Source organism: Candidatus Poribacteria bacterium, assembly GCA_028820845.1.
Classification (GTDB): domain Bacteria; phylum Poribacteria; class WGA-4E; order WGA-4E; family WGA-3G; genus WGA-3G.
Map to the genome: position 1 here is coordinate 1 of JAPPII010000074.1, position 57,671 is coordinate 57,671.

Below are 57,671 nucleotides of genomic sequence, written 5' to 3' on the forward strand. Positions count from 1 at the left end.
CTGCCAGCAACTCAAATCACCCTCACTCAAATTTAACGCTGCGTAAGTCCTATATAAATTTGGAATGGAAAAATTAGATATAGAAAGGACAAGGAAAGGAAATAAAGATGGCGAATGCAGACTACAAAATTGGTGTTGTAGGTGTCGGCAGAATGGGAGCGAACATCGCTCGACACCTCAATGATGAAGGGTTCAATGTCACTGCTGTATACGATGTCGCAAGCGAACGCGCAGAGGAGCTCGCGGCAGAAATTGAAGCAACCGCAGCTGGAGAACTCGCCAACGTTACGGTTCTCGCTGACTATATCATCACCGTGGTTACGGACGATGCGGCGATGCGGACAATTTTCTCCGACGCTGCCGACGATAGCCTACTCAAAGAGGCAACGGGCAAAGTCTTTATTAACTGTGCAACGCTGAGTCCGCAGATCCACGTAGATATCGAACAACTCGCAGCGAAGCATGGTGCTGAAAGCCTTGAAGGATGTATGGCAAGTAGCATTACACAGGCACGCGAAGGGACGCTCTACCTAATGTGCGGTGGTAAAAAGGCAACATTTGACAAGGCACTCCCAATTCTGGAGTCAATGAGTGTTTCCCTCCGGTACATCGGTGAAGCCGGTCAGGCAGCACAGGTTAAGGCACTCGTCAATATGGTCATGAACATCAATACAGCAGGATTGGCTGAAGGTCTCGGTTTGGGTGCTGCACTCGGGTTGGATCTGGCGATGTTACAGGACGTTTTTTCACAGACCGGGGCAAACTCCCGTGTCTTAGAGACCGATGGAGAGGATATGGAAGCACGGGATCATGAGTGTTATTTCTCGGCTGCGCATGCATCTAAGGATTCAGGAATCGCACTTGACTTGGCAAACGCTGAGGGGATTTCGTTACCTCTCGCAGAAGCAACTAAGGCACAGTATGACCGCATGATTGAACTCGGATTGGGTGAGTTAGATAAGTCGGGTGTTGCTGAACTCACTTTCCCCGGACGCGGAGGGAAGAGCTAAGCCGTGCTTAAAGGCGTAATCCTCGCAGGCGGACTTGGTACCCGTTTGCATCCCCTTACTAAAGTTACCAGTAAGCACCTCCTGCCTGTTGGTAATGAACCTATGGTGTTTCACAGCGTCAAACAGCTCACGACAGCAGGCGTTACCGATATTCTTATCGTGACGAATCCGCAATATGTCGGCGACTTTGTGAATGCCTTGGGCAGTGGAAAGGATTTCGGATGTGAATTCACGTATCGCGTGCAGGAGGAGGCAAAAGGTATCGCGCATGCCCTTGCATTAGCCGAGGGATTTGCCAATAACGGCAGCATCGCCGTTTTGTTGGGGGACAATATCTTTGAGACCTCAATCCGGCATGCGGCCGATGATTTTCTCGCGCAATCGAAAGGGGCTCGTGTCCTGCTTAAACAGGTACCTGATCCAGAACGTTACGGTGTTGCCGTTTTGGATGGAAATGACCGCATCGTCGCAATTGAGGAGAAACCTGAGCGTCCGAAGAGTAATTATGCTGTAGTAGGGGTCTATTTTTACGATGTATCCGTGTTTGACATCATCCGTACGATTGAGCCTTCGGCACGTGGAGAGTATGAAATAACGTCTGTCAATAACGCCTATATGCAGCGTGGCGAGCTGGCATACAGTTTTGTGCAAGGAAAATGGATGGACGCAGGAACTTTTGATTCACTCAGTGAAGCGCATCAAATCCTTTTGAATGCATCGGATTGGCACTAAGAGAGTATATGGACGAGAGACCAATTCTATCCATCGTGGTCCCGGTTTACAATGAAGAAGACAACATTCACCCCTTGCTTGAAAAAATTCAGGCGGTATGTGAGACAATCGGTGATACTTATGAAGTATTATTCGTTGACGACGGGAGTAAGGATACGACTTTTGCAGTGCTCTCAGAACTGAGTAAACGGGTTCCGCAATTGGTCATCATTCGATTTAAAGAGAATGCCGGGCAGACAGCGGCGATGGCAGCAGGATTTGAATTCGCACGTGGCGAACAAATTATTAGCATGGATGGCGATTTACAAAACGATCCTGCCGATATTCCGAAACTCCTTGAAAAATTGGACAAAGGCTACGATTTGGTATGCGGGTGGCGGAAAGAAAGACAAGATAAATTCTTGACACGGCGTGTCCCCTCTATCGTTGCGAATTGGATAATCGGTAAGGTGACAGGGGTACCGATCCACGACAATGGATGTTCACTGAAAGCATATCGCGCTTCGGTTATCAAACAGGTGCCGCTCTATGGTGAAATGCACAGGTTCATTCCTGCGATGTCCACTGTGGCAGGGGCGCGTATCGCTGAAATCGTCGTCACACATCATCCGAGACGTTTTGGTCAGAGCAAATATGGGCTCGGTAGAGTCTGGCGTGTAGCGTTGGATATTATAGCCTTCAAGCTTATCATCTCCGTCTTCGCACTACGTCCTGAAATACAGGAGCCTTCGCTCTGGCAACGGTTGTCCAATGTCCTTTTTAATCCGAAGCAGAGAGCTTTTCAAGCCGCGGCGTTCCTCAGTCTCCCTTTCTTCGTTTTAGGACGCATTTTGTTTGGCAACACTAATATTGCAGCGTTTAGCTGCTTCGGGACAGCTGTCGCGTTGTTGGTACTTGGATGGATAGCGGAAAATCAAATTCGACAAGCGAGCCAAGAACTATCAGACCTAAGTAAACTGGCACGCTTGTTTATTTTTCGATACAAGCGGCGACCCATTCGATTTTTTGGTCCTATCGGTGTTTTATTTTTCATACTTGGTGGCATTCTTTTAACAACGCCTATCCACTCTTTTTTCTTGCGAGTCTTAAACCTCGCAGAAATTCCGAATCTGGGTCCTATTTTCGTGGTTGGCGGGATTTTGATATTCTGCTGCGGCCTGTTTGGTGAACTCATCGCCTTCGCTAACGTCAGACACGTGAAAGATTATACAGTCGAAACACTTTTGAATACGGATGCGTGAGGGAACACTTTGAATAATTTGACTGATTCCAAATTGCGCCAGAGTCTGCGCGATGAATTTCCGGTAACCGAGACCTATATCTATATGAATCACGCCGGTGTTGCTCCACTATCGCGTCGAGTGCAAGCTGCGATGACTGACTTTTTGGAAGATGCGACTGTAAACGGTGCCGTGAACGCCAAACTTTGGGAGGCGGAAGCGGAAATCTGTCGAGGCGCAGCGGCACAACTCCTCAATGCCAACACAACCGAAATCGCCTTTATGAAGAATACGACACAAGGTATTCTCGTTGCGGCGAACGGTATCGATTGGCAAGCAGGGGACAACGTCGTCACAACAGCGGTAGAGTTTCCTGCGAACGTCTATCCGTGGTGGAGTTTGAAGGAACGCTATGGGGTCCAAACGCGTATGATACCGGAGCGCGCTGGACGCATCCAGGTCGAAGATGTGGCTTCCGCAATCGACGAGCGCACACGGGTTGTAACGATTAGCCACGTAGAATTCGCCTCCGGCTTCCGGAACGATATTCAGACACTCGGCGAAATTTGCCGAGAACGCGATATTTGGTTCGTTGTGGATGCCATTCAGAGTCTCGGAGCGATTGAAGTGAATGTCAAGTCCTGTAACATTGATATTCTCGCCGCCGACGGGCATAAATGGTTGCTCGCCCCGGAGGGTGCAGCGATTTTCTACTGTGCTAATGAGAAACGGGAACGCCTGATTAATACAAATGTCGGTTGGGCGAGTGTCGTGAATCCACGCGATTTCCTCAATTACGACCTAACACAGAAGCCGGATGCAACCCGCTTTGAAGAAGGTTCCTACAACAGCGTCGGATTGTATGGGCTCAGAGCTGCAATCGAATTGCTCCTTGAGATTGGTATTTCCACAATCGAAGGACACCTCTTGGAACTGACAGGACATTTAATAGCCGGATTGGAAGCCAAAGGCTACCGCGTCATCACACCGCGAGCGGATTCAGAACGGGCTGGAATTGTCATTTTTGACAGTAAGCGGCTAACACCGACTGAAATCTATAATATACTGCTCGCTGAAAACATCGTCACTGCAGAGCGTGGAACCGGGGTCAGGGTTTCACCGCATTTTTACAACACAACATCTGAAATTGGACGTCTCCTTGAAGTGCTACCAGACCTTTAATGCTAATTTCAACTTAGGAAAAAAATTGGAAACTCTACAGACACACAATAACATCCAGAATGATAGAGTGAGATCGGTTTCAAGAATTTGCCTATCGCTTATTCTTGTTTCTCTACTGATGCTCGGTGCTTGTACGATGCCCGGGGGCAATCAGAAGATTAGCAAGATTCGCCTCTCTATTCAAAACACGTTACCTCTCCACCGAAAAAAAGTCCCGATTGTGCTGACTGGTGCCCAACTCCGAAAGGTGAACCCTGATTTCACCTTCAAAGCGTATTCTGTTGTTACTGGAAAAGCACCACGAGAAGTGATGGTTCCTGCGCAAGCGGATGATTTGGACTATGACGGCGAACGCGATCAACTTTGCTTCTTGTTGGACCTGGAGCCGGAAGAAACGAAAGAGATTTCAATCCTTTACGACCCGAATGTTAAGGCGACCTTAACGCTTGACATCAATAAACAGACGCGCGCCGCAATCCTTCCTGAACTGAGTGCTGTCGCAGCAATGGAATCGAATTTGATTGCGTACCTCCTAAAACCAAACGGTGCCTTTATTGCGTACGGCAAAAAACGGTCGGAACTTTTTAGTGTGGATATAATGTTCCAACCCGAATTAGATTACGGGCGGCCAATCTCACCAGAACTCAGACACCATTTTGAGCAGAACGGGATCACGCTCTCCCAACAGGTGCAAATAGAGATAGAGAAACCCGAGCAGCAGTGGATCGCCCGCGACCTTGAGAACCAAGACGTTTACTTTATCCGAAAATCGTCCAATAGTGCGGTTTCCGAACTCGGACAGGAGACTGCGGCAGCGGAGCAGTTGAGTGTCTCTAAATCCATCGGTTTATCCCTGAATGAACTCCTCAACTCTGAAACAGAGAAGATGGTTGCACTAACACCCTCGGAGGGGCTCATAGGTTTTGGAGGGATTGCATTATGGCACAAGGCGGATAGAAAAATGATTCCTCTGCCGACCGAAGGTGATTACATCCGGATCCTCGCCGACGGGGCTATTCGCTCTATCGTTCAACGGATTCTGCCAACGTGGGACATTCAGGGTGAGGTCCGTCGGTTCATATCAACCACGTTTGTTTATGGCGAAAATCCGTGGATTGAGCATCATATCCATATTGATGGAGACCTACCGACGGATTATGCTTTTATCACGGGTATTCCATATCCGAACGGTGCTTATGATGAGGATGTAAAACAGGGATGGGTTTGGAGTTGGGGAACGGATCCAAGCGGCATGGATACACTCGGCGTTGCGCTCATCGTCCTCACCGGTCGCGATCCACAAGATGCCGGACTTGATGCATCACAAACCGAATTTTCGTCTTTACCTGTTATTCTAACCCCAAATGCGGATGGCAGACTTACCTATCGCACATTCGCTATCTGGGGCGGTGGTATTGATGGCATTGAGACCGAGGCAGAATTCGCACAGCACGTCCAGATTACGACGACCGCGCTAAAAACACCGCCACAAATTAAGTTCCTACCACCAGAGGAAGAACAATAGTCAGGACTCACGCACTAAAAGTCTGGTAGGTGCGGTTTCTAACCGCACCGATCCTGTGGCGGTAATCATCTTTGCTGTTGAAAAATTAGGTGTCTCAGCTCAATTTTGCGTAAATCCTGATAGTCTCAGACGATTGGAGAAAATTATGCTCATCAAAGAGGAGTGTCTACAGCTTATCGCAAATCGACGGACAGATGAAATTGTTGTCACAACCATGGGAACAACCGTGCCGTGGGGCAAAATATCAACACATTCGTTGGACTATGCCTCCGTCGGCAGTGCCATGGGACACGCCGCTGACTTCGCACTCGGCATCGCACTCGCTAAACCGGATAAGAAGGTTATTGTGCTTAACGGTGATGGAAGTATGCTGATGTGTTTAGGCACATTAGCGACAATTACTGCCCTAAACACACCACCGCCCAACTACCTTCTTTTCGTCTGTGATAACGGCACTTATGAGGTGACAGGCAATCAACCCGTCCCTGTTGGTAACGGCGGTTTCAGTTGGACGATGATTGCGAAAGGTGTCGGTTTTCAACAGGTTTATGAATTTGACGATGCAGACCAATTGGAAGCAGCACTTCCCAAAATCTGGAATGAGACCGGCCCTGTTTTTGTGAATCTGAAAATCGCACAGGCGCACGAACCACCCCCTGATCGGTGGGGCGGTTTTTCATATCCCTATCTACAAGAATCTCTTGCTGAATCTACACATAAATTAAAAGAGGCACTGGGGTAATAATAGGGCTTCGGTCACCTTGAAATTAGCGGTAGGTCTGGTTTGTAGTAGGGCAATTTATTGCCCGTTACGAACGCGTAGACGTGCGATAAATCGCACTACTACGAACATACCTCTGAAAAAACTGAATGAAACAATAGGCACACGCCGTCATGCCGTTACACATTTTATTGTGCGTCGCAAGATAGTAGACACTGTCGTGCCGTAACTGACAGGACGATTATGGAAAACTCAAAATTAGAAACCCGACGGATGGGACGTACGGAGATGCGTCCAAACGCACTCGCGCTCGGCGCGGCATGGCTCTGGCAGAAACCCGATGCTGAAGTTATCGGTGCAATCCGACGCGGTATCGAACTCGGCATTAACTATATTGACACCTATCCGGGACATGCCGAACATCTCTGGAGTGAAGCACTCTCTGGTGGATTGCGAGAAGAGATTTATCTGCAAGCAAAGGTCGGCACGCACCCGGAACGTCGAAAAGACTTCTCCGCAGATGGCACACGCTGGAGCGTCACAAACAGTCTCAAATCCCTCCGCACGGATTACCTTGATGCCGTGCTCATCCACGATCCGCTTGATATGGAAAGCGTCCTGGCACCCGGTCAAGCATTGGATACACTCTTAGAGATGAAAGCGGAGGGGTTAATTCGACATATCGGTGCGGGTGTGCGTTCGCATGAATTCCACAGGGAACTCATTGAAACCGGACATATTGACATTATCCTGACCTTCTTGGACTACACACTGTTATCGCAATCTGCAGCAGAGACAACGTTGCCCTTGGCGCGCCAGCACGATGTCGGTATCATCCTTGCGAGTCCGTTAGGTATGGGCAGTTTGACGGGGGTCGAGCCGGACCTTGAAACCGAACGCCGCCGTAATCCTGATGCCGAACCCAAGGCGCACGCCATGTGGCGATGGTGTCAGGAGCGCGACGTTAACATCCTCCATCTGGCAATGCAATTCTGTCTTGCAGCACCGATAGACGGTGTTGTTATGTTTGGTCCTGCCGACAAGGCGCAAGTGGAAGATGGATATGAAGCGGCGACAGTTGATATTCTTGAAGACATTTGGGAGGCGTTTGAGATGGAATTCGGTATCAAACGCGGGATGTAGCTAATTGTCTGAGTTAGAATTTACGCTATGCTTTTTGTGATACCATGCTGGCGAGAATGCCGAGAATTTTGTCACAGCGTTCCAGCATATAAGTTTCCATGTCAATGTGGAGTCGCTTGCCTTCCAATTTGAGGAAGAGCCAATGCGTCCCCGTTGTGGTAGCCCCATAAACACATGAAATGTCGTTCTCTTGTTCGGTATTAAAGCGTTGCGCAGCGATCATCTCCGCGACGCACTGTCCAAGTCCTATTATGAGATCATCCTTTTTCGCTTCAATAAGGATGATAACAGGTGCCTCCAAATAATATTGATTTGGGGACAGACTCACCAAAAAATCACACACGCCAGTCAAGTCGTTTTCGGCATCAACATTGAAATCAATACCCGAAAAAAGACTGATGCGGTGTTCAAAGTGCTCCCGGAGTTCAACGAGTATATCGGCGACAATCATTTCTGACTTTGCCTTCTCTGTACCTATCGCAACGGCTAACGGGACCTTCTTTGCCAACGCCTTGATGAGTTCCGAACTCGGCTCCACCAACTCTGTTTTGGCAAAGAGGCCTATAGACTGAACTATTTCCAATTGAAACGTTTTTTGTGCTGCTTGTAAAGTGAAATTGCTATAAGCCATGTGTTGAGTCCTTTATGCGGTCTCGATATCCACCTTCACACATTGGAAGACAGGTAGATACAGAAACAGGATCACACTTTATGCTTTCACACCTGCTGTTAACTCCGATGCGAATCGTTTCACCGCATTAAGTAATTTCGCTTCGTCGTTGATATGTTCTTCGATAACATTGACAATCGCACTTCCCACAATCACACCATCGGCAATCTCCGCCACCTGTTCTGCCTGCTCAGGCGTTGACACACCGAAACCGACACTGATGGGCTTATCCGTATGTTTTCGCAACTCCGCGATCGTCGGCGCGATTTCGTCTGACAACATCGCCCGCGCCCCTGTCACACCCGTCAGTGAAACACAATAGATAAATCCTGTACTGACCGATGCGATCAGTTGCATCCGTTCCGGTGGACTTGTCGGGGCAACCATGAAGATCGTAGCGAGGTTATATTGCGGTGCGATTTCAAGGAGCGATTGTGCTTGTTCTGGCGGTAGATCAGGAACAATTAAACCATCAACACCTACTTCGCATGCAGCCTTGCAAAACGCCTCTTCCCCCATCCGGAAAATTGGGTTATAGTAGCTCATCAAAGCGATAGGAATTTCCGTCTGTGGGCGGAGATCTGCCACCATTGCCAAAATCTGCTCCAGTGAGATACGATGTGTAAGGGCGCGTTCGCTTGCGCGTTGGACAGTCGGTCCGTCTGCGATTGGATCGGAGAAGGGGACACCGAGTTCGATAAGGTCTGCCCCAGCTTCCTCGAGGGTGAGGAGAAGTTTGTCGGTAAGTTCAGGATTTGGGTCTCCAGCACAGAGGTAGGGCATAAATGCGCTGGCACCTCGGTCTCGGAGTTCTTGAAATTTTTTGTCAATTCGATTCATTATGTATACGTGGGTCTCGGCTTCCTGTTGTGTTTTTTAAATTATACCCTGCAAGAACCGAATTGTCAAGAGGTTGCTGGTTTACAAAACACTTAGCCGATTGCTATAAGCGTTTCCTCGATTTCGAGAGGTAGCTCAAAAAAAATAAAAGCGTTTCAATATTCTTGAATTTACTTTTAGATGAGTTCCACGTTAATAGCAGATAAACCCCCACCCTTCGCCGTATGATTTAGCTCAAATTCTACTCTTTGGTTTGGTTGCAGAGTACTAATAGATCGGTCATGAACCTCCTCTATATGCACAAAAATACTTCGTTCAAAACTATTTGATCTTATATAACCAAAACCTTTATCTTCGTCAAATTTAGTTACGACTCCTTGATACCATTGACCCATTGCAAATTCATAGAGACCATGTCTATATACAATCACTAGGCATTCTCTGATTTGCATATAGATGGCATCTTTATCAAAGTCTTCTATTGTTCCTTCAAGCTGATGCCCATAACGAGTAACGGGAAACACTGTAATTTGCCTATTCTGTGCAGATTTAAGGAACCTATCTTGGATACTAAGCCGTTCTTTTCGAGTGTGTGGGGGACCTTCTAGTTTTTCTCTTCTGACAGAATGCAAGGTTTCAATGTAAGGTTCCACCACCGGCCATGATGCCGATGAGCAAGCAAAAAGAATGCTTGATTTTTCTAATGTCTGCCTTTCATTGGAGCGATCAACACCTATGAATGTGTCAACAGATTGTTCGATTTTTGACAGTTCTACCGATTTTGTGTAAGTGACAAACACTGTGGGTTGGTAGTTATCTGATTGCAGCATTGAAACCCACCGTGGCTCAACTTTGGGTTTAGTCTTGGACTCTGATTTGGGTTTAGTCTTGGACTCTGAAGTATGGCCTGAGAGTTTGGTTTCACGTTCAACTTCAGGTTTAGTAACTCGACCAATAAAGTGTTCAGGGGAAGGCCATATCTCATGAAAACAGTCTAATAACATCCTCTCTCGCTGCCTAATTTGTGCTACGTCCCACGTGTTATTATTCTCATACTTTTCACATATCTCTTTGTTCAGTATAATATCTGCGTTATCACCTTCTGACAACTTCCTTTTTTTATCAAGAAACGAAAGTTGGTTTGGAAGATACTCCGTGCAAAAGACTAGATTCCCTATGCTAAATGAATTCTCTAGCCTATACTGTTTTAATGGAGGCATTATTTGCTGCACGGACAAAGCACTTATAGGTTGAATGACACTCTCCTGATCATCGTCCCTAGTCCGGCGTAAAAAATCCTTAAGATAGAACGTGATTTCTTTCGGTTCCTCTGATGGATTTTCTTGATTCCAACTTTCAATCTTCCAAAGTTCAATTCGATATAAAATGTAACATAGCATATTCCAAGCAGGTATTTCAACACGGGGTCCGCCATGGCGTATTTGATATCCAACCCTCCGCAAACCATTCAAAACTGCACCATCATGTTGCCACCGTTTACCTTCACCTGGTTTGCCTTGCCGAAATAGAAATTCTGCAAATTCTTCAACTCTAAATTTTCCAAATACTCTACTTGCAGATTCACCGCTGTTTTGATTGGGAATTAGGTGAGAAAAGAAATTGTTTATTCTTCTACATACATGCTTGTCTTCATTAACTCCATTACGTAGTAAACCCCGCACGATGTAAGACTCCAACATAGTAAAAACCTTGGTAAGTTCACTATCACATAAGTCAACTTCATTTCTGATGAACAACATGAATGGGTGCAAACTCGTAAGATTAAGATTGTCAAAAATAAGATTAAGATCCTCATGAAACTGTAGTCGGTAAGTTTTCATCTTAGGATCAGTCATTTCCTTATAAAACACCGCGTAATTTTTTAATTGCTCAAATTCATATTTAATATCCTGCTCATCGGTTAGTGCCTTACTATATTCCCAATATAACTCAAAAGGTTTTACGTTCTTTTCAAAACAATCAGGTCCCTGTTTTGCCATCAGAAACGACCGGAAAAACGATTCAAGTTTATCTTCATCCCAATACTGAGAATCGTTTTCAAAAACCCAGTAATCCTTATAGAAACGCTCAGCTTCATTTTCAGCGCGCAGGAACAGATCATTTCTCAGGTAATCGAACTCCGAAAGTTTCCTTCCGGTCGCATTAATCGACGCAAATACTTGTTCGGGACGCTCATCTTCACTACCGAGTTCTAGATTAACAAGCATAAAATTGTCTGTGATAGAACGGAATAGGCGACGCATTTTTTCAAAAGCGGGATTTTCTCCGAAATATTCTCGAATCACATTTGCAAAATGGATGTAAGCTCCAAGAATCCTATGCTCATCGGAATTTGCTCCGTTTTGCCTTTGCAAATACTCCTGCCAATACTCTCCAGAGATGACTTGCTTGAATGCAGGTTGATCGAAGTCTGTCGGAACAAATGTAAATTCATAATCTGGATCGTCTATTAAGACATCTTCGTCATTTATTATGTATTTGGATGCAGCACTTGCCAATTTACTTTGTTGAGTATCATCATTTTGTGTTTGGCATAGATCCCTAATAACGCACAGGATGATTTGAAAGGTTGCAAGGCGTTGCTGTCCATCAATCACTTCATATGCCTTCTTGCCAATAGAACGCGTCACAATAGGCCCTGTGAAATGCGTAGGGTGATCTTCACTTCTTATTTGAAAAAGGATATCCTTCCAAAGGGTATCCCAATTTGTTTCATCCCAAACATAACGTCGTTGGTAGTGCGGCACTCGATAGTGCACATTACTACTAAACAATTCATCAATACTGTTAGCTTGCGCATTAATCGACATCTCTAAATCCTCCTAATTTTACTTTCATTTAGTACGAAAAACGACGGCTGCCAAATTTCATTAAAAAAAGCACGTATCGGTCATTTTACCTATAAGTGTATATAACCAGAGGGTCCTCACTCAGCATTAGGGTATTTGACACCTGTCGAATTTGAGAAACAAAACTTGTCTTAACTTTACGAATTTTTGGTTTAAATAAACGGTAGCACTTCAAAGATCCGCTTTAAAGAAAGTAGGAAGGGGATGGCCACACAGAACTAAAAAGGCTAACAGGGCCATCAGATCCATCACCTAAAGCCAAAAGGTCAGCAATTTCTTGTAAAAGTTTCATATAGAGACCCCAATTTAGCGGTTTCTGGCCATACCGTTGCTCTTCATTCCCAGTCATTTGATAAAACATGTAAGTAATGAAATCCGCATTTTTGGAATTCACATTCTCAAAGGCAGTCGCAACATCCTTGTCGTCTGGCCAGCCCCCGCATGAATTATAAAGACATTTTGCGAATGAGTCTTTGGAGAAGCTGCTCTTGTCAGACATCACAGAAGAAAAGAAACCGTCTATCGCCTTGTAGCTGCTCTTAATTATCTGTGTATGACTATATGTTGCATCTTCAAGAACAAGCATTCGCCTCACTATATATGACTGCGCAAGCCAGCAAACTTCGTTTAAATCATTCTCCTGATTGTGCTTTACGTATAATAGGAATGAGTCCAAATCACGAAGGTTAAGATCTTTGCAAAACCTCTCGTGGGTCTTAAAACTTGTTTCACATCGTAACTGTCGATAGGAATTTGCCCATCTACTTAATTCTTGAAATTCATATTTGATTCCTTGTCCGGTGGTTAGTTCTTCTCTATACTGTTGATAGACTTCAAATGGTTTTACATTCTTTTCAAAACAATCAGGCCCCTGTTTTGCCATCAGAAACCTCCGGAAAAACGAATCTAACCTATGTTCCTTCCAATAATCTGGATCCTTTTCAAAATCCCAATGAGCCTCATAGAAATCCTCAGCTTTATTTTCAGCGCGTAGGAACAGATCGTTTCTCAGGTAATCGAACTCCGAAAGTTTCCTGCCAGTTGCATTAATCGAGGCAAATACCTTTGCCGGATGCTCGTCTTCACTACGAAGGTTTATATGAATGAAACTGAATCTATCTGTAATGGAACGAAATAGTCGACGCATTTTTTCAAAATCGAGATTGTCTCCCACATATTCTTGAATCAGATTTGAAAAATGGTCATAGGCTTTAAGAATGCTATGCCCATCGGAATTTGTTCTGTTCTTCCCATACTCTTTGGAGGTGACTAGACTAAATGCAGGTCGATCATGTTCTGTCGGATTGAATGTGAATTCATAGTCAGGATCGTCTATTAAGACATCTTCGTCATTTACTATGTATTTAGCTGCAGAACGTGCCAACGTTCGTTTTTGAGGATCATCTTGTGTGTTGCATAGATCCCTGATAACACAAAGGATAATTTGGAAGGTTGCAAGGCGTTGTTGTCCATCAATCACTTCATATGCCTTCTTACCAATAGAACGCGTCACAATAGGCCCCATAAAATGGGTTGGGTGGTTCTCCTCTTCTTGTTGTTCTTTTATTTTTAGTTGAAAAAGAATATCCTTCCAAAGCGTATCCCAATTCATTTCATTCCATACGTAACGTCGTTGGTAAAGCGGCACTCGATAGTGCATATTACTACCTAACAATTTATCAATAAGAGAACTATGTTCATATAATAGCATATCTAAACCCTTTTTAGCAGAATTTGCGAGTTTTCAATAGACTCAGGCACTTTTTAATGTTATCGTATTTGCAAATTTTTTGCAAGTTAAATTTTTTGAAAAAACCACGAATCGGCATGAGTCATTGATATTTACACACTATCCTTTGTTTCCTCAAGGTCAGTTAAATCCTCAACCCCAGCGATGTCTGCTAACATTTGAGAATACTTGCGTAACTCCGCCTGCAGCGCGTTGAGTTCTTGGCGGAAAACGGCACGTTCCGTTTCGTCCTCAAAGTCGCCTGCCAGACTTTTCCGATGCCACTTTGCTGTGAAAGGACGAACAACTTGATTAAGAACAACAATCGCGATTTTTGTGAAGTTTATACACTCTGGCCCGTGTTCTCTGATAACTTTTCTTGTGGTTGCAAACAGTGAATAGACGCTGTCTAAAGCCGTTTTTTCATCGCCATATTCAATAGGTAAGAGTTGTGCGGTAATCCGTGTTAACAATTCGATATAGAGTGCCCAGGCAGCGTTTTTGTCAGCTGCTTTTGGGGTCCACTCCATTTGTAGGAAAGGAGGCGTGATCTTCAGAGAAGACATTCCCCATTTTTCAAGCCAATTTGAGAATTTCATTTTTGCCAACTATCTCCAGTACGGTTTTTGCCAAACAGTAGATCGGAATTATGGGGATTCAGATTCTCCTGTTTCCGCCGCTTGAAAGCTTCATGTATCCACGCTTGTACGAGATTAGGGTTGGTATGCCAATCGTACAATTTTGCATATCCGCATTCTGCATTACGATACAAACGCGGTGGTATAATATAGGGGTTGTATTTATCCCTACCATAATCGCAATGGGCAGGCAAAAAAATACCGATAAGTCCAGAACGGTCACTTGCCTTTGTGTGACTTATGCTCGCCGCAATTTCCCAATCTACGTGTTTTCTTTTCCACGTCTCTGTCCCAATCAAAACCACCGTCACCGTGGAATCTTGAAGGTAATCGTCCCGGATTATTTGACGGACAGTTTCTGTCTTGGTGTTGGGATCGATATCATCATCTTGAACGGATCTCGACTCCATGATGTGGTGAACCTCTGAAAATAATTCTTCAAACAGATCTTTATACTTTTGATCGTTTTCATGATGGTAACTCACGAAAACCTTATGGCGATGAGACATATAAAATCCCCCGTTTTTATGTAAGAAGTCATATTGAGTAAAACATAAGGATGTGGTAAAATAGTGGAATTAGAGCAGATAGTTTATGTCTTTTTTTTCCGTTTAGATCGCTATTCCTTTATGAAAGGTGCTATTATGTTAGAAGCAACTCAAAAGGAGACCCCAAGATACAAGGGTATTCCAAAGCAGGTTTCCCGCAAGGATTTTAATCGGTATATTTTGCCACATCTATCGAAACGCATCAAAGGTCCGAAGCCGAAACTCTCCTTCTATAAGATATTCAACTATATCCTCTATGTTTTACATACTGGCATGTAATGGGATCGACTCCGAACCCGGCGGAATGAACTCCATTGGTCGAATGTCTATAAATGGCATAATCGTTGGTCAAAAGACGGTTCTTATGAGAAACTCTTTGAAGCATCGGTGATACATCTGCTGGAGACTGAACAACTTGACACGTCTCGTCTTCATGGAGATGGATCCAATATGGTCGTCAAAAAAGGGGCAATGGCACTGGATATTCAGGACACAAACACCAGAAAGGTGAAAAAGAACTGACCATCACTGATAATCATGGATTCATCATTGCTTGGATAACGACGCACCCCGTCAACCAACATGATACAACGCTTTTGCCGCAAGCCTTTACCGGTCTTATGACCTTGAGTCATCGGATTGGCATGGATCTGAAGGCATCCGCGCTCACGCTGGATTCTGGGTTTGATTCTAAGGCGAATCATGACCTTATCAAAGCACATGGGTTGATTCCAGTGATCTATCCAAACCGGCGGAATGCTAAGACCCCTATCGTCATTGCTCGTAAGTTCCGGTGGTTTAGAAAAGATTTATACAAAGACCGATATAAAGTTGAGCGAACTTTCGGGTGGCAAGACACTTATCGGAAGCTCGCACTGAGCTATGATAAACTCAAAGAAACGCGTTTAGGGTTTCGATATTTAGCATATTCTATGATTAACTTGCGTATAACTTTCAACAACTCTTAGCGCGTACTCGCTATGAGTTCTAAAACTATACACATAATGTCCGGTTAGGAGTAAAAGGAAATGGGACCGTGCTACGACACATATAATGCCCGGAGGACTAATCGATCGATGCCTCAGTAATGAAATCCCTTTCCAACATAATAGTTCGCCTGACAAAATCAATCTGTAGGCGATATTCTCGTAGCAAATGGGTTCCTATGAGAATTTCACTACCGACCACGAAGGTTGCCTCTGCCTGAATCATCTTGCCATCAAACGGAAAATTAACCCGGTAAAGTTCCTCCACGATCCTTTGCCCGCCAGCTAATACAGAAGTCACTTTTCCTATATATTGTGGGTTTAATCTATCTCGTAAAGCTTCAGACAGTTCCAAATCTCCGTTAAAACCTGTATCGATAGTCGCCTCCCAGGCTTGCCCCTCTATGGAGAGAGTGATTACTGGTACTCCTGCATCTGACACTCTTCCTTGAATCACCGTCGCCCACCTTTCCAAAGATAGGCTTCGTAGCCGATACGTTCAAAGAAAAGTGGGGAAGTTAAGCCTTCAGTACTACGTTGTTCAACAATGTCTATTGCAGAATCGCCGAACCAAATTCGTCCGCTTTTCGGATCGATCCCAGCTGTCTGTCCAATACGGTCCGTAATATCGTGCTGTTTCTGGTATTCCGCCCAAATCTGCTTGCATTTGCGTGAGTCGGCTTCTGTCCAGTTTGAGTGTTTCATTATTGATTTCTCCTTTCCGTTGCAAGCTCAGTTTGAAACTTAGCAAAACGGGCAATAAATTGCCCTACTACGAACGGTTAGGTCCCTATGTCTAATGCTTCATTAATGCGTTCATAAATCCATTCGTCAATAAGTTCGCCCGCTGGTATCCCGCGTTCCTCAGCAAGTTTTATCACGACCTTGGCATCTTCGGATGTTAGCCAAACAGAGACTTTGAATTCACCGCCCTGTTTCAAGAGCGTTCCCTCGCGTTGCTGCATCTCTTGGGCCACGAAGTATTCATGGTCATCGTAGACATCTTCGTATTCTTCAACTTCGGGATCTATGATGTGTTTAAGCATTCTCAGTGCTCCTATCTGAGGGCTTTTTTTGTATCACAGGAATGACATAACTCCGAATCGTGAAACCTTCCACCGTCTCTGTCTCTACCCGTGGTTCCGAGGCTTCACGGTGATCAAAGACGACATAGTACCCTTCTATCGCGTTCTCCAATTTGAGATACGCAGCGAGCTGCCTTTTGCCTGCTTGATATCGTCTCTCGCCTCTCCAAATCTTGGTCTCAACGATATATTTTCGTTGGTTGTAGACAATACAAAGATCTATCCGCCCACGACCCATTTGGACTTCAAGGAACATGTTGCCCCCCACCGCTTGGACGAACCCATCAAGGTAGGTGAGAAGGAGATGTCTGCCGACAGATTCTTGTGGCGTTTGCGGCACTTGCAGAATTTGAAAGCCTGCCCGCGCGATGAAGTCCCTGAAGTTATCAAGTAACGACTCCATGTCAATCTGTCCCGTGTTCGTGAGGTAAGCCCGGAAACCTATGATGTTGTTTTCAGGGAAATATTTCTCCTCAAGCCCATTTACCGTAGGCTTGAATGCTTGTAGGATAGCATATAGGTAAATTGGGTTAGCAATGTCACACATATTGTCTGTGCCTTTGGAAATAACGCCATAGGTGGCAAGGATGTTGATGAGCTCATCGTGCGGGTTGAAAGGTACCCCATCCTCGTGTGCTGTGATTCTCATCAGAATTTTTTCAAAGCGCGGATCTTTACGAATATTAGTTGTCAGATGCACAATGTTGGTGTTTTGGCTGTAGAGGAGTTGTGTGTGTGCCGTTATAAAATGCGACATCGTGATCGTTTCCGCTTTCGGAATATCAAACTCCTCTGTGAGAATCTGCGCGAGTCGATTGACAAGCACAGGTTGGCCGGCAGTCTGTTTATGAATAGATGTGATAACCGCTGGATTGAAGGTTTGGCCGACTTCATCCGTGTATTGTCCAAGCAGGTCTTGTACTTCCTCTCGCGTGAAGTTCGGTAAATGGAACTCATCCTGGATATTGAACGGAGAGATGGATCGATCGTAGTTAAGTTGGTTGATACTCTTAACGCCGACAATGCTGACGCTATGGGGGCATCGCGGTTTACCAGCAATGTAGATGTGGCGGAGGGTGTGGAGAAAATCACTCAGTGCGGCTTGCGGAATGCCGTCAAACTCGTCGATAACGATGACAACCTTTTGCTCGTTACATTCAACGTCCAAAAAATTTGCAAACTCCCTAAAGAATTCCAACAGGGAAAGGTGATCGGCAAGCCCTGTATTTGTCAAAAATTCCGTTAAAGCATCTGAGGGAGCAATGTCACGGTGCTGGAAAACCTGTTCAATTCCTTGGCGAATCTGTTGGTAGAGATGCCCGTAGAAAGTGGAAGGGGAAAGGTTTTTATAGATATCAAAATTCAGCGGAATCGGGAAATAGGTAGGTTCTTCTGTGATGAGTCTGTCCAAGGCACGCTGAAAGAAGGTCGTTTTACCGGTTTGACGCGGCGCAAAAATGACAATATACTTACCGTCTTTAATGCGGTTGATGAAATCGTTAATTTTCTCGATGCGTGCGACGACATAGTTTTCCGCTGGATGCACGGGACCTTGGGTGCCAAAACGTCTCATTTTCCCCTCCCTTAGCAGTGTATTCTTTTATATTTTTCTTTCCTTTTTTTGCTAAAGGATACCATGAAAACTTTGCCTATGTCAAATTGAATTCACGGGTTTTAGAGCAGACGAATGCACGTAAAACTACAATAAAGAGGGCGAGGCACGAAGACCTCGCCTTGCATGGTTTGTGTCAGCTAAATCACGCCTTCCTGAAAACGAACCCTTCACCTTCAAAATCCACAGCAATCGCATCACCGTCCTGGCAGTTACCCTCTAACATCTCAATAGCCAACGGATTGAGAATATCGCGCTGGATTGTCCGTCGGAGCGGACGTGCGCCGTAGACAGGATCAAATCCACGTTTCACCAACTCCGCGTTCGCAGGTTCTGTGAGTGTCAAGGTCATCTCCTTCTCCGCGAAGCGAAGACTCAGCTGCGCCAGTTCCAGTGTGACAATCCGCTGCAACGCCTCAATGTCGAGCCGGTCAAAGATAATCAGATCGTCAATACGGTTCAGGAATTCCGGTGGGAAATGTGCTTGTACGGCTTCCACTACCTTACGCCGAATTTCCTTTCCGTCCAAGAGCGCATCACTAATCCATTGACTACCGATATTGGAAGTCATAATAACAACCGTGTTCTTGAAATCGACTGTGCGTCCTTGCCCGTCCGTCATTCTACCGTCGTCGAGCATCTGGAGTAAGACGTTGAACACCTCTGGATGCGCCTTCTCTACCTCGTCGAGTAAGATGACACAATACGGATGTCGTCGGACTGCCTCTGTGAGCTGCCCGCCTTCGTCGTAGCCGACGTATCCCGGCGGCGCGCCGATGAGTCGCGAGACGGTGTGTTTTTCCATGTACTCGCTCATGTCGATACGCGCCATAGCGTTTGCGTCGTCGAAAAGGAACTCCGCAAGCGATTTGGCGAGGTGCGTTTTGCCAACACCCGTCGGACCCATGAAGAGGAAAGAACCGAGCGGACGATCCGGGTCGCCGAGGCCGACGCGGGCGCGCCGGATTGCGTTAGAAACAGCACTCACTGCTTCGTCCTGTCCAATGACCTGTTCGCACAGGCGTTCTTCCATGTGAAGGAGTTTCTGCGTCTCACCTTCCATCAACCGATAAACAGGGATACCCGTCCATTTCGCTACGATTTCGGCAATATCCTCTGCACTGACTTGCTCTTTCAACATCTGTGTGCCGTGCGCATCTGTTTCCAGGGCTTCTCGGATGGTGCTGAGTTGGGACTCCAGTTCCGGTATTTTGCCGTATTCCAGTTCTGAGGCTCTACCGAGATTGCCCGAACGTTTGGCTTGTTCCGACTCAATACGGAGTGCCTCAATCTGTTCCATGAGTTCACCGATCTGCATCAAATTCGCCTTTTCGTTCTGCCACGTAGCTTTCAGGGCGTTTGCTTTCTCTTTAAGTTCAGCAAGTTCAGCAATCAGTTTTTCAAGTCGTTGTTGGGACGCGGTGTCCTCTTCTTTCTCCAATGCTTGCTGTTCGATTTGGAGCTGGATGATACGGCGTTCCACCTCGTCAATTGCCTCCGGCACGCTATCGATTTCAATCCGCAGGCGCGATGCCGCTTCATCCACCAAATCCACGGCTTTATCGGGTAAAAACCGTTCCGAGATATAGCGTTTTGAAAGCGTCGCAGCAGCAACAATTGCATTGTCCTGAATTTGCACGCCGTGATGTGTCTCATAGCGTTCCTTCAAACCCCGCAGGATCGCAATCGTGTCTTCCACCGACGGTTCTTCAACCTGTACGGGCTGGAATCTGCGTTCCAAGGCGGCATCCTTTTCAATATGTTTACGATACTCATCGAGCGTGGTTGCACCGATGCATCGGAGTTCACCGCGCGCCAGTGCCGGTTTGAGCATATTCGAGGCATCAACGGCACCTTCCGCGGCACCCGCACCGACAATGGTATGCAGTTCGTCAATAAACAGAATGACTTGTCCTTCTGCCTGTTCTATATCGGCAAGGACAGCTTTCAATCTGTCCTCAAATTCACCGCGATATTTACTGCCGGCAATAAGTGCGCCTAAATCGAGTGCAATGAGCCGTTTCTCGCGAAGGCTTTCTGGAACATCGCCGTCAGCGATGCGTTGTGCGAGTCCTTCCACAATCGCCGTTTTCCCGACACCGGGTTCACCGATGAGCACGGGGTTGTTTTTCCGCCTGCGGGAAAGGACTTGCATCACACGACGAATTTCATCATCACGTCCGATAACCGGATCGAGTTTTCCTGAAATCGCTTCTTGCGTTAACTCTCGACCAAATCGGGTGAGTGCCTGATACTTATCCTCTGGATTCTGATCGGTTATCCGTTGGTTGCCACGGATGTCAACGAGTGCCTTGAGGATTTTATCTTTCGTTACACTCGCTTCCCGAAGGATTTTGCCGACCTCGGTTTGCTTAGCTTCAGCACACGCGATCAGGAGATGTTCTGTACTGACGTATTCGTCTTTAAGTGCCGTTGCCTCTTTGAAGGCACCGTCTAATACGGATTGCAGTGCAGGAGCAATACGCATTTCAGCTGCCGCGCCTTGCACATTGGGTGTCTTTTGAACGAGATCCTCAATTGCTGAGGTAATTCCGGGAATATCAGCACCTAATTTCTGGAAAATCGGTGTGACAATTCCGTCAGTTTGCCCAATGAGAGCCAACATCAGGTGTTCAACACCCAGTTCGGGGCTTTGGGCATCTGAGGCTAAACTTTGTGCTGTCTGGAGTGCTTCTTGTGCTTTAATTGTAAATCTATCAAATCTCATAATATGCCTCCTATATTGTTTCTATTTTATTCAAAGTGTATTCAAATCAGTTCTACATAGATGTAGCAAAATCTATGCCACTTTTCTCTGGACGTTGAGATTGGATAGTTGAGGGTAGGGACAGGTTTTGAGCCTGCCCAATATATTCTTTTTTGTGCCTGTCCAATATAGGTATCCGCAAGGGATACCCCTACGGTTGATCGTGTGACACTTTGGCATCCTATGTGCTAAATTGGCAGGGAGAATGAGTTAAATTAGGACAATTTGGTATAGGTGAGTTGTCGCAGGATTAGTTATTGACCGTCCGATACATCTCTCGGATCAGTTCTACGATGTCCGGTGCTTTGGGCAAGAGGAAACGGTTCTCTGCTTCTGTTTTAATGGCTTCGGGAATTCCGTGTAGTGCTTCAGCGATCGCGCCTGCGATTGCGCCGAGCGTATCCGAATCACCGCCTAAAGAGATCGCATTGCGTACAGCATCTTCATAGTCCTCTGATTCCAAAGCGCACGTGACGGCTGGCGGGACTGTACCTGGGCAGGTCATATCAAAAGCGTAGTCGGATCGGATAGCGTCCACTGTCTGCGTCAAGTCGTAGCCGTATTCGGTAGTGATAACCTCGCGAATGCTTGCGACACTTTCACCGCGATAGGCGAGCCAGATGGCGTGAGTTGTTGCCTGTGCCCCTTTTACCCCTTCCGGATGGTCGTGGCTGATAACGGTTACTTTCTCTGCATCGAGAAGTGCAGCGTTGAGGTCATCTCGATTCAGAAATGCCGTTGGCGAGACGCGCATTGCTGCGCCGTTACGGAGGGTGCAATTGGGTGTGTCCGCCTCGGAAGCGATCCACTGTTTGAATATTTGACTGAAACCGCAGTTTGGATACCGACGACCCCATTTACGCATCGTCTCTGCTGGTGGAAGATTGTGTAAAAGCGCATCAGCGACGGCTGTCGTGCAAACCGAGTCATCTGTGAAACGACAGTTGTCACTGAAGAGAGGAAAATCTTTGGTTTTGATCCGGCTATCTTTCGGTTCATAGATGGAACCGACAATGTCTCCGATAATTGCGCCTAACATGTTTTGAGCCTCTTCATTAAAAAATGTAGGGCGAAGGCATCATACCTTGCCCTACAACATACAAGCACAAATTAGATAAATACTACCGCAGCGTGCGTTGTGCCTTGATGTTCGCCCATGTTGTGGTGAACTTGTCTTGCGGTTCAACACTTACGACTGCTTCGGCGTATTCAGCCAAATCGGCTTCATCGAAAGCAGAATTATAGACGATGAGTTCATCTACACTACCGCCGAAGTAGTGGACATCCGTGCCTGAAATCACTTCATCGTGAAAAACGGTGTCGCCATTGACCTTACCGATAGCGATAGCGGCACCGTGCCCATACATTGCCCCGCCGTCTTCATTGGCGATGAGTTCGCCGTTAAGCCACAGTTCAAATTTTTCGGCTTCAACTGCGTTCGTGGTGTCGCGTAACACCAGAGCCACGTGATACCACACCCCTGATTCTATGGCGACAGCGGGCCACGCGCCATCCCAGTTGTATTCTGCTCGGTTCCATGCGCCGACATAAACCTCTCCGTCGAAGACGTAGAGATTAAAGCCTCGTGTTGCACCGCCTTCTTCATAAAGCGTCTGCTTATGGTCGGCGATATCTACATCATCGCAGTTAAAGTAACAGGCAATCGTCCGATCCGAGTAGAAATCGGGCTGTGCAATGGTATTAATACCCACGTCATTGGGGAGGTGGACCCCATCATCTATGCCGTCGAAACGTAAAGCTGAACCGACAGGACCCTCAACGATTTCGGGGTCCCCCACAATTGTGCCATCTAAACCTTTCCCAGAGGTATCGACGACATCTAAGTCTTCAAGACTCCACTTACCTTCAACAGTCGCTTCGTCTTTTGCTGCATGAGTGGCTGCAGTAATAAATATAAGTAAAATACTCAATACGAAAATGGAACGATATTTTACCATTATGACGATCTCCTTTATGGATTTTATTGTTGAACCTCAGTCTGAGAGCTGAGGTTAGTTTTCAGTGCGTTGGGCTTTCAGGTGTCCCCAGGTGGTTGTAAATTTGCCCTGCGCTTCGACGCTCAAGGGCGACGCGAGTTCTGTAAAATCTGCCTCGTCAAAAGCGGAGCCATAGACAAGAACTTCGTCGATTATACCACCAAACCAGTCAACATCAGTTTGACCAGCACCGGTACCATCATGATAGACAGTGTTCTGGTTGAGATGACCGATGCCGATATCGTCAGAATGTGCGTGCAACTGTCCACCCTTTTCTTGGGCGATACGTTTGCCATCTAGCCACATTTCAAACTTATTACTTTCTACCTTCGCTGCACCGTCGCGAATCACTAAGCCGACATGATACCACCGCTTTGACTTAACCTCTGCGAAGGGCCATGCCCCGTTCCAGTTGTACTCGGCGCGATTCCATCCGCCGACATAAACCTTACCGCCATGCACGTAGATGATTAACCCGCGTGTCGCGCCGCCTTCTTCAAAAATTACCTGCTTTCGATCATCAATCTTCACGTCGTCGCAGTTGAATAATGCAGCGACCGTCCGGTCGGTATAGGGGCCACCGGTGTTAATATCCGCGGAATCTGGCAGTTTAATACCGTCACTTTTGCCGTTGAACTTCAACGCTTTTCCAGAGATACCCTCGACAGCTTGCGGTTTTCCAGCGAAATTACCATTCACACCTTTCTTTGAAGCATCTTTGGCATCTCCATTATTAAAATCCCAGATCGCGGCAACTGTCCCTTCATCGCGCTGTGCGCTTACGGGTTCGATGGGGAACAACACACATAGCAGTAGAGCAACACATCCTATAGAAACAAATACACGAACCACTTTTCTTCTCCTTGTGAGATTCCTCCCTTTCTATTGAATATGGAGGTTAGAATGTCTTTGCGGCAGATATTTCATGCCCCAAATTGCTGATTTACGATGTTTCTTGCATTATTCAAAATTGTTAGAATTTTGTCAAGTTAAAATCTGGAGATTCGGAAAAAAGCATTGACGTTAACTCGTATTTTAAGGTATGCTTTATTTCTCAGCACTACACGGATTTTATTTTTAATTTGAAAATTGATTGTCAATCACATCAGCAATAGAAAAGGAGTTGAACCTAAATTTTGCCCAAACACCGAGAGCCAAATTGGGTTATTTTTGTATTATGCCACTTACGAAAACGAAACAGATACTGATTCACCTATTCATGTTCAGCGTGACGGTGTGCTTGATATTTCCACCAACGGCACCCGCACAGACCGTTAATGTTCCAGACACTGGCTTGCGAGCTGCTATTAATGAAACACTCGACAAAACACCCAGTGCCGCAATTACGGCAGATGAGATGGCGACGTTGGACCAACTTGATGCAGTTGACAGAAGCATCCGAGATTTGAACGGACTGGAAGCTGCAGCAAATCTGAGGAGTGTAGAACTTCGTCATAATCTAATATCGGACTTATCACCCCTCACAAGATTGATTCAGCTGCATCACATAAATGTGGAGGATAACGTGATATCCGACTTATCACCCCTCTCAGGTCTGATTAACTTGGAGGAATTGCATGTTCATCATAATCTAATATCCGATCTCTCGCCGATTAAAGGGTTAATCAACTTAAGAGAACTAAATATCTCACATAATGTGATAACCGATTTATCACCGATCTCAGATTTGATAAGGCTTGATCGGGTGTTGATGAGCGAGAATCCGTTAGCAGACCTGTCCCCGCTTACGGGTTTAATCAGCCTGAGGCGTTTTCACTCTTCGGGCACGCCTATACTAAACTTGTCTGCCTTGACGAAGTTACCGAAGTTGCAGGAGTTAGATATTGGCAGCGGGGAAATTTCCGATCTCTCTGTTTTGGAAGGGTTCACAACCTTGAGAGAACTCTATCTTGCAGATAACGAAATTTCGGACCTCTCGCCATTGGCGACATTAACGGGACTGACACATCTAAATCTTGAAAATAACCAGATATCTGATGTTTCCCCGCTTGCATCTTTGTCCAACCTGACCCGTATTGAACTTCAAGATAATGAGATAGTAGACTTTTCGCCGCTGGATGTCTTCCCTGAGAGTGTCACTATCGTTGGAAACAATAATCCTGGATTCGCAGGCAATGCGCCAAAAATACAGGGACCTTGGTTGTGGGTTATCGTGCCAACAAACGGACTGTCGGGCTCAAGGGCAGCCGCTTCTCAAACAGATTTTCTCTCACAAGTCAGTGGTGGCAGCATGACAGAATTAAGGATTGCAAGACAGGGAGCGATGGAAGGAGATGCCGTTGGGGATAAAGTCTGGACATTAGGGAGAATCCCCAGAAAGGGTGGCAATAACATCAATGAACTCGTGAATACCATCGGCTTAGGCACCGGTAATATAGATCACCATGTCGTTTACGGTTCTATAAACCTCGATTCGCCACGCGTACAAAATACACGGATGTTTGTCGGCAGCGGCGATGCTGTTAAGGTCTGGCTCAACGGTACATTGGTCCATACCAACGCCGTTGACAGAGACGCGGACGGTTACAAAGAGAATTTCCCTGTTACGTTAAGAGCCGGAACAAACGCCCTCTTGATCGCTGTCTACGAAGGTGAGGGGTGGTGGAGCGGCTTTTTCGGATTTGAGAGTGGGACGGACTACACCGTATGGACCCAGAGTCCTCCAACTCCTATAGGCTTCGTCCGGGTGGCGGATGTAAATGAAGATGGAATCGTGAGTATTTTGGACCTGATTTTTGTAGCACGTGATTTTGAAAGAAACAAACCGACAAATCCACGATCGGATGTGAACGGTGATGGAAGGGTTAACATCTTAGACCTTAACTTTGTCGCAAGCAATATAGACGCGACGATACCCGCCGCGCCTTCTAACTTTATATTCGGTCAACTCTCTCCAGAAACGCTACGGGCATGGATAGCACAAGCACACGCCGAGAACGACGGTTCCCTTGCTTTCCAACAAGGCATCGCGAGTCTCCAACGGCTTTTAGCCGCTCTGATGCCGCGTGAGACACAGTTGCTCGCTAATTATCCGAACCCCTTCAATCCAGAGACGTGGATACCGTATCAACTCGCAACGGCTGCCGATGTTCAGATCCGTATCTATGCAGCGAATGGCACTTTAGTCCGGATATTAGATTTTGGACATCAACCCGCAGGTATCTACCAACAACGGGATCGTGCGGCATATTGGGATGGTAAAAATGAGATGGGTGAATCTGTCGCGAGCGGGGTCTATTTCTATACATTGTCCACGGAGTCTACACGCGACTCCGTTACTGCTGGGGATTTCACTGCGACTCGTAAAATGTTGATAGCAAAATAAAGAGGAGAAAAATATGAAACGTCTCATCAAAATCGGACTCTTATGTGTGCTGATCGCAGGCTATCAAACCGTTGCGGCACAACAAGACATCGCACAGCAAGCTTATCTTATCCTTGAACAAAACTGCCTCAGCTGCCACGGACCCCACGGTGCTTTTACAGAGCAAATCGTTATTGAATCCGCAGCAGGTTTAATCGATTCTGGTGCGGTTGTGCCAAGCAACCCACTGCAATCTGAACTCTATACGCGCCTCACGCATCCCGACCCCACGAAACGGATGCCCTTAGGGAGTCAACTTTCAGATGACGCGATTGCAACGATCAGCAACTGGATTCAGGCAGGGGCACCGAGTTGGGAAATCCAACACGATGTCAACTTCATCTCTACCGATGCTATGCTCACAACCATCCAAAATCACTTGAACACGCTGGATGCCTTTAATCGTCCCTTCGCACGCTATTTCACGACCACGCATCTCTATAACGCCGGCAATGGACCCGAGGCTCTTGCAGCGTATCAAGTCGCCCTCTCAAAACTCGTCAACAGTCTCTCCTGGGGATTCCAGATTACCAACCCACAACCGATTGACCCAGCTGAGACGATTTTCTACATCGACCTGCGGGATTACGAATGGGACACTCGCAACGCATGGACGCAGATTGAAGCGGTTTATCCATATCTGATTGATTTTGACGCAGTTACACAAGCGCCTCTCTATAGCAAACTCGTACTCCTCCGGCAAGAAATGAACTGTGAAGTGCCGTTTGTATATGCCGATTGGTTTCTCGCCACGGCATCCTTACCTCCCCTCTACCACGACATCCTCGCACTCCCTGAAACAGAGCAGGAGTTGGAACGAGAACTCCGCATAGATGTTGATCGGAATATCCAAAGTGCCCCAGGGGTGCGCGTCTGGCGTGCCGGCACCAACGATTCAGGTGTCTCGAATCACAATCGGGTTGTAGAACGCCACACCTCCCCGTATGGTGCGTATTGGAAGAGCCACGACTTCGCAGGGAGTGCGGGTGCACAGAATATCTTCACGCATCCGTTGTCTTTCGAGCGGGATGGGGGTGAAGTGATCTTCAATCTGCCGAACGGGTTACAGGCATACTACATTGCGGACGGTTTCGGGAATCGGATAGATGTTGCGCCGACGGAGATTGTATCGAATCCAGCGGCGAGTGATCCTGCTGTGCGTAATGGTCTGTCGTGTATCGGTTGCCACACGGAGGGAATGAAAGATTTTGAAGATGGTGTTCGATCTGTGATAGAGCAGACGGTGTCTCCGGTTTACGATAAGGATCATGCGTTGCGTCTGTATGTGGAAAACGCGGTGATGGGTGTGCTTGTTGCTCAGGATACGTCACGTTACAAGGCTGCGTTGGAATCGACGGGTGGTGTATTTGGGGGTATAGAACCTGTGCATCGGTTCTATGAAGAGTTTCATGGACCTATTGAGGCATCCTACGCCGCTGCTGCCGTCGGTTTAGAAACAGAAGCCTTCCTCTCGGAAATTGCGGAGAAGTCGAGTTTACAACGTCTGGGTTTGACGGGTCTGTTGACGGGTGGCAATGTGAAGCGCGATGCGTGGACGGCTCAGTTCTCGGAGGTGATTTCGGCACTCAATTCTGAAGATACGCCGCCGCCTCCACCACCTCCACCGCCTCGTCCCTCGTTTACTGGTGATCTCATCCCGGATCCAAATCTTCGTGAGGCAATTGCAGAGACACTTGGTAAAGCACCGAATGAGCCAATCACTGAGGTAGATTTAGCGCGGTTGACGCGTATTGATGCCGATGAGAGGGGCATCACTGATTTGACGGGGCTTGAGCATGCTACAAGATTGGAACGGATAGAATTCCGGCACAATGCAATATCAGACCTCTCGCCACTGAAGGATCTAACACGACTCAATAACATCAAACTCCGAGGGAATAGAATCACCAATGTGTCACCGCTCGCCAACTTGACTAATGTTGATTGGTTGGGGCTTGAGCAGAACGCAATTACCGATTTATCCCCGCTGCGAAAATTAATAAAATTGAATGGGATCGGGATTGATGGCAACCCTATATCGGATGTCTCGCCCCTGGCGAGTCTCATCAGTCTGGATCGTCTAAATGCTTGGCGTACACCTATATCGGATTTTTCTGTGCTGGCAAGGTTACCGAGACTGCGATGGATAGAATTTGGCAACGATAGACTTGTATCAGCGATTCCAACCCTGAAGGGGTTAAGAGCATTGGAACGATTGGAAATCCACGGCTGCAGCATTTCAGACCTTTCTCCGTTAGCGGAATTAACACAACTGGAGTGGTTAGAGTTGGTGAATAACTTGATCTCTGATGTGTCTCCGTTAGCGAAACTCACAAATTTGAAAACCCTGAATCTGGATGCCAACATCATATCCGATCCATCTTCCCTTGCAGCCCTAACGGACTTGGAGGTGCTGTACCTTGAAAACAATGTTATATCCGATGTGTCGTCCCTTGCAGGGTTCAAAAACTTAGAGCGACTTGACCTCCGCAATAATGCCATATCTGATTTTTCGCCGCTGAGCGCATTGCCTGACGAGACTTTTGTCCGTATGGAGGGCAACCCTGGATTCCCGTCAGGCGGTCCGAAAATAACGGGTCCTTGGTTATGGGCGATAGTACCTGGCACACGGCTTGAAGACAACGTAGATTTTCTGGCGTTCGCGACTGACGGTGGTGCTACGGAAATAAAAGTCGCTACCAACGGTGCTAAGGAAGGAAAGGCTGTCGGAGATAGTAAATGGACGCTGCATCGGCTGTCTTCTTCTGGTGGTGATAATATAAATCGAATGACCGCTGCGCTCGGTTGGGGAACACGTGAGGAGATATACGACCATATCGTCTACGGCTCGGTCATCTTGGACTCACCCGAAGAACAACAAACAACAATGCTCGTCGGGAGTGATGATGCCGTCAAAGTCTGGCTCAATGGTGAGGTGGTTCACCAAGCCTTTGTTGGGCGCGGTGCTAACGATTACCAAGACTTTTTTCCTGTCACCTTGAAACAAGGGAAAAATGCTCTGTTAGTCGCGCTTGACAACCACGGGCATGGTGGGTTTAGTGGCTTCTTTGGGTTCGCACCGGATGCCAAATATGAGGTCTTCCAACCGGGTATTAATTTCACCTTTTCCACGGAAACGACGCAGGTTGAGGTCGGGGACACGTTCACTGTGAATCTGATAGTGGAAAACATTGACAATTTAGCGGGATGGCAGACAGATATCGTCTTTAACCCGACTGTCCTGAGGGCACTGAGCGTGACGGAGGGGGATTTCCTAAAACAGGAGGGGGGAGACACCTTCTTTGAAAACGGCACGATTAATAACACCACCGGTAAAATCACAGGTTTGCAGGCGGTGCAACTCTCCAAAGGCGAGATGGACAGATACGGTGTGCTTGTCTCTGTGAGATTCACAGCCATCGCAAATGGCGAAAGCCAACTCACAGTGGCTAATTTCCAAGCGGGTTCCAGTAGAGGTGAGAAGATTCCTGCAAGGCTCTCAGAGATAACGATTGTTGTGGGAAGCGGTACCCCGGCTGCGCCCGTGCTTCTTCCCGAAGAGACTGCCTTGTTTGCGAACTACCCGAATCCGTTCAATCCAGAGACATGGATACCCTATCAACTTGCCGAGTCTGCCGAAGTCACGGTGCATATCTATGCGACGAATGGTGTATTGGTTCGGACGTTGGCTTTGGGACATCAAGCTGCGGGTATCTATCAGGGGCGAAGCCGTGCGGTGTATTGGGATGGTAGGAACGAAGTCGGAGAGCCTGTGGCAAGTGGAATCTATTTCTACACATTGTCCACGGAGTCCACACGCGACTCCGTTACTGCTGGCGATTTCACAGCTACCCGCAAGATGTTGATACGGAAATAGCGATTAGCGGTCAGTGGTCAGGGTGCTTCGCTTTCAGCGGTCAGCCCAGAGAACGTTGTGGATATTACCTAAGAGGGAAACCCCCACACGATCTACTGACTGCTGATAGCCGAAAGTGAGCGGAGCGAACGCCCTGATGGCTGACTGCTATTTGCTGTAATAACCGAGGAAGGCGATATCGCGTAAACCGCGGAAAAGTTGACGACGGATGCTAAGACGACTCCGCGCCCAACCCTCTATATATCTTATTGCGTCACCTATGCCGAGTTGTGTAAAGACGCACAATTTCCCGATGAAAAGCGGTGGACCCCATTGAAATAGATGGATTCCAAGACGGATCCGCGTCCGTAGCGGTTTGGGCAACTGCTGAACGAACCCATCAATTCTAATGATGGATATCTCCAATTCTGAGTCGTTTGGAACCCCGACCATATAGGCACACACGGACGTGAGAATATCGTGTTCAACTTGCGTAAAAAAGTAGGTTCCGTTTGAAGTTGCTCTATGCATCGGCTTGCTCACTTGATAGCGATTCGCACAATTCTCGGGCTTCTATCACGGGTTCCGCTGCACAAGGACGAATTTCCAATACCTTTAGCATCTCTGCGGACAGCTCCGCGAAGATTTTGTCCCATTCGAGGTCCCCTGTTCCTGGCGGATGGTATGCCTGAAGCCCTTGCAAGTCGTGCAGGTTCACACCGACGAGGTGTTCTGAATAGTGCTCAAGCCATGTATCTGCCCAGCAAACACCGAGTCTTTCCTGTAACGCGGCGTGTCCAATGTCGTGCCAGTAGCGCATCGGGCTGCCGTAAAATTCCTCAAAGAACAATCCAACTTCGTCAAAATTCGGGATTTGGTAGTAGTGCGGACGGTTTTCAATAGCGATACAGAGTTCCATCCGCAGCGCAGATTCATTGAGCGCATCGAGACTCCGTAGAACCGCGTCTTGGTGTTTTGCTGCTTTCCGTTTTCGCCATTCAGTGGCTTCCGTCACTTTCTGATCAAAGGCTTCAAATTCACGCTCACCGTAATTGTAAAGTTCAGTCATCAGGTAGGACCGGTCGTAGGTATCGACCTCACCGAGATGCAGAACGACGATTGGCGTTTCCAATTCAACGGCGAGTTCCATCGTTTGGATCGTACGTCGGACCGCCTCCTGTCGTTCGTCTGCATTCAAACTGGAAAGTAAAATTTTGTCTGCGCCTGCCTCTGTTTGGGACGTTCCGGGAAGGATGGGACAAAAATTGTGAATGGAGCATGGCGGATTTTCACGGAGGTACGGCTTGAGTTGTTCCACCTGATCCGGCGTGAGATGTCTACTCAGTTCGAGCTTCTCAAAACCCAGCGTTTTGAGTTCATCAAAGAGTTCGGCACCGTCTGACTGATTCAAGGCATTCCACATTGTTGAGATTGCTAACATAACTACTCCACAATTACCTTTCGTCCTTCAACTCTTAGTTTCCCTTGTGCGTACCATTTAATCACTTTCGGATAGAGTTTGTGCTCCTCAATCTGAATGCGATTGTGTAGGCTCTCCTCGTCGTCCGTATCGAGTACCGGAACAGCCGCCTGTGCGATAATGGGTCCAGAATCGACACCTTCATCAACAAAATGAACGGTGACACCCGCAATTTTTACACCATAAGCCAAGGTATCAGCGACCGGATGTGCCCCTGGGAATGCTGGTAATAGCGTCGGATGAACGTTAATGATGCGATTTTGGTATTTTCGGACAAAGGGGGGTTGGAACAACTTCATAAAGCCCGCAAGGACAATCAGCTCCGCGGCATGTTGTTCGATAATCTTTGAAATTTCTGCGTCAAAATCGACGCGATTCTCAAAATCTTGGGCCCTCACAACGTGTGTGGGTATACCGGCACGTGCTGCGCGTGTGAGCGCGTACGCCTTCCGCCTGTCACTAATTACAGCTGCTATGTCAATACCACTTGTTTTATTTTCATGTAGCTGCTCAATCAGGGTTTGGAGATTTGTTCCACTTCCAGAAACAAGAACTGCGATTTTCAATTTTTTAAACGATTGCTCCTGAGCTGCCCTTCCGTTGTCAGGGCAGATGTCCGATTGTTAAGGAACCTTTTTGAACCTAAGATAGGGTTCTTAACAATTTTAGGTCGTTGCGGACAACGGACGCAACGCCCATATTTAATAATTAAAAAATTACCAATACAGATTGTTTGTTGTGTGTCCTTCTGGGATGGGCACCCATACACCGCCAGTTTTGTGCGCGACCTGCTGCTGAAAATCGTCGTAAGTGCCAACAACACTGACAAGGACACGTTTTTGCTGTAACATTTGAATAATTGCGAGCGGTGAGTATTCACCATCTGCTGGCTCATCTGTAATCAAGATAAAATACGGCTGCGCATTTGAACGGAGTTTAAGCCGCCGCAGTCCCTCAGCGACGGCATCTAACAACATTTCGTTTTCTTGGCACGGCAATTCGACGATTTTCCGAATCTCTTCCAGTGTTTGTGGTGGGTTGAACACGTTCACAATGTTCACCGATGCCCGCGATCGGAAACGCACCACACCTATTTGGTAATCTATAAAGGCGTTATCCCAATCACGAACGATGATGTCGAGTTGTCGCAGAAAATGTGGCAGTTTTTCGTCCATGCTCTTGCTACTGTCAACAAACAACACAATATCAACCGGTGTGCTGCTACCATGCTGGAGTAGATCGCTGCCGATTTTTGTAACATTTGCCCATTGGGCATGGCGGAGGGATGCCGCTTTGCTTCGCGGTGTCTTTTGAACATTGATTCGTTGCGCTATTTGCGGCTGCTGTGCTTCAGGAATGACATGCCACTTACCACCTGTTTTCGCAGCGAGGATTTGGTGTTCATCAATAGGAAGTCCAAGCACGTTCACATAGATGCCGGACTCTCGGCAATACGCGATTGCGTCTTCGACCGCCAATCCGTCTCGACTTGTCAAAGCTTCATCGGTAACAAGAATAAAATGCCTTTTAGATGTCGGGCGGAATCGGAGTTCCTTGACGGTTTGTACAATAGCGTCCAGTGCGTGTTCGTCTTGATGTACGTCAATCGCTTGAAGGGTGCGCTTGTATTCAGTGAAACTCTTTGTGAGTTGAAAAACGCTGATTCTGTTTCGGTTTTTATTTGCCCAGAATTCCGTTACCCCCAGGGCGTAGTCTATTTTGGAGGCTTTGTATACGTCTACCATCTCCTTAAGGTGTTCTACGACAGATTTGATATTATCGCGCATACTCCCACTGGCATCGATAACGAAGACGACATCAATGGGGCCACCGTCGCTTGTTTCGACAATCTCTCGCCCCAGTTTTTCCATAAGTCTTGAAAACGGGACGTGTGGGAGTGCTTTCCGTTTTTCACGTATTTCTGCTAACTGTGCTGGAGAGAAACTCACCTCTTCTTCGATTATTTTAATCGGCACAACTTCTGTGGTGCGTTGGGCGCGCGGAGGACCCGGACGTTTCACACCGAAAGTCTTGTTTCCTGCTGGACTTGCGGCTTCCGTTTTGGACAAATTTCCCTTGATGTCCCGAAGGTTCCGAGTTTCCGTGCTGACCTCGTTCCAGTTCTGTTCTGCGATACTGAGAGCGGTTGATGGCTCCTCTTTTTCTACTTCAGCATCCAAGTTGCGTCCTAAGGCGGGACGCGGCGTTTCAGGGGTTATCGGGACAGGGGCTGCTAAAGATGGCACGGATTCGCCAGTACTGACTTGTGGCGAGATAGGTGCTAATTCACGTGTAGGCGCGCTAAAACGGGGTGAGACCTTTTTCAGCAGTGGTTTTGGTTGGACAGTGTGTTCTGCTGAAATCAGTTCCACCGCAAGATTTACTTTCTCCGACGCTATCGGTTGGTTCTGGACGGCGATGTAGAACGTCGTGATCAGGAAAAAAAAGTGGAATATTAGCGAAATGAATAATGCTTTCCGAGTTACAGATTTCATTTTTAGTAGTTGTTAGCGATCAGCAGCCAGATAGAGGACGTTGTAACTGGTAATACTCACAACGATCTGTTGACCACTGAGAGGTGACGCAAACCACTGTCCCGTAGCTGACGGCTATTCTGCTGAAAGGTTGGTCGTTAGTAAACGTTTAGGCGGATCGCGACGAATTACCTCAAAGGATATTAACTTCTCGTTGTGCAGCGCATCCGACTTCTTCCACGCATGTGCCGATTGTCCAAATCTGTCACTGCGCGGTGGGTAGAGCGTCACACCGACCATCGTAAAGACACAGAAGGTTAGGGCAAATATGTAAATCGGGCTGCGCGTCTGAATATTCTGGCGCAGTTTGTAAGCCAATATTGAGAGATGTCGGAACCATTTTGTGGGAGAGGTTTCTAACCCTGGCACCAAACTTTGCACGACGCGAGACCAACGGGACGTTTGTTGTTGATGTTGTGTTATCTCTGATACACGCGTCATAACACCCGCTAAAAAGTCAGTAGAGACTTCTACTTCTCCGCTTTGACGTAGAAATTTATCGGTTTTTCGCAACCGCTGCACGTAATCGGCACAGGTCCCGCATTTTTTGAGATGCTGCTGGATGAGGTAGCGTTTCCATGCTGGCAATTCTTTGTCAATATAAGCAGACAACTCATCTCGACTCGCAATTTGTGTTTTGCATGCTAAGTTGTCCAAATGTGGAAATTCGGTATTTTTATATTTTCGCATTTTTTAATTATTCCTTGCGGTTCGTTGAGGTGTGCCAGGGTTTTGATGTTCCTTTCCGTAGACCTGAAGAAATACCCAAGCAAAAACCCCGCCATTTCATTTCGGGCTACACGCTTTTGCTGATGACTATTCCCCTATTCCCGCTTTAATGAGTAATTTTTTCATCTTTTGCCGAGCACGGTGGATGAGTGCTTTCACGGCACCCACTGAGCAGCCGAGGATTTCTGAAACCTCTTCGTAGCGTAAATCTTGATAAGTCACGAGTGTCAGTGCCACGCGTTGGTTTTCTGGTAGCTGTGCAAATGCTTTACGTATAATTTGTTGCTGTTCCTTTTTCTCTAATAGAACATCGGGCATATAACGAGTATCGCGCATTATATCTGTATGATAGACATCTTCGCCTTCCTCAACAAGGTCTTCAAGGTAGTACGTATTGCGTCGTGAACGGTTTCGCACCTCGTTTCGACACAAATTAGTGGCGATGGTGTAGAGCCAACTTTTAAACGATGCCCTCGGTTCATAACGACTTGCGCTTTTAAAGACCCTTAGGAACGTTTCTTGCGAGAGGTCTTCGGCGCGGTGGTAGTCATTAAGGGAGCGATGGATGTAGTTAATCAACGGATTTTGATAGCGTCTGACCAACAACTCGAACGCGCTCATATCCCCTTTACAACATTTCATCATCAAATCTTCGTCTGAAACAAACATTTTTCTATTGTTCCTTGCGGTGCGTTTAGGCGTGATTTACGGTAAGGCATCTTTCCGTAGACCCAGCCCGGCGCGATACTTGGGCTTACGCGCGCTGGTCAAGAGATGAATGAAGGTTCAACTTAAGGCGCATCGCAGTTTTGTAGGCAGTGACTGCCTCGCGTCGCTTTCCTTGGAATGTATAGACTGCCCCAAGTTCGGAGTGTAATTCCGGGTGATTTGGGATGAAACGGATAGCGCGTGTGTAAACGTCAACCGCTTCATCGTAGCGTTTAAGCAAACGATAGGTTGCTGCGAGATTTAGATGTGCTGTTGCTTCGCTCGGTTCGCATGCCACCGCCATCTTGTAAGCGTCTATCGCGTTTTCGTACGCCTCAATCATAAAATAAGCCAGGCCGAGATGGAAATGTGCCTCCGCCGATTCACGATTATGTTGAATTACCTGCTGGAATTCTTCAATCGCTTTTCCGAAATCTCGTGCTTTTAAAGCATCCGCGCCCTGTTTCAGATGTTTCGCGACGGTTTGGTGCGTGTGAATATCAACACGTCCCCGCTGGATGAGTTCCTTTTGCAAGCCGCTGGAAGATACCTCAGCGTCATCAGATGTTAGCGCGCGTCCTGCATCAGTTTTTCTGTCTTTCATGCTGCTTTCCCTATAAGCAGAAGGCTGGATTCACTGTCTAATCTTACTGCGCGATGCGGAATCCAATCACGAACTCTGCGTATCCGTTGCTGAAGAAATCGTAACTCGTGCAAGTGCTATAGTCGTGATTGTAATACCATGCACCCCCACATGCTACACGAAAATTCTCATCATCATCGTAAGCCGTGTCTGTCCACTCCCAGACGTTGCCGACCATATCGTAGCATCCAAAAGGACTCACACCGTCTCTGAATGCAACGACCGGGGTTGTCGTTCCCGCGCCAAGTTCAGCCGTATTGCATCGCGGTTTGTCAATTTCATAGCCCCACGGAAAGAGCCTATCATCGGGACCGCGTGCAGCGTATTGCCATTCCTGAAACGTCGGCAATCTACCACCGGCATAACCGGCGTACGCTTCTGCTTCTTCACACGTAACCCACACAACAGGATGATCGCCTCTGTTTTCTGGATACCTACCGTCCGTCCAGTCCTGCGGAGGTGTATGTCCAGTATCCTGAACGAACCGTTCATATTGCGCGTTGGTTACAGGATAGACCCCTATCCTAAATTCATCAACTTCTAACGGTGCGCGTTCCTCACCGATACAGGCGATGCCGGCAGGGATATAAACAGTTGCATCTAACGCTTGTAGTGCCGCCTCTCGGACCTTCTCATCTTCATGTCCAAGTGCGTAACCGAGTGGCGAGATAACTTCCCCAACCGGTGGTGTTGTCAATTCCGGCATCGCCTCCCAACTGAGATCGGTGCTGAGTAGGATCCGAGCTGCGTCAGATAGCGATGCGTCGAAGTGCCATGTCCAGTAATCTTGGCATAGTTTTTGGAAGGCATCCGGCGCGTTGCTTTCTAAGAGGGCAATGCGAGATTCTTTTGGCTTTGTGATATTCAGGATATTTTTCGTTGAAACGCCGTTGGTGCTTTCCATGTTCATTATGATAGCATAAAGAGATCGTTTTTTGCAAGCCTAATCCAACCCTAAAATTTTGGGGATTTCAGCCAACGAAGCCACCTCGTAATCGGGTTGCGTTTCTGTATCATTCGGGACCCCTTCACGATTGAGCCAGACAGAAGGCGCGCCAACGTTCTTTGCACCCGCAACATCGTTTTCGAGAGAGTCTCCTACATGTAGCATTTGCGTCAATTCACAGCCTGCGCGTTCTGCGGTAATCTCGAAGATTTTTGGATGAGGCTTCTCGACCTGCACATCTTGGGAAAAAACAACGAAAGCAAAACGTCCGTCGAGTCCACAGCGTTCTGGATAGGTGTTCCCGTTCGAGAGCAATCCGAGTTTGAAATGCGGTGCCAGAATGTCGAAAGTCGGGACGACATCAGGATATAACTCTATGTCTTCAAACCGATGTTTCCGATATATCGCATTCAGATGGGCAGCGAGTTCTTTATCTGGGCAACCGACGTGTTCGAGCGTCCGCTCAAATGCGCCTCGCCGAATTTCTTCTAAGCTCCAGACTTTACCCTTCACCTCTTCGGCAAATTGTTCACGAATCGCAATCATTTCGTCGATTGTCAGGTTTAGGACGCGCGGCGTCGGTCGCTGTTTCTGCAGCGCCGCGAGTGTATGTTTGAGGGAATGACGCATGACTTTATGGAAGTCCCACAAGGTCATGTCGCCGTCAAAAGAGATTGCCGAAATTTGCAAGATGTCCTCCATTAGAGATTAGGATACCGGAACGCCGATAGAGGCGTGAATCTGGGCGAACTTCCATGATGCGTCAGTCTTTTCCAAGACCCCCGTCATCCGCATCACGAATTCCTCCGGTGTACCTTGCCATCTGAGTCGCCAGACTTGGCGCGTGTAGAACCACGCGGCAGCGTCGCGTTCCTGCACATCGAGGTTAATAAACGTGATGCTGAAATCCTCAGTGCTTGCAACGTGATTTTGGTAATACGCGGCGATTTCTGCACTGCCCTCAATAACTTCATCAGCATCGGTGCCAATCTTGACGTAATGGGAAGCAGGCAGCATCATTGCAATGAGGGTTTCAGCATCTCTGGCAACGAGTGCGTCAAAATACGCTTGGACGGTATCATGCACATTCGGCATCGTGGATTCCTGTGAGTGCGTTCCATAAAGCGACACTCATCTGTTCACACGCTTGGATAACGGTGGCGTGTGACTCCGATGGCAATTCAGCGATTCGCTCAAGCAGCATCTCCGCTTCATGGTCGTTGTGCGCATGCGTTTCAAAATACGTTTCTACTGTTTTCGGGAGTTGGTAGAACGCTTTCAGCCCTACTAATTTCGATTGCGCTGTTGCCGGTTGCTGTGCCTCAAAGGCATAGAGGGCACCGAGTGCCGTAGTGCGTTCGGAGAAGAGTTCGTTTGCGGTTTCGACAAGGGTTTTCACCTCCGGAATCTCTGCGTCAGAAATGGTCGTGTCGAGTCCGATCGCGAAGTCAGCCCACAAGTCGATGTGTTCGATCTCTTCTGCTGCAGTTTCGGCATCCCCGACGGCTTCCCATCCATCCGGCACGGTGGATATGAAAGCACCGTACTCACTGGCATAGGAACGCAGTGCGCTGAGTGGCAATTCGCCAGTGCTCCACGCTTGATAAAATGGGTGATTAAGCAGATTATGGTCTGTGATTTTACTGTCTAATGCGTGTTTGAAATCCATCAAATTGGTTACTCCGTTTCTTTTTTTCTGGGTAAAATTCAACAGCACGGCGTTGTCTTTAGGGACTGGTGAACCTGAAACCGAAAGGAGCCGTCTGTGAGATGTTTTTAGTATAACATAGGGTGGGTATCGGTGTCAAGAAACGGTTATCAATTTCTTATTTGTAGGAGGGGTTTGGAACCCCGACTGCTGACAACCAGATAAAAATCATTTTGAATTAAACGAGAAATTTGATATAATAATCTTATACCATTTCTAAAAGTTTATCTCGCATTAACCGAACCCACTCACGTCACACCCGGTAGGTGCGGTTTCTAACCGCACCGAGCAGTGCTGAAAAATAGCCAACCTTTTAAGAGGAATTATCAATTAGAATTGGTATTAGTTAGTCGGAGGCACTGTTTGCTGAAGAGGATTACTATGACTGAAGAACAAAGATCCATCTTCGATCTTGCAGAATCACTGACCGATATAGCACGATCAGACGCGTTGCAAAGTGTCTCAGGATGGCGATGGACAGTATTCGGTGTGATTCTCGGTATTGTGCCTGCTATTAATGTCATCCTATTGGGTGTATTCACCGTTATTGTAAGTGTCTTGACCCCCAACATAGATTTGTCATCGTCGAAACGATTGGCGTTTTATTTCCAAAATCCGGCGTGCTATACAGCAGAATACCGAAAAACAGCAAAAAGGTTGCGGTGCATGCGGACGCTCTATGGATGGCTTGCTGGTGTTATTATTTTAAATTTCTTCTTTTGACGGGGAAAGAGAGACACGAATGGTAGATGAATCGAGACCTTATACAGGTTTAGAAGACCAGCTTATCTTACGAGATCATCTCGCTGCGGATCGGACTATCCTCGCAAATGAGCGGACTTTCCTCGCGTATATCCGTACGGCGTTGACGCTGTTCGTGGCAGGTTTATCCTTCGTGCATCTCAAGATATTCGATTCACACATTGTTGAGGTGATTGGTGTTATTTTCATTTTATTGGGCATTGTTACTTTTTTTTTGGGACTCGTCAGATACAAGCGGATGCAGGGACTGATTCGTAAAATTAAACAAGAAGAACTGAAAGCATTAGAGGAAAAGAATTCACCATGAGAATAAGAGAAGTTGTTGTAACCGGTCAGAACCAAGTCGAACTACAAACTGCCGATATAGACGCACCAAAGCTCGCTGCCAACGAGCTCCTGATAGACACGGAATATACGTTTATCAGTAGCGGAACGGAACTTGCGAACTACACCGGCAGAGAACCGAAGGTTTTTCAAAAAGGTGAATGGTGTGAATATCCGTGGCGTTCCGGCTATGCGAATGTCGGCATCGTCCGTGAAGTGGGTGCCGGTGTTACCCGTGCTGCACCGGGGGATCGGGTTTTTACTTACGGACGGCACGCTTCGACAATTTCCTATTCACAGGACCGGTTGGTCGCGCCTGTCAAGCAAGCCATGGATCCGGCTGTCGTTGCGGCATCGCGGATGGCGGGTGTTGCTATGACTGCGATTGTTGTCGGTGAAATTGGTGCGAATCCATGGGTTGTTGTTTTTGGATTAGGACTCGTTGGGAATTTGGCATCGCAGATGTTTCGGATTCACGGGTGCCGTGTTATTGGTGTAGACCCGGTAGCGGAGAGACGCAAACTTGCCGAGCGGTGTGGGCTTGAATGGACTGTCGGCGGTAGTGCTGACGAAGCACAAGCGGAGATTCAGGAGATTACGGACGGTGATCTCGGCAATATTACCGTTGATGCTGTCGGGCATAGTGCCGTCGTTATGCAGGCACTTAAGGCAACGGCTAATCACGGGCAAATCATCATCCTCGGTTCACCGCGTGTTAGGGTCGATGGCAATCTAACGGAACTGCTCTCCGACACGCATTTGCGGTGGATTACTATTCGTGGGGCATTAGAATGGTGCGTTCCGATGTATCCTGACATCGGCAACAGGACTTCTCAATGGAGTAAGCAGCAAACCATTTTTGACTGGATGGCACGTGGGCAGCTGCACGTTGCGCCACTAATCTCTCACCGACTCAAACCGGAGCAAATTAAGCAGGCTTACGACGGCCTCCTCAATGAACCGAATATATATACAGGGGTTGTTTTAGATTGGACCTCGGACTAAATTGGTAATCAGGAGAGAAATATTATGGGAAAAACAGCACTGTTCCAGAACTGCATCCAATCTGAATTGCCGCCAGGACTCAAGTCAAGGCTGGATAAGAGGCAAGTGACAGATATGGCGTTCTCACCCGATGGCACGCGACTCGCTGCCGGGGGCGATGGACGTATCTGGATATACGACGTGGCAAGTGGCGCGCAATTCGCGATGCTTTCAGGCTATACAGAAAACATCCGCGCATTGGCGTTTGCGCCGAATAACACGCTACTTGCCAGTGGAAGCGAAGACAATACACTCCGACTCTGGGATACTGCCACGGCGCGTGAAGTATTGACACTTGCTGGGGATTCCAATTTAGTGCAGGCATTGGCGGCTTCGTCACCTGATGGTGTACCGCTACCGAGTTGGGACCCACGGACAGAGAGGCTCCTTGCTACCTCTAATGAAAATCCTGGGCGTGTGAGAAGTTTAGCCTTTTCACCCGACGGCACAACCCTCGCAAGCGGTAGTGCCGATGGGCGGATACGATTGTGGGAAGTGGAGACGGGCGCAATCTTGACATCTTTCTCAGTGCATGATGGACTCGTCTTGGCTTTGGCGTTTTCCGCCAATGGTGAAATTCTCGCAAGTGGCGGTTCGGATACACTCGTTCGGTTGTGGGATTTAGACAGCCATCGTTTGCTCGCTAATTTGAGAGCGCATACTGATTCAATCAGTGCATTAGCGTTTTCTAATGACGGTGAAATTCTCGCAAGTGGCGGGCGGGATCGCTACCTACAATTATGGGATGCGCATACCAAAGAGCTTCTGTCAACATTTCCGGTCCAGGAAGGTGTTATTCGGGAGTTAACATTTTCACCGGATGGTGAGAAACTTATGTGTGCGACCCGTGAAGGTTTCCTGCTTATAAGGGAGTGACATATACACACGGTAGGCGAGGTTTCATGAGGATTCGGCTATCCGTTCACAATCTACTGCCACAGTTAATTCATGCGTGCCGCTGCCAAAGACAACCCCCTTGAGCGGTGTTACGTCCGCATAGTCTCTCCCCCAAGCTACAGTAATATGTCGATCTGTCGGTATTTGGTTATTTGTTGGATCGAAATCTATCCAACCGAATTGCGGAAGATAAACAGAAAACCAGGCATGAGAAGCATCAGCACCCGCTAACGGTTTTTGGTCGGCTGGCGGGTCTGTCTCAATGTAGCCGCTAACATAACGCGCAGCGAGTCCTAAAGCGCGAAGGCAGCCAATACCGAGGTGCGCAAAGTCTTGGCAGACCCCGCGGCGGTGCTTTAGGACATCTACGAGCGGGGTAGCAATTGTCGTGAAGCCGGGATCATAGGTGAAATCAGTATAGAGGCGAGCGGTTAAATCTTCGACGGCTTCGAGGAGCGGTCGTCCATTGGTGAACGATTTTTCAGCGTAATCGTGAAGCTCAGGCATCACTGGAACCATTGAGGACTTGAGGATATACTGACGCATCTCCAGAATTTCTGGATCTAAATCCGTGTGTAACTGCCGATGCGCCTCTTCCCAAGATAGGTGTTCCGCGAAATCTCGTTGTCGTTCTCTGCCTTTGACATCTACATGACTGGTAACTGTTATGGTGAGTTGGTTGTGGGGCTGCTGGATTGTGAAGTAGTAGACGGTGTTTCCGAAAAAGTCTTTGCGTTCTCGACACTCCTTCGGTTCAGGTTCAACGGTGAATTGGCTGTCGCTGCACTCCTGATAGGCGAAGTTGCGCGGGGTCAGGCGTGCTTCGTTGTAACAGAGGTTCACCGGATGGGTATAACTGTATTCAGTTTTATGCGTAATTTGATAGTTCATGTGAATAGCGAACCGCGAATAGCGAACCGCGAATAGCGAACCGCTAATTGCTATCTGTTGTAGTTAGCTGCTGCGGTCTCTGGACATGACTGAAGTAGGTTTGCGTCAGTACGTCAGAAATGTCAACCAATATTTGTGCGAGCCGAACGAGGAGTTTTTCTAACCCTCTCCGTTGTGTTGTGTGTTCTGAGTGTTCAGCGAGGTCCATCGTATTAGAAAGCTGCAGCTGCGTGAGAGCCTCAAGAATAAGTTGTTCTTCCTCACTAAGCCGGTAACCGAGTTTTTCTCTTGGTAGCGCACGGATTTGTTCTTCAAGTCGTTTGAGTTGATAGAGAAGCGAGCGCGGATTTTCATCATCAAGAAGCAATAACTCAAGAACTGTCGGAAAGTGAAGTGCCGAACGGTATCGACTCCGATAAGTAATCAGACTTTCGGTGGCAGCGAGGACAGATTCAAGCAGCAGATCTTCAATCCACTCATCTTTCACAGCAACAAGACTCGAACGACACAGCACGATGAGAAGGAGTGCCCGTTCAATACGCCGTCCGATATCCAAACTAATCCAACCGATTGTCTGCGTCATGCTTTCAGCGTTCAACCCACTCAGGGCTGAGAGAAAGATCATGAGTTGATCGAGCGAAGCCAATTCCGCTTCTTGTAACACAAGGTCTGTTAGTATCTGTGCGCTTGTGTCTCGGTCTTCGGGAATGCTCTTTTCGAGCGTTGTGCATAGATTCTCAATGCCGTTCATCACGCGCCATGTATCCGTCGACCAGCGGTCACGAACTGCGTACGCCGCACTTACGAGTGCCTGAAGCGTTGACACCAAACTCCCGCTATTTTCTGTATTGAGCATGATCGAAAGGATCTCGTTTCCTAACGACTGTTCACTGTTGTTGGCGAAATTTGGGTGAGAGGAGGTTAAGCCGGTTAAGGAACGGAGCATGCTGCGGAGGTAAGTGAGTTCCGAGACTTCTCTGGCATCTTCGCCCAAGGTTTCAGTAAGGCGTTGGGAGGGTGACACCCGTCCTAAGCGCGAAGTTTCTAAACCCATCTTGCCCATTTTCGCTTTATCGAGCATAATCCGAAGTAGCCGCGCTTGCCCCTCAGCGCGTTCTGCATAGCGTCCGACCCAGAATAGGTTTTCAGCGGCGCGACTCGATAGTCCGACAGACGCGCTCGCGGTTTGTATGCGTCCGGTTCGCTGTTGCCATAAACTGATGTGGGGTTCTGGTTCAGGCGCGAGGACCCAAGTATCTTTACTAACGCCACCATCTCGAATCGAAATTGTCAGTTCCGCTTTTTCACCTGCACATCGCGTGAGTCCGCCCGGCATCACGGCGTATCCCTCTTTTTCCCGAAATAAAAAGTTACGCAGAATCGCGCGGCGCGGTTCGAGTTTACCGTCAATCAGGGAAGGTGTCGTAGAGAGATGGACATGCTCCTGCCCGACATAGAGATGCGGTTCAGCGTTAATTCGATCACGGAGTGCGTCGAGTTCAACACTACTGAGTTTCATTCCAAACAAGGAGCGTCCGCCACGTTGACGATGGATCGGTTTGATGACCAATTTTCTAAGGTTCGTTAACACATACGCTTGTTGTTTGGGGTGTCCGCACCACCACGTAGCAACAGAGGGGAGTCGTAGGTCTTCACCTATTAGCCGTTTTGAGATATTTGGTAGAAACGGCATCAAACCCGGATTTTCCAAAACGCCGCTGCCCGGAGGATTTATCACAATTACATTTCCCCGTCGAATGACTTCCAGCAATCCAGCAACACCGAGTCGTGAATCTTGTCGGAGTTCCAACGGGTCACAGAAGGTATCATCCACCCTGCGCAGAATAATATCAACGGGCCGTAAGCCGTCAATTGATTTCAACCAGACCCGTCCGTCCCACACCGTCAAATCATCACCTTGCACCAAAGTGTAGCCGAGGTAACTCGCGAGGTAGGCGTGCTCAAAATAAGTTTCATTAAGTGGACCAGGCGTTAGCACGACAACGTGTGGGTTGTCTATCTGGCGCGAGGCAATACGTGTGGCGTTTTCCAGTTGCCCGCGTTGATATTGTAAGGGCATGTCCAGTATACTGTTCTGTAGTGAACGAAAAAAGAAGGAGAGTCGATGAACACCGACTTCGCCGAAAAGATGTGGTAGTGCGCGGGCAAGCGCGGTTCGGTTTTCCAGTGCGTAGCCTGCCCCCGATGGTGCTTGTGTGCGATCACTGAGTACCCACATTTTACCATCCGGTCCTCTCGCTAAATCGGCGGCGTAATTCAAGAGAAACGGAAGTCCAGGGGCAGTAAGCCCGACACATGCCCGTAGGAAACCCGCATGGGCATAGACCACTTCTGGTGGTATCAATCCCTCCTTAATTAAAGTGCGTTCCCCGTAGAGATCCATCAAAATTAGGTTTAGGAGTTCCGCACGTTGTCTGAGTCCAACAGAGATGGTCTCCCAGTCAGCATTCGAGATAATGAGCGGAATGGGATCCAACGCCCACGGGCGATGTCCGTGTTGTTCGCCGTGTACCACATAAGTGACCCCATTCTCACGAAGCAGACGTTGGACCTCTTCGTGCCGAGATTCCATCTCCGTGAGTCCGAGGGTGTCGAGTGCCTGCATGAAGGTGTGCCAGTGTGGATTGATGGATTTATCTCGGTTTAGCATCTCATCAATCTGTTCACCGTGAGGAGCATCGGCGCGTTTCGTGCTATAACTGCCCTTAATCACCTTCCAATTTGTTGTGTCTGTTCGTTGCATCTTGTTTTCTGCTTAGTTTAGATAGGTGTTGACGACTTTCCCACGGCTAAAAACCAATCGCTAACCACCATTCAACCTGAAGAAGTCCTACGAAGATCCAATGTATACGGATATTCAGCGTTTGTCTCTTCTGGCGGCACAGCCATCGGACCCGGAGACGTGCCTTCCGTCAGAAAGTATCCAGTGGTTGTTCCCGACGGTTGCGGTTGAATAACGCCCGGTGTGTGTCCATCTGCGCCAAAACGACTTGTCCGGCGCCCCTCTGCTTCGTAAGCGTTAACTGGGAAAGTATCGTAATGTCTTCCACCCGGATGTGAGACGTGATAGGTACAACCGCCGATTGCCCTACCGTTCCATGTGTCGATGATGTCAAATACGAGTGGAGAATGTATACCGATCGTCGGGTGCAATGCTGATGGCGGTTGCCACGCTCGGTAACGGACCCCGCCAACGTATTCTCCGTGCGTTCCCGTATTGTGGAGAATTAAACGCCGTCCGTTGCATGTAACAATATATCGCGAGTCCGTCAGTCCACGGACCTTCACCTGCACCCGTTCAACAGAAGAATCGACGAAACGAGAGGTCCCTGCCCGTGTCACTTCCTCACCTAACACGTGCCACGGTTCAATTGCCATCCGTAATTCCAGTTCAATATCTCGGACGTTTACAACGCCCAATTTTGGGAATCGGAATTCAAAGAACGGGTCAAGCCACGCCATCTCAAATGGATACCCCGCTTCTTGAAGTTCGCTCACCACTTCTTGTATATCGGCGCGAACGTAATGGTGGAGCATAAATCGGTCGTGTAATTCTGTGCCCCAGCGCACGAGTCTACCTTTATAGGGGGTCTTCCAAAATTTGGCGATGAGTGTCCGAATCAGAAGCATCTGAACAATGCTCATCCGTGCGTGTGGTGGCATTTCAAAAGCGCGCATCTCCAATAGTCCGAGTCGCCCGCTCGCTGTATCCGGCGAGTAGAGTTTATCAATGCAGAACTCGGCACGATGCGTGTTCCCTGTAAGGTCCACCATCAAATGTCGCAGCAACCGGTCGATTAGCCAAGGTGGTGTCTTTTCTGCTTCGCCGTTGGATGCTTCTCCCTTCCCAGTAACAGGTGGGGCCCCCGGTATCTGCTCGAAAGCGACTTCGAGTTCATAAAGTTGCTCATCGCGCCCCTCGTCTACACGCGGTGCCTGACTCGTCGGACCGATGAAAGCACTGGAGAAGAGATACGATAAACCCGGGTGATGCTGCCAATATGTGACGAGACTCCGTAACAGATCGGGTCGTCGTAAGAGTGGGCTATCAGCAGGTGTCCGACCGCCGACGATAATGTGGTTACCGCCACCGGTGCCGGTGTGTCTGCCGTCTAACATGAATTTCTCAGCACTCAGTCCTGCCAATCGTGCTTGCGCGTAAAGCGTTGTAGTGTTGTGGACGAGTTCGTTCCAATTTTCTGCAGGGTGGATGTTTACCTCAATCACACCGGGATCGGGTGTCACACTCAACGACTGAATTCGCCAATCGTGCGGGACCTCATAGCCTTCGATAATCACCGGCATATTTAGGGCTTCAGCGGTTGCTTCCGTCGCTTCAAGGAGTCTCAAGTAGTGTTCTAAATGCGTTAGCGGCGGCATAAATATGTGCAATCGCCCGTCACGCGGTTCAACGCAGAGTGCCGTTTGAAAAATCGTCTCTTCTTCCTCGTCTTTCGGCATTGGTATGCTTTGTGAGTTTGTTTGCACCGATGCGTCTAAATGCTTCTCGCGTGGTTCAAAAGGATCGCGCTCATAGACCTCTTCTCGCTCTTCAGGCGGCACCCACTCCATCGATTCCAAAGGTAGACGGAGTCCTATCGGTGAATCGCCGGGAATTAAGAACATGCGTCCATTCTTGAAGTTCCACGCACAGCTTTCCCACTTCTCCTCTGCAAGATTCCATCGTATCGGTAACGCGTAGCCAATCGGTTCACCGAGGGTTTCTGTTTGTAGCAGCTCGGCGAGTCGATGACGTTCGGATGCTTCTTTAAAGTCAAAGTCGAGTGGATCAATATTGGTAGGAAGTCTGTTCTCTGTCCAGAGAAAAAAGAGGGCATCTTCATAAGCCGGTATCATTGAGTCTGGTGTAATTTTCAATAGTTCCGTAAGGTGGCGCGTCCATCGTTCAGCCTCTTGGACACCGAACCCATAATCCTTGTGAGGTTCAGTGAGCAGTTTGTCGTTCTTCCAGACAGGCACCCCGTCTTTCCGCCAAAAGCAGCCGAACTTCCAACGCGGTAACGGTTCACCCGGATACCACTTCCCCTGTCCGTGATAGAGGGCACCCCCGGGTCCGAAACTATCCCGCAAGCGTCGCAAGAGTCCTGCGCCTAACGCTCTTTTTTTTCGGCTGTCCGCTTCCGTGTCCCATTCTGGACTCTCTGTATCGTCAATGGATACGAAGGTAGGTTCGCCTCCCATTGTCAACCGAATGTCGTGCTGGATTATATCTGCGTCCACTTGTTGACCGAGGGCATTAATATCTGCCCACTGTGTTTCCGTATAGGGTTTTGTCACGCGCGGGTCTTCGTGGATACGTTGGACGGTGTTGGTATAAGTAAATTCTGTTTCGCACGGGTCTGTATAGCCGGTAACGGGGGCAGCGCTCACTGGATCGGCTACGCACGCTAACGGAATATGACCCTCACCGGCAAGTAAACCCGATGTTGGATCCAGCCCTATCCACCCTGCGCCGGGGGCGTAGACTTCACACCACGCATGTAGGTCGGTAAAGTCTTGCGGCGGACCGGTGGGTCCATCAACAGGTTTCTGATCAGCGACGAGTTGGACGAGGTAACCTGAAACGAAACGAGCCGCTAAACCGAGATGCCGTAAAATCTGAACGAGGAGCCACCCTGTATCTCGACAGGAGCCAATCTGTTTTTCTAACGTCTCCTCACAAGACTGCACGCCGGGTTCCATGCGGATTGTGTATTTTATCTTTTGCGAGAGCGACCTGTTGATGTCAACGAGAAAGTCAATGAGTTTCTCCTGCGTCCGAGGAATATCTGCCAGTAGTGCTGTAAGGAGGGGGCCATTTTCTTTGATTTCAAGAAAAGGCGTTAGTTCTTCTTTAAGTTGTGCTTCATAGTCAAACGGGTAGTGCTCAGCATTCGATTCGAGGAAAAAATCGAACGGGTTGATAACGGTCATATCCGCCACAAGGTCTACTTCAATAGACAGGGCACGCGTGGGTTCGAGGAAAACGACGCGCGCTTGGTAATTCCCGAACGGGTCTTGCTGCCAGTTGATGAAGTGATTCTCCGGTTCAATCTTGAGCGAGTAGGCTTCAATCGGTGTACGGCAGTGGACTGCAGGTCTCAATCGAAAAACATGTGGAGACAAATTAACAAGCCTGTCGTAACGATAGAGTGATTTGTGGTTGATAGCGACACGGATTGCCATATCTGTCGTGCTCCTTCCTGCAAACTTCCCCTACAATAGCGGCTGTTCCTCAGTAGCAGATTGTCCGTTGACAGGTCGCAAGGCGAAGAAGGTCTTGTGGATATCTTCACCGACTAAGTTGAGCTTGGTTTGGAATGCGTCCAGAAACTCGTGCAAACCGCTGGATAGCACCTGTTTGACTTGGGCGTACGCAAATTCTGCTCGGAGCTGCCCCAACCGCTGCTCTGCTGAATTGGAGAACGTTTCCAACGGGGTTCCAGAGATGGCGTGCAATGATTCTTCTGCCTTGGAGAGACAATAGAGCACTGAGCGCGGAAATTCACGGTCTAACAAGAGAAAAGCAACAACATCGTCTGGGGAGATGAGTCCGTAAGTACGGCGGTACATCTCGAAACCGCTGGCGGAGTGGAGCAAAGCCCCCCACTGAATATCGTCGAATGGGGTGTTCACATCCCAGATAGATGGCAGTAGGATAAAATATTTAACGTCAACGATTCTTGATGTTTTATCAGCACGCTCAATAAGCCGTCCCAATTGACTGAAATGCCATCCTTCGCTATGCGACATGATATTATCTGTTAGTCCCATAAAGAGATGCGATGCGAGTTTGATTTCTCTGAAGAACTCATGCGGTTCTGCCATTGCCCATTTTTCCGAAGTGTTGGTGACTAACAGATAGGCATCGTTTAACTGTTCCCACATCTCCGATGAGATATTTTCCCGTATTGACCGAGCGTTTTCACGCCCAGCCCGCAGGCAAGAGACGATTGAATTCGGATTTTCAGTGTCAAATGCCAGAAATCTAATCACCGCTTCGCGGGAGGCATCGCCGTAGCGTTCAGCAAACACCTCGTCGTCGCCTGTCGTGGCAACGAGCGGTTCCCACTGTGCTTGTATACCGACTGGCATGTCGAGAATAAGGTGCAAGTTGACGTCAACAAATCGGGCAACGTTTTCGGCGCGTTCGATATAGCGGCTCATCCAATAAATTGATTCTGCGACGCGACTGAGCATAGCTCCCTCCTATTCTGGACCTGACAAGACCCACGTATCCTTACTACCGCCCCCTTGGGACGAGTTGACGACCAACGAGCCTTTCTTGAGAGCGACCCGCGTTAATCCGCCCGGTAGCACATAGATGTCTTCGCCGTAAAGGATAAATGGGCGCAGGTCAACGTGTCGTCCTTCGAGGTGGTCCTCAATAAGCACCGGGACGCGTGAAAGCGAGAGCGTCGGTTGCGCGATGTAGTTGCGCGGATTGTTTTTAATGCGGTCAGCAAACTCTTCTTGCTCTGCCCGAGTCGAGTGTGGACCAATCAGCATCCCATACCCGCCAGACTGGTTGGCTTCCTTCACAACGAGTTCGTCGAGATGCTCCAAAACGTATTTCCGATCTGAATCCTCCCAGCACATATAGGTCGGGACATTTGGGACGATAATATCTTCGCCGAGATAGTACTTGATAATCTCTGGTACGAACGAGCAGACAACTTTGTCGTCAGCGACACAGGTGCCGGGCGCATTGACGAGCGCGATGCGTCCGGCTTTGTAGACATCCATTAAACCCGGAACACCGAGCATTGATTCAGATTTGAAGGCTTTCGGGTCGAGAAAATCGTCGTTGATTCGCCGGTAGAGGACATCGACGCGTTCAAATCCTTTTGTGGTTCGAGCGTGAACGAACCCGTCCATCACGACGAGATCGCGTCCCTCGACTAATTCGACCCCCATCTGTTGTGCGAGAAAGGAGTGCTCGAAGTACGCAGAATTATAGATACCTGGTGTAAGAAGGGCAACTGTAGGGGACGGCACTCTATCGGTTACGAGGTAGCGAAGCATATTTAGCAGGTGACTCGGATAATCCTCCACAGGTTGAATCTGCGACATCCCGAAGATCTGTGGAAACGTCCGTTTCATTAACTGCCGATTTTCCACCACATAAGAAACCCCGGATGGACAACCGAGGTTATCTTCCAAGACGTAGAATTGCCCATCGCTATCGCGCACTAAGTCTGTGCCAGTGATATGACACCAGATACCGCGTGGCGGGTCTAAACCGATGCACGGCTTCAGGTATCGTTCTGATGAAAGCACGACATCTGAGGGAACAACCCCGTCTTTGAGGATTTTCTGGTCGTGATAAACGTCGTCGATGAATAGGTTGAGTGCGTGGATACGCTGTTTGAGCCCGCGTTCTATCCATTCCCATTCAGTGGCATCGATAATCCGTGGGATAAGATCAAAGGGAAAGATTTTTTCGATCCCTTGTTCATCAGCGTAGACATTGAAGGTTATGCCCATCCGAAGCAAGGCGTATTCAGCGGCAATTTGACGACGATTGAGTTCGCCATCAGGAAAACTTTCAATCCGCTCCATCAACATCTGAGCGGCAGGACGCGCACTCCCGTCTGGCGCGAACATCTCGTCATAGAATTCTTCAGTGTCGTATCCATCAAATCCTGTCATTGCAGGAGCCTCCTCTACCTTGATGCTACCTCAAGCATATTATTTATCTGTGATTATCCTATCACACTTTGGCGTATTTGTCCAAATTTTAGTTATTGTCAGATTCTCTCAAAAATAGGTAGGCGAGGTTTCGTTTGGGAAACCCCCAAGCAAAAACACCTCGCCTGTCACAATGTATCAATAATCCTGAATTCACTGCCTGGATTTAGACAGCCGTTTGAAAGGCTTCCCATGCGTCGCCCGCTGCTGCGGCTTGACGTTCCAACTCCGTACACCACCCGGCGACTTTCCCGGATTTAATCTGTCGGATATCAAAGCCAGCATATCTATCCTCAAGCGTGTCTCCGAGTTTCTGGGTTTCTGCCCACCGGTCCCACGCTGTCTGCATCCAGGCGTGTGGCAGTGCCTCCCGGACGGCGGGATCGAGTTGCCACGCGCTTCGTGCATCCGCAACCGATGGCTCACCAGCAGGTTCACCTGACCATTTCGACCAACCGATTGAGAGTGTGTTACGCTCACGTTCAGGCACAGTGTGTCCTGTGTGAATGTTGTTGCCATTGCGGATGAGTGCCTCTCCTGGCTTGAGCCGAATAGCGACCTGATCCGGCAACGGATCCTTCCCATTCCAACTCGGTGTATATGGAACGCCTTGATCCTTCATCGCCTGTGGGAGTAGGACATCATGCTCAAACGGTGTGCGCCATCGGTGATGGCTCCCCGGAATCAGTTCGTGGCATTCGTCGTCCGTGAGTGCCAGAAACATGCTCACGCCGTTCCGTTCCTTAATTCGCTTTTCGTTGCTTTCTTGAATCTCTTTCCAGCGAATCCGTTCTACTTCTTCGGAATAGTCTTCAGGTGTGTTTCCTCGGATTTCCCGTTGTGAGAAATAACCTGCGCCGTCCCCCCACCATGTCACGTCTCTATGCCAACTGGGTCCGTTTTCGTTCCGTCGAGGGTTTGCCCACAGCAACATACCACTAAATGCCATGTCCTCAGGTTGAAGCCCGTGACACCAAGATGCAACAAAGTCGAGGAAATCCGAAGAGCCGTGGAACTCGGCGAAACTCGACTCACCGAAAGCGGGATGGATAAGTCCTCGGATTGCCCACGGTTCATCTTCCGCGGCGCGGTGGACATAACCCTTTGAGCAGTCGATGGTGTCGTAGACGTTTTCCGGGGCAGTTGCATCGGTAACACGCCGACCCGCCTCTCGAAGGATAGGAATCCAAGGGTTATCGACAAAGTCGTTGATAATAACAAAACCGTGCTCCTTCAGGTATGCCAACCTTTCAGGTGTGGCACCCGGAGCCGAAAGTTCAGGTTGGAAATCTGCAAACGCTGTGGCGCGATAAGTCTTTTTTGTGCTCATTATAGCTCCTCCATGTTAGACAGGGACTTTGAACCAGCAACGACGCTATTTTAGCACATTTCGCGTATTTCTCAAAACTTTAGTGCTGGCTATCAGTGGTTAGCAATTGGCTGTCAGCAATCGGCGGACAATGAACGGTTTGGGTTCGGTTTGACTTTATTTAGCTGCTATGTTATATTATCTCTATCACCTCAATAGAATAACCTGCCATTTCCGAAGCTTTACAACAGGAGAGCGTAATGGGTACAGAATCAACACCACAAGAGAGACGTTTCGCGTTAAGTGCGGATGAGTTGGCATACTGGAACGAGAACGGTTATCTCGTCCGTTTGAACGTCTTCACGCCTGAAGAGAACGACGCGTTCCGTCAGGTTGCTGAAGACATTGTTGATGGCAAACGTCCGTTTCCACCCCAACACATTGATCGGAACGCGCTCGTCAAAGACGGAAAAGTTGAAGAGCAAGGCATCTATGCGATGCACAAAATCCATTTTCCGAGCTGCTACGACCCAGAATTCCTTGCCCGTGTCCGGGACACCCGTCTCACTGATCCGATCGTTGACATTCTCGGTCCGGATATCCTCGGTATTAACACGCTCTTTATCTGGAAAGCACCGAAGATTGGTCTCGGTTTCCCGTGGCACCAAGACAAGTTCTACTTCCGTTCTCGATTTAATACGGAGACGACTGTCGGAACGTGGACGGCGATTGATCCGGCAGATACAGGGAACGGGTGTCTCTACGTTATTCCGGGCAGCCACAAATGGGATATTTTTCAGCACGATGATATTGAAGGTTCACAACAGCAGGAATTCAAACTGGCGCGCGGCGTGCGCGACGAGGACGGTGTTGCGATAGAGGCACCACCGGGTGCGGTGATCTGGTTCCACAGCCACCTCTTGCATAAGAGTACGGATAACCATAGCCTGCGGTTTCGTCGGAGTTTCGTTTCCCATTACCTCAGCGCACAGGCGGAGTGGTCGAATGGTCGGAGAGGACAACCGGTCATGTGGGTTCGCGGTGAGACCTTTCCCGGCAAGGTTAACGAAGTGAGACGCGAGGTCATCCCCATCTCTGAATAGGTGTGAACTTAACAGGAGACAGTAATGCACACAGAATCAACACCACAAGAACGGTGCTTTGGCTTGAGTGCTGACGAGTTAGCACATTGGGACGAAAAGGGATACCTCGTGCGTTTAGGCGTATTTTCGTCTGAAGAGAACGATGTCCTTCGTCGAGTCGCCGAAGACGTTGTGGACAAGAAACGTCCATATCCCTCTACAAACATTAATCAGAACGCGCTCGTCAGAGACGGGAAAATAGAAGAACAAGGCATCTATGCGATGCACAAAATCCATCATCCGAATTGTTACTGCCCGGAATTCCTCACACGTGTCCGCGACCCCCGTTTAACTGATCCGCTCGTTGATATCCTCGGTCCAGACATCCTCAGCATCAACAATCTGTTTATCTGGAAGGCACCGAAGATTGGTCTCGGTTTCCCGTGGCATCAGGACAAGTTCTATTTCCGCAATCGGTTTAACACGGAGACGACTATCGGAACGTGGACGGCTATTGACCCTGCAGATCGTGAGAACGGGTGTCTCTACGTTGTCCCGGGTAGCCACAAATGGGATATTTTCCAACACGATGACCTTGAAGGTTCACAACAACGGGAGTTCAAATTGGCACGCGGGGTGCGCGATGAAGACGGCGTTGCGGTAGAGGTGCCGCCGGGGGCAGTGATCTGGTTCCACAGTCATCTTTTACACAAGAGCACGGACAACCACAGCCTACGGTTCCGACGGAGTTATGTTATTCACTACCTCAGTGCTAAAGCGGAATGGTCCCGTCCTGAAGCACGCAATAGCAGGAAGCAGCAACCCGTGATGTGGATTCGCGGTCAGACCTACCTTGACAAGGTCCACGAAGTCGAACGCGATGTACGACCCGTTTCAGAATTCGAGTGACAAAACTACGAAAGGAGCGAACAATGCTTACAACTCTATGGAAGTCAGCTGCGATAACATTGGTGGTATTAATCGGCACGCTGTGCAGCATTTCTATCTGTGCAGCGGATGTATTGGAAGACGCACTCGTTGCTGTATGGCTTTTTGATGAGAATCAAGGTCTTGAGGCAGCGGATGCCTCCGGTAACGGTCATGACGGCGATATTAAAGGGGCAAAATGGGTTCAGGGCAAAATAGGGGCGGGTCTTGAATTTAACGGTGATGGCAATATCGTAGAAATCCCACATGACGCTGATTTCGATCTCACGGAATACACAATATCCGCTTGGATCAAAACGGAACCGACGGGTCTCTGGCAAACTGTAATCGGGAAGGAACCTGTTGCGGGGAACCCCAGGAATTACGGTATCTTTGTTGCGGGTAATACGAAGCTGCTCGGCGTGAACTACACGACTGCGGGGGCATGGAAGACAGCGTTTAGTAAGACGGTTGCTGCAGACGGCAAGTGGCATCACGTTGCTGCGACCTTTGACGGCAAGGTGCTTCGGGCATATTTTGACGGTGTGATGGAAGGCGAAACGAAAACCGAAATTCCACCCGACCACAATACAGAACCCGTCCGAATCGGACGCTGGGGCAATCCGAGAGGCGATTATTGGTCAGGGATGCTTGATGAGGTTGCCATGTTCAATCAGGCGTTGACGGAAGATGAGATTCAGGATATTACGATGAATATGCGGGATGCGTTGGCAGTTGAGGCGATGGGGAAACTTGCGGTGGCGTGGGGGGCATTGAAGCACTCAGGGACTCAACGACACTAATCCAAACCGTAATTTATGGGGTTACGAGATTGGCATGATTTTTTATCTTCAGTTCCGTCGCGGTGACATCTCTGTAGCCATAGGGAATCAACGGTATTCATGCCTTATGGCATGAACCGGGGTTCAGCGGCATAGTGATTCATAGTTTTCATAGTTTTCATAGTAACGTTCTGACAATTGCAGGTTTAGAACCCTCATAAAGTCAGGTGTGACGTGGGTTTGTCGGGTTACTATGAAAGTGTTGTTTTTTTGGTGTTACTATGAATCTGCATTTTTCGTTTCTCAGCATTATGCTTGTAACGCTAATGGTGGCGTGGGTTTAGACGGCTTTCTCGTTTTAGCGGTTTTGAGAGGTTACTATGAAAGTGCTGTCGATCTGTTTTGATGTTGAATCAGCCTATTCTTCGTAAAAACGGACGTGAATATGGATTTAACTTAACGATATATTTTTGGTAATTTCCCTTAAAAATGTTACACTGGTGTAACATTTTGTGTCGGGTGTGTAACGTTAGAGAACATAGTGGCCATAAGGGTTTGTTGATGTTTAATTTTTCTGTTGAAAAAAATAATAAGTCCGAAAAGTGTAACATTTTTTGTGGCTATTGGAAACCGTCGGAAACCATTGTTTGTAGGTTGATACACTATTCCCTCTTTGGAAAATCTTATGATATATTATACTATTTTTACCAACCTATGTCAAGTTAAAATGAGTTATGAGTTATGGGTCGTGAGTTGCAGGTAGGTGTTCCAGAGGATTTAATGTCAACAACTTTACGCATCCCTGTTAGCACAAAGGCATTCAATTTTCCAATATTTTACATTCTGGATGCCCCAACTTGTTGGGGAGTGTGTGCTATCCGGAATCTCCTTCCAATGCTGACGAAACCAGTAAAAACAACAGAATCAGTAAGAATTCTATCCAATTTTCCTTTAACATCTTAAACATATTGTCTCCTTATCCAATCTTAACAATCTCCCCAGTTGTTTCCTTATATCATTGATTGAAGTGCATACGCGTATTTAGACCACAATTTCGCAAAGTTAAGATAAGTTTTTTCGTTGAAATTCCATAGGTGTCAAATGGTTTCCTAACGCCGCATGTGGGTGTTTCTGGTGATACACCTGTCTGATAAATGATCGATGCGTTCTCTTGCCTCGGTAATATCCTCGTAATCTCGGATCAACCTTTCCGCATACCCGTTCTCCCCAGGATGCCCTCTGTGTGCTAATGAAATCTCAATACCGTGGTGTTTGAGCACCGAGAGATAAGCGGTTGAAAGATATTGCACGCCTTGATCGGAATGATGGCTCTCTGGAAGGCTTTGGTGTAAGGCAGCTTGGAGCGGTTTCAAGGTGTTTCGCAAATCTGCCGAACCGAATATGAAGAAGCGTTGTGCCCTGTTTCCACCATTTCTCGTTTCTCTGACGAGGTTAGTTCAACTAAGATGTCCTTAAGCATAAGGCATGGTAGCGTTGGCACCTGCGAACTATGGTAAAACATACAATTACCTTTACACTTGAGGTGGCGAAGTTTCCTAACCTCGCCAGCGGTGTGATAGGTTTTTGCTTCTGTTGAAACGTCCACTTATTTTCATAATTCACCATAAAACGCAACCACCCGCTGTTGCCCTTCTCTGTCTTCCGAGGGCGTAATGC

At 48.0% G+C, this 57,671-nt stretch carries 51 protein-coding genes (1 of these 51 running past the window's edge); 18 read left to right on the forward strand and 33 right to left on the reverse strand.

Annotation, left to right across the window (positions count from 1 at the left end; all coding sequences use genetic code 11):
* The first annotated feature begins 107 nt into the window (after positions 1–107).
* The 7 genes from OXN25_14695 (at position 108) to OXN25_14725 (ending at position 7,533) form a co-directional block, all read left to right on the forward strand.
* A complete protein-coding gene (locus OXN25_14695) occupies positions 108–1,010 on the forward strand; it encodes an NAD(P)-dependent oxidoreductase (protein MDE0426103.1) in 903 nt (300 codons plus the stop codon).
* Positions 1,011–1,013: 3 nt separating this feature from the next.
* The gene (locus tag OXN25_14700) at positions 1,014–1,742 is read left to right on the forward strand and encodes a sugar phosphate nucleotidyltransferase (GenBank protein MDE0426104.1); all 729 of its coding nucleotides are present in this window, start codon (positions 1,014–1,016) and stop codon (positions 1,740–1,742) included.
* Between the two features lie 8 nt (positions 1,743–1,750).
* Positions 1,751–2,983 carry a glycosyltransferase family 2 protein gene (locus OXN25_14705; protein MDE0426105.1) on the forward strand — a complete coding sequence of 411 codons (1,233 nt, stop codon included), beginning with the start codon at positions 1,751–1,753 and terminating at the stop codon, positions 2,981–2,983.
* Positions 2,984–2,992: 9 nt separating this feature from the next.
* Complete coding sequence (locus OXN25_14710; protein ID MDE0426106.1) at positions 2,993–4,144, forward strand: aminotransferase class V-fold PLP-dependent enzyme; 1,152 nt, start codon at positions 2,993–2,995, stop codon at positions 4,142–4,144.
* A gap of 25 nt (positions 4,145–4,169) precedes the next feature.
* Positions 4,170–5,669, forward strand: coding sequence for a DUF4861 family protein (locus tag OXN25_14715; protein MDE0426107.1), 1,500 nt, complete (start codon positions 4,170–4,172; stop codon positions 5,667–5,669).
* Positions 5,670–5,814: 145 nt separating this feature from the next.
* On the forward strand, positions 5,815–6,411 hold the full coding sequence (locus OXN25_14720; protein MDE0426108.1) for a thiamine pyrophosphate-dependent enzyme: 597 nt from the start codon (positions 5,815–5,817) through the stop codon (positions 6,409–6,411).
* Positions 6,412–6,633: 222 nt separating this feature from the next.
* Positions 6,634–7,533, forward strand: coding sequence for an aldo/keto reductase (locus tag OXN25_14725; GenBank protein MDE0426109.1), 900 nt, complete (start codon positions 6,634–6,636; stop codon positions 7,531–7,533).
* A gap of 25 nt (positions 7,534–7,558) precedes the next feature.
* Here the strand turns inward: OXN25_14725 and OXN25_14730 are convergent, their stop codons facing one another.
* From OXN25_14730 to OXN25_14755, 6 genes are all read right to left on the reverse strand, one after another.
* Positions 7,559–8,164, reverse strand: coding sequence for a hypothetical protein (locus tag OXN25_14730; protein MDE0426110.1), 606 nt, complete (start codon positions 8,162–8,164; stop codon positions 7,559–7,561).
* Between the two features lie 78 nt (positions 8,165–8,242).
* A complete protein-coding gene (trpA, locus tag OXN25_14735; protein ID MDE0426111.1) occupies positions 8,243–9,043 on the reverse strand; it encodes a tryptophan synthase subunit alpha in 801 nt (266 codons plus the stop codon).
* Positions 9,044–9,219: 176 nt separating this feature from the next.
* Positions 9,220–11,874, reverse strand: coding sequence for a DUF262 domain-containing protein (locus OXN25_14740; protein MDE0426112.1), 2,655 nt, complete (start codon positions 11,872–11,874; stop codon positions 9,220–9,222).
* Between the two features lie 223 nt (positions 11,875–12,097).
* Positions 12,098–13,624 carry a DUF262 domain-containing protein gene (locus OXN25_14745; protein ID MDE0426113.1) on the reverse strand — a complete coding sequence of 509 codons (1,527 nt, stop codon included), beginning with the start codon at positions 13,622–13,624 and terminating at the stop codon, positions 12,098–12,100.
* Positions 13,625–13,755: 131 nt separating this feature from the next.
* Positions 13,756–14,241 (reverse strand): hypothetical protein, encoded by a 486-nt coding sequence (locus OXN25_14750; protein MDE0426114.1) that lies wholly within the window; start codon positions 14,239–14,241, stop codon positions 13,756–13,758.
* A complete protein-coding gene (locus OXN25_14755) occupies positions 14,238–14,789 on the reverse strand; it encodes a TIR domain-containing protein (protein MDE0426115.1) in 552 nt (183 codons plus the stop codon). The genes OXN25_14750 and OXN25_14755 overlap by 4 nt, the downstream gene beginning before the upstream one ends.
* A gap of 135 nt (positions 14,790–14,924) precedes the next feature.
* Here OXN25_14755 and OXN25_14760 point away from each other — a divergent pair, with 135 nt between their 5' ends.
* Positions 14,925–15,107, forward strand: coding sequence for a hypothetical protein (locus OXN25_14760; GenBank protein MDE0426116.1), 183 nt, complete (start codon positions 14,925–14,927; stop codon positions 15,105–15,107).
* Between the two features lie 164 nt (positions 15,108–15,271).
* Positions 15,272–15,796 (forward strand): transposase, encoded by a 525-nt coding sequence (locus OXN25_14765; GenBank protein ID MDE0426117.1) that lies wholly within the window; start codon positions 15,272–15,274, stop codon positions 15,794–15,796.
* A gap of 97 nt (positions 15,797–15,893) precedes the next feature.
* On the opposite strand, the gene OXN25_14770 is transcribed toward OXN25_14765, so the two are convergent.
* From OXN25_14770 to OXN25_14805, 8 genes are all read right to left on the reverse strand, one after another.
* Entirely contained in the window at positions 15,894–16,271 is a 378-nt protein-coding gene (locus OXN25_14770) for a hypothetical protein (protein MDE0426118.1), read from the reverse strand.
* On the reverse strand, positions 16,268–16,519 hold the full coding sequence (locus OXN25_14775) for a hypothetical protein (GenBank protein MDE0426119.1): 252 nt from the start codon (positions 16,517–16,519) through the stop codon (positions 16,268–16,270). Before OXN25_14775 ends, OXN25_14770 begins: the two co-directional genes overlap by 4 nt.
* Before the next feature lie 77 nt (positions 16,520–16,596).
* The gene (locus tag OXN25_14780) at positions 16,597–16,860 is read right to left on the reverse strand and encodes a hypothetical protein (protein MDE0426120.1); all 264 of its coding nucleotides are present in this window, start codon (positions 16,858–16,860) and stop codon (positions 16,597–16,599) included.
* Complete coding sequence (locus OXN25_14785) at positions 16,853–18,472, reverse strand: AAA-like domain-containing protein (protein ID MDE0426121.1); 1,620 nt, start codon at positions 18,470–18,472, stop codon at positions 16,853–16,855. The genes OXN25_14780 and OXN25_14785 overlap by 8 nt, the downstream gene beginning before the upstream one ends.
* Positions 18,473–18,656: 184 nt before the next feature.
* Complete coding sequence (gene clpB / locus OXN25_14790; protein ID MDE0426122.1) at positions 18,657–21,239, reverse strand: ATP-dependent chaperone ClpB; 2,583 nt, start codon at positions 21,237–21,239, stop codon at positions 18,657–18,659.
* Positions 21,240–21,528: 289 nt separating this feature from the next.
* The gene (locus OXN25_14795) at positions 21,529–22,317 is read right to left on the reverse strand and encodes an ADP-ribosylglycohydrolase family protein (GenBank protein MDE0426123.1); all 789 of its coding nucleotides are present in this window, start codon (positions 22,315–22,317) and stop codon (positions 21,529–21,531) included.
* Between the two features lie 82 nt (positions 22,318–22,399).
* The gene (locus OXN25_14800) at positions 22,400–23,236 is read right to left on the reverse strand and encodes a hypothetical protein (protein ID MDE0426124.1); all 837 of its coding nucleotides are present in this window, start codon (positions 23,234–23,236) and stop codon (positions 22,400–22,402) included.
* A 54-nt stretch (positions 23,237–23,290) separates the two neighbouring features.
* On the reverse strand, positions 23,291–24,127 hold the full coding sequence (locus OXN25_14805) for a hypothetical protein (GenBank protein MDE0426125.1): 837 nt from the start codon (positions 24,125–24,127) through the stop codon (positions 23,291–23,293).
* 325 nt (positions 24,128–24,452) lie between these two features.
* Between OXN25_14805 and OXN25_14810 the strand changes: the two genes are divergently transcribed.
* Complete coding sequence (locus OXN25_14810) at positions 24,453–26,621, forward strand: leucine-rich repeat domain-containing protein (GenBank protein MDE0426126.1); 2,169 nt, start codon at positions 24,453–24,455, stop codon at positions 26,619–26,621.
* Positions 26,622–26,634: 13 nt separating this feature from the next.
* On the forward strand, positions 26,635–30,537 hold the full coding sequence (locus tag OXN25_14815; GenBank protein MDE0426127.1) for a leucine-rich repeat domain-containing protein: 3,903 nt from the start codon (positions 26,635–26,637) through the stop codon (positions 30,535–30,537).
* A gap of 147 nt (positions 30,538–30,684) precedes the next feature.
* Here the strand turns inward: OXN25_14815 and OXN25_14820 are convergent, their stop codons facing one another.
* From OXN25_14820 to OXN25_14870, 11 genes are all read right to left on the reverse strand, one after another.
* On the reverse strand, positions 30,685–31,047 hold the full coding sequence (locus OXN25_14820; protein MDE0426128.1) for a hypothetical protein: 363 nt from the start codon (positions 31,045–31,047) through the stop codon (positions 30,685–30,687).
* Positions 31,040–31,957, reverse strand: a complete 918-nt coding sequence (locus OXN25_14825) for a TIM barrel protein (protein ID MDE0426129.1) — start codon at positions 31,955–31,957, stop codon at positions 31,040–31,042. Before OXN25_14825 ends, OXN25_14820 begins: the two co-directional genes overlap by 8 nt.
* A gap of 2 nt (positions 31,958–31,959) precedes the next feature.
* Positions 31,960–32,562 (reverse strand): phosphoribosylglycinamide formyltransferase, encoded by a 603-nt coding sequence (gene purN, locus OXN25_14830; protein ID MDE0426130.1) that lies wholly within the window; start codon positions 32,560–32,562, stop codon positions 31,960–31,962.
* Positions 32,563–32,712: 150 nt separating this feature from the next.
* The gene (locus OXN25_14835; GenBank protein MDE0426131.1) at positions 32,713–34,491 is read right to left on the reverse strand and encodes a VWA domain-containing protein; all 1,779 of its coding nucleotides are present in this window, start codon (positions 34,489–34,491) and stop codon (positions 32,713–32,715) included.
* Between the two features lie 114 nt (positions 34,492–34,605).
* Positions 34,606–35,220: a zf-HC2 domain-containing protein gene (locus OXN25_14840; protein MDE0426132.1), complete on the reverse strand. Its 615-nt coding sequence runs from the start codon at positions 35,218–35,220 to the stop codon at positions 34,606–34,608.
* A 126-nt stretch (positions 35,221–35,346) separates the two neighbouring features.
* A complete protein-coding gene (locus OXN25_14845) occupies positions 35,347–35,928 on the reverse strand; it encodes a sigma-70 family RNA polymerase sigma factor (protein ID MDE0426133.1) in 582 nt (193 codons plus the stop codon).
* A gap of 85 nt (positions 35,929–36,013) precedes the next feature.
* Entirely contained in the window at positions 36,014–36,571 is a 558-nt protein-coding gene (locus OXN25_14850; GenBank protein ID MDE0426134.1) for a tetratricopeptide repeat protein, read from the reverse strand.
* Positions 36,572–36,614: 43 nt separating this feature from the next.
* Complete coding sequence (locus OXN25_14855; GenBank protein MDE0426135.1) at positions 36,615–37,514, reverse strand: SUMF1/EgtB/PvdO family nonheme iron enzyme; 900 nt, start codon at positions 37,512–37,514, stop codon at positions 36,615–36,617.
* 39 nt (positions 37,515–37,553) lie between these two features.
* Positions 37,554–38,246 carry an HAD family hydrolase gene (locus tag OXN25_14860; GenBank protein ID MDE0426136.1) on the reverse strand — a complete coding sequence of 231 codons (693 nt, stop codon included), beginning with the start codon at positions 38,244–38,246 and terminating at the stop codon, positions 37,554–37,556.
* An 18-nt stretch (positions 38,247–38,264) separates the two neighbouring features.
* Positions 38,265–38,651 carry a nuclear transport factor 2 family protein gene (locus OXN25_14865; GenBank protein MDE0426137.1) on the reverse strand — a complete coding sequence of 129 codons (387 nt, stop codon included), beginning with the start codon at positions 38,649–38,651 and terminating at the stop codon, positions 38,265–38,267.
* Positions 38,635–39,225 carry an iron-containing redox enzyme family protein gene (locus OXN25_14870; GenBank protein MDE0426138.1) on the reverse strand — a complete coding sequence of 197 codons (591 nt, stop codon included), beginning with the start codon at positions 39,223–39,225 and terminating at the stop codon, positions 38,635–38,637. Before OXN25_14870 ends, OXN25_14865 begins: the two co-directional genes overlap by 17 nt.
* Before the next feature lie 420 nt (positions 39,226–39,645).
* On the opposite strand from OXN25_14870, the gene OXN25_14875 reads away from it, so the two are divergent.
* Genes OXN25_14875 through OXN25_14890 form a run of 4 tightly spaced genes read left to right on the forward strand, consistent with a single transcriptional unit; the run spans position 39,646 to position 42,270 of the window.
* Entirely contained in the window at positions 39,646–39,987 is a 342-nt protein-coding gene (locus OXN25_14875) for a hypothetical protein (protein ID MDE0426139.1), read from the forward strand.
* A 19-nt stretch (positions 39,988–40,006) separates the two neighbouring features.
* Complete coding sequence (locus OXN25_14880; protein ID MDE0426140.1) at positions 40,007–40,333, forward strand: DUF202 domain-containing protein; 327 nt, start codon at positions 40,007–40,009, stop codon at positions 40,331–40,333.
* On the forward strand, positions 40,330–41,355 hold the full coding sequence (locus OXN25_14885; GenBank protein MDE0426141.1) for a zinc-binding alcohol dehydrogenase: 1,026 nt from the start codon (positions 40,330–40,332) through the stop codon (positions 41,353–41,355). Before OXN25_14880 ends, OXN25_14885 begins: the two co-directional genes overlap by 4 nt.
* Positions 41,356–41,379: 24 nt before the next feature.
* On the forward strand, positions 41,380–42,270 hold the full coding sequence (locus OXN25_14890; protein MDE0426142.1) for a WD40 repeat domain-containing protein: 891 nt from the start codon (positions 41,380–41,382) through the stop codon (positions 42,268–42,270).
* A gap of 24 nt (positions 42,271–42,294) precedes the next feature.
* Here the strand turns inward: OXN25_14890 and OXN25_14895 are convergent, their stop codons facing one another.
* The 6 genes from OXN25_14895 to OXN25_14920 form a co-directional block, all read right to left on the reverse strand.
* Complete coding sequence (locus OXN25_14895; GenBank protein MDE0426143.1) at positions 42,295–43,182, reverse strand: transglutaminase family protein; 888 nt, start codon at positions 43,180–43,182, stop codon at positions 42,295–42,297.
* Between the two features lie 43 nt (positions 43,183–43,225).
* Positions 43,226–45,946, reverse strand: coding sequence for a circularly permuted type 2 ATP-grasp protein (locus tag OXN25_14900; GenBank protein ID MDE0426144.1), 2,721 nt, complete (start codon positions 45,944–45,946; stop codon positions 43,226–43,228).
* 71 nt (positions 45,947–46,017) lie between these two features.
* The gene (locus OXN25_14905) at positions 46,018–49,389 is read right to left on the reverse strand and encodes a transglutaminase family protein (GenBank protein ID MDE0426145.1); all 3,372 of its coding nucleotides are present in this window, start codon (positions 49,387–49,389) and stop codon (positions 46,018–46,020) included.
* A gap of 30 nt (positions 49,390–49,419) precedes the next feature.
* Positions 49,420–50,403 (reverse strand): alpha-E domain-containing protein, encoded by a 984-nt coding sequence (locus tag OXN25_14910; GenBank protein ID MDE0426146.1) that lies wholly within the window; start codon positions 50,401–50,403, stop codon positions 49,420–49,422.
* A gap of 9 nt (positions 50,404–50,412) precedes the next feature.
* Positions 50,413–51,855: a circularly permuted type 2 ATP-grasp protein gene (locus OXN25_14915; protein ID MDE0426147.1), complete on the reverse strand. Its 1,443-nt coding sequence runs from the start codon at positions 51,853–51,855 to the stop codon at positions 50,413–50,415.
* Positions 51,856–52,060: 205 nt separating this feature from the next.
* Positions 52,061–53,224 (reverse strand): hypothetical protein, encoded by a 1,164-nt coding sequence (locus OXN25_14920; GenBank protein MDE0426148.1) that lies wholly within the window; start codon positions 53,222–53,224, stop codon positions 52,061–52,063.
* A 239-nt stretch (positions 53,225–53,463) separates the two neighbouring features.
* Here OXN25_14920 and OXN25_14925 point away from each other — a divergent pair, with 239 nt between their 5' ends.
* Genes OXN25_14925 through OXN25_14935 form a run of 3 tightly spaced genes read left to right on the forward strand, consistent with a single transcriptional unit; the run spans position 53,464 to position 56,015 of the window.
* The gene (locus OXN25_14925) at positions 53,464–54,306 is read left to right on the forward strand and encodes a phytanoyl-CoA dioxygenase family protein (protein MDE0426149.1); all 843 of its coding nucleotides are present in this window, start codon (positions 53,464–53,466) and stop codon (positions 54,304–54,306) included.
* Positions 54,307–54,330: 24 nt separating this feature from the next.
* Complete coding sequence (locus OXN25_14930; protein MDE0426150.1) at positions 54,331–55,194, forward strand: phytanoyl-CoA dioxygenase family protein; 864 nt, start codon at positions 54,331–54,333, stop codon at positions 55,192–55,194.
* Positions 55,195–55,217: 23 nt separating this feature from the next.
* A complete protein-coding gene (locus tag OXN25_14935) occupies positions 55,218–56,015 on the forward strand; it encodes a LamG domain-containing protein (GenBank protein MDE0426151.1) in 798 nt (265 codons plus the stop codon).
* A 1,088-nt stretch (positions 56,016–57,103) separates the two neighbouring features.
* Here OXN25_14935 and OXN25_14940 read toward each other — a convergent pair.
* Positions 57,104–57,379: a hypothetical protein gene (locus tag OXN25_14940; GenBank protein ID MDE0426152.1), complete on the reverse strand. Its 276-nt coding sequence runs from the start codon at positions 57,377–57,379 to the stop codon at positions 57,104–57,106.
* 227 nt (positions 57,380–57,606) lie between these two features.
* Positions 57,607–57,671: the 3' end of a helix-turn-helix transcriptional regulator gene (locus OXN25_14945; protein ID MDE0426153.1), read on the reverse strand. It continues 271 nt past the right edge of the window; only the last 65 of its 336 coding nucleotides appear in the window; its start codon lies beyond the right edge, outside the window — the gene reads right to left on this strand; the stop codon is at positions 57,607–57,609.

Coding starts and splice junctions, on each gene's coding strand:
- OXN25_14695 (MDE0426103.1), top strand. CDS start 108: ATGGCGAATGCAGACTACAAAATTGGTGTTGTAGGTGTCGGCAGAATG.
- OXN25_14705 (MDE0426105.1), top strand. CDS start 1,751: ATGGACGAGAGACCAATTCTATCCATCGTGGTCCCGGTTTACAATGAA.
- OXN25_14720 (MDE0426108.1), top strand. CDS start 5,815: ATGCTCATCAAAGAGGAGTGTCTACAGCTTATCGCAAATCGACGGACA.
- OXN25_14725 (MDE0426109.1), top strand. CDS start 6,634: ATGGAAAACTCAAAATTAGAAACCCGACGGATGGGACGTACGGAGATG.
- OXN25_14730 (MDE0426110.1), bottom strand. CDS start 8,164: ATGGCTTATAGCAATTTCACTTTACAAGCAGCACAAAAAACGTTTCAA.
- trpA (MDE0426111.1), bottom strand. CDS start 9,043: ATGAATCGAATTGACAAAAAATTTCAAGAACTCCGAGACCGAGGTGCC.
- OXN25_14740 (MDE0426112.1), bottom strand. CDS start 11,874: ATGTCGATTAATGCGCAAGCTAACAGTATTGATGAATTGTTTAGTAGT.
- OXN25_14745 (MDE0426113.1), bottom strand. CDS start 13,624: ATGCTATTATATGAACATAGTTCTCTTATTGATAAATTGTTAGGTAGT.
- OXN25_14750 (MDE0426114.1), bottom strand. CDS start 14,241: ATGAAATTCTCAAATTGGCTTGAAAAATGGGGAATGTCTTCTCTGAAG.
- OXN25_14755 (MDE0426115.1), bottom strand. CDS start 14,789: ATGTCTCATCGCCATAAGGTTTTCGTGAGTTACCATCATGAAAACGAT.
- OXN25_14760 (MDE0426116.1), top strand. CDS start 14,925: ATGTTAGAAGCAACTCAAAAGGAGACCCCAAGATACAAGGGTATTCCA.
- OXN25_14775 (MDE0426119.1), bottom strand. CDS start 16,519: ATGAAACACTCAAACTGGACAGAAGCCGACTCACGCAAATGCAAGCAG.
- OXN25_14780 (MDE0426120.1), bottom strand. CDS start 16,860: ATGCTTAAACACATCATAGATCCCGAAGTTGAAGAATACGAAGATGTC.
- OXN25_14785 (MDE0426121.1), bottom strand. CDS start 18,472: ATGAGACGTTTTGGCACCCAAGGTCCCGTGCATCCAGCGGAAAACTAT.
- clpB (MDE0426122.1), bottom strand. CDS start 21,239: ATGAGATTTGATAGATTTACAATTAAAGCACAAGAAGCACTCCAGACA.
- OXN25_14795 (MDE0426123.1), bottom strand. CDS start 22,317: ATGTTAGGCGCAATTATCGGAGACATTGTCGGTTCCATCTATGAACCG.
- OXN25_14800 (MDE0426124.1), bottom strand. CDS start 23,236: ATGGTAAAATATCGTTCCATTTTCGTATTGAGTATTTTACTTATATTT.
- OXN25_14810 (MDE0426126.1), top strand. CDS start 24,453: ATGCCACTTACGAAAACGAAACAGATACTGATTCACCTATTCATGTTC.
- OXN25_14815 (MDE0426127.1), top strand. CDS start 26,635: ATGAAACGTCTCATCAAAATCGGACTCTTATGTGTGCTGATCGCAGGC.
- OXN25_14820 (MDE0426128.1), bottom strand. CDS start 31,047: ATGCATAGAGCAACTTCAAACGGAACCTACTTTTTTACGCAAGTTGAA.
- OXN25_14825 (MDE0426129.1), bottom strand. CDS start 31,957: ATGTTAGCAATCTCAACAATGTGGAATGCCTTGAATCAGTCAGACGGT.
- OXN25_14835 (MDE0426131.1), bottom strand. CDS start 34,491: ATGAAATCTGTAACTCGGAAAGCATTATTCATTTCGCTAATATTCCAC.
- OXN25_14840 (MDE0426132.1), bottom strand. CDS start 35,220: ATGCGAAAATATAAAAATACCGAATTTCCACATTTGGACAACTTAGCA.
- OXN25_14845 (MDE0426133.1), bottom strand. CDS start 35,928: ATGTTTGTTTCAGACGAAGATTTGATGATGAAATGTTGTAAAGGGGAT.
- OXN25_14850 (MDE0426134.1), bottom strand. CDS start 36,571: ATGAAAGACAGAAAAACTGATGCAGGACGCGCGCTAACATCTGATGAC.
- OXN25_14855 (MDE0426135.1), bottom strand. CDS start 37,514: ATGGAAAGCACCAACGGCGTTTCAACGAAAAATATCCTGAATATCACA.
- OXN25_14865 (MDE0426137.1), bottom strand. CDS start 38,651: ATGCCGAATGTGCATGATACCGTCCAAGCGTATTTTGACGCACTCGTT.
- OXN25_14870 (MDE0426138.1), bottom strand. CDS start 39,225: ATGGATTTCAAACACGCATTAGACAGTAAAATCACAGACCATAATCTG.
- OXN25_14875 (MDE0426139.1), top strand. CDS start 39,646: ATGACTGAAGAACAAAGATCCATCTTCGATCTTGCAGAATCACTGACC.
- OXN25_14880 (MDE0426140.1), top strand. CDS start 40,007: ATGGTAGATGAATCGAGACCTTATACAGGTTTAGAAGACCAGCTTATC.
- OXN25_14885 (MDE0426141.1), top strand. CDS start 40,330: ATGAGAATAAGAGAAGTTGTTGTAACCGGTCAGAACCAAGTCGAACTA.
- OXN25_14890 (MDE0426142.1), top strand. CDS start 41,380: ATGGGAAAAACAGCACTGTTCCAGAACTGCATCCAATCTGAATTGCCG.
- OXN25_14895 (MDE0426143.1), bottom strand. CDS start 43,182: ATGAACTATCAAATTACGCATAAAACTGAATACAGTTATACCCATCCG.
- OXN25_14900 (MDE0426144.1), bottom strand. CDS start 45,946: ATGCAACGAACAGACACAACAAATTGGAAGGTGATTAAGGGCAGTTAT.
- OXN25_14905 (MDE0426145.1), bottom strand. CDS start 49,389: ATGGCAATCCGTGTCGCTATCAACCACAAATCACTCTATCGTTACGAC.
- OXN25_14910 (MDE0426146.1), bottom strand. CDS start 50,403: ATGCTCAGTCGCGTCGCAGAATCAATTTATTGGATGAGCCGCTATATC.
- OXN25_14915 (MDE0426147.1), bottom strand. CDS start 51,855: ATGACAGGATTTGATGGATACGACACTGAAGAATTCTATGACGAGATG.
- OXN25_14920 (MDE0426148.1), bottom strand. CDS start 53,224: ATGAGCACAAAAAAGACTTATCGCGCCACAGCGTTTGCAGATTTCCAA.
- OXN25_14925 (MDE0426149.1), top strand. CDS start 53,464: ATGGGTACAGAATCAACACCACAAGAGAGACGTTTCGCGTTAAGTGCG.
- OXN25_14930 (MDE0426150.1), top strand. CDS start 54,331: ATGCACACAGAATCAACACCACAAGAACGGTGCTTTGGCTTGAGTGCT.
- OXN25_14935 (MDE0426151.1), top strand. CDS start 55,218: ATGCTTACAACTCTATGGAAGTCAGCTGCGATAACATTGGTGGTATTA.